Consider the following 56622-nt stretch of genomic DNA (forward strand, 5'->3'; position numbering starts at 1 on the left):
GCTTCGGTGGTATGCGGGCAAAGCACGCAGAATTCTTCCCCGCCATAACGGCCCGCCAGGTCCGTGGCGCGGTGCGTTTCCTTCAGGACCTTGCCGATCTGCTGCAGGATGCGGTCGCCCGCCCGGTGTCCGCTGCTGTCATTGATGTGCTTGAAGCGATCGATGTCGATCACCAGGCAGCTCAGCGGATGACCGCGGCGCGTGAATTCGGCGGACAGCACCCGGGCGGCGTCATCCATGGCGCCGCGGTTCAACAGCCCGGTCAACGGATCGAGGCGCGCCTGCTTTTCCTGTTCGGCCAGCATCCCCTCCATGGTCATTAGCGTAAAGCCAGCCAGGCCGGCGAGGATTGCCACGAAGGCAGGCAGCAGGCGCAGCTGGAACAGGACCTCGGCATCCAGGCTGGACGCCGGGGCGCCCGCCTTGAGTACCGCATACAGGCCGCAGCACTGCGCCAGCCATTGCAGGCCGCACGCCGTCAGCACCAGCGGACGGCTGCGGCGGGTCAGTGCTTGCGGCCGTTGCAACAGGTAAGCGAGCGTGAAGCAGGCGGTGACGGCAGCCACCGCGTAGCCAGTGATTTCGGCCAGGCGGCTGCCGTTGCCCAGCGCGGCGGCAGCGAGCACGGCGACGATGGCGAGCGCACCGGCAGTGAGCGGGCGGGAGTCCGCCGATTGGCGGCCATCGGCCAGCAACACGCCGCGATGGATCAGCAGCTGGGCGGCCACGCCAAACAGCGGCGCCAGCAGCAGGAACCAGGCAGGCCCGCCGCGGGCATCGATGACCAGCAGGCCCGCGGCGCAGGCGAACACCTGTCCCRCACCCCAGGCGCGGCCGGCCGCGCTCTGGCGCAGGGCCATCATCAGGGCCGCGAGGATGCATTGCGTGGCGGTGAACAGGACAAGCAATGCCATCACGGCAGTGCCCTCATCTGACTGCATGAGAATCCCCATCGAGTTCGGCGCGCGGTCGATGCGCCGGAGTTTGCCTTCGAAGGTGGGTTCGCGCGTGTTGCGTGGAGCCCGTCTGTGCGCCCTGGCTGGGTTGCGACATTCCCGAATGCGGCGTGCCGCCGGCGCATGTCCGGTGTGGTCTTGCCGAGGTGAATATGTTCTTCTGTTTGAAAAAATTCTACACAGCGAAGCGCCGCAAATGCCTTGTTTTCACCGCGTGTGACAATTGTTAACATTGGCCCCGAGGCGCGTGATCTAAGATTCCCTTGGCGGTTGCGCCGGACGGGCGGTATGCGTTGTATTACGGCCMTGGCCATGGCGGCGCGACGCGTGGCTATTGGTCACCGCTGACTCGTCAGCGCCGAATTTCCGGCACGTACTGCGATATGTTTTCTTTGCAGAAAATGCCAAAAATGCCCTAAATATCCACTTTGTAATAATCTTCACCGGGCGCGGTGGGCACCCTGGCGCGGCGACTCCGCCTAAGCGTGCTGCCGTTGGCAACACCCAGGAGCGGCCAGGCTTGGCGGATTCCGTCAGTGCGCCAATCGAAGCGGTCGGAGCCAGGAATCCGGCACTATCAGGCAACTGTTGCACCTTCCCGCATTTGCCCGAGTGCTTCATCCCTAGTCCGAAATGCTTATAGGCAGGCTTACCCGCATGCCTCAGAATTCCCCCCCGCCATAGTGCCTGATCAGGCACTTTGATAAATATCCCGCGGGGGACTGCCCGGTATTTCGGGCAGCGTGGGAAGCCGTAGATGGGAACAGCCATACCCGGAATGCATCGTCACGCGGCACCAGGCGCGAGAGCGCGTTGGCAGGCAAGCAAAGCGAGCTCTTCCGGAGCGGGACATAAAAATGAAGAAAACAGGGGGCCAACAAGTGAATTTGTTGCGAATGGACGGTGTCATGCGCCGCGTGGCTGGCTTGCGCCAAGCAAGCCGGGGTACGCCGATGACAAGAGCCTGGCTTGGCGCGCTGCTGGCCGTGATTGCTGCCTGGCTATGCCCGGCACAGGCGCAGGCGCAGACCGCGACACCCGCAGGTGTACGCGCCCCCAACATTGCCTTCCACTACGGCAGCAAGCCGCCGGTGGACTCCTTGCAAGCCTTCGATATCGCGGTGGTCGAACCCGACAGCGGCTTCGACCCGCGCACCGCCGCCACGCCCAATACGCAATGGTTCTCCTACGTCAGCATTGGCGAGGTCTATCCTTCGCGCCCCTACCTGAAGGACATCCCCAAGGCCTGGCTGACCGGCAATAACGACGCCTGGGGCGCCCGCGTGGTCGACCAGGCCGCCGAGGGCTGGCCTGCCTTCTATGTGGACAAGGTCATCACGCCGCTGTGGCAGCGCGGCTTTCGCGGCTTCTTCCTCGACACGCTTGATTCCTACCAGCTCGTTGCCAAGACCGATGCCGAACGTGCCCGCCAGGAAGCAGGCATGGTGGCGGTGATCCGCGCCATCAAGGCCCGCTATCCCGACGCCAGGCTGATCTTCAATCGCGGCTTCGAGATCCTGCCGCAAGTCAGCCAGCTGGCGTACGCGGTCGCGTTCGAGTCGCTCTACCGCGGCTGGGACCAGGCGGGCAAGCGCTACACCGAAGTCAGCGAGGCCGACCGCAACTGGCTGCTGGGCCAGGCCCGCACGATCCGGGAGCAGTACCGCTTGCCGGTGATCTCGATCGACTACTGCCCGCCCACCGACCGCAAGTGCGCGCGCGACACCGCCGCGCGGATCCGCGCGCTGGACATCATCCCCTACGTGGCCGACCCTGGCCTGCAGACGGTTGGCATCGGCAGCATCGAGGTGATGCCGCGCCGCGTGCTGGTGGTGCAGGACCGCGAGCCCGGCGTGTCGATCGACGACTCCGCCGGCGTGCGCTTCGTTTCCATGCCGCTGAACTACCTGGGCTATCGCGTCGACTTCGCCGAAGCCAGCCAACCGCTGCCCGAGATCGGCCCGGACCGCTACGCGGGCGTGGTGGTGTGGATGGCCGGCAATGTGCGCGATCAGCCCGGCCGCTTCTTCAGCTGGGTACAGCGCAATATCGACCAGGGCGTGCCGGTGGTGTTCCTGAATGACTTCGGCGCGCGCATGAACGGCTCGCTCGCCTCGAGCCTGCAGCTCAACCCGGTCAAGGGCAAGGTCGGCGTCAAGGCGGATGTGGTATCCAAGGACCCGATGATGGGCTTCGAGATGCCGGTGGCGCCGGACCGCACCCAGGCGGCGCTCGTGCAGGTCGGCGATGGCCCTGGCTATCGCTCCCTGCTGCGCCTGAATTCGGGCACGCTGACCTACGACGCCGCCGCGATTACTCCCTGGGGCGGCTATGTGCTGGGCCCCTATGCCGTGCGGCAAAGCGCCAACGACCAGGACCGCTGGGTCGTCCAGCCGCTCGCTTTCCTGCGCGAAGCGCTGCGTCTGCCCGACATGCCGGTACCGGATGTCACCACCGAGAACGGCCGGCGCCTGCTGACCATCCATGTGGACGGAGACGGTTTTGCCTCGCGCGCCGAGATCCCTGGCGGCGGCTTCTCCGGCGAAGTGCTGTTCCGCGAGATTTGGGACCGCTACCGCCTGCCGATGACGATGTCGATCATCCAGGGCGAAGTGGCCAGCGATGGCATGTATCCCAAGCTGACCGCGCAGCTGGAGCCGATCGCACGCAAGATCTTCGCGCAGCCCTATGTGGAGGTGGCCAGCCACACCTTCTCGCATCCCTTCGAGTGGGGCCGCACGGTGCCCGGTGGCGCGCATTCGGAGAACGCCACCGAAGGCGACGCAGATTTCCACCTGGCGATTCCGGGCTACACCATGGACCTCAAGCGCGAGGTCGGCGGCTCCATCGACTACATCAACCGTACGCTCGCGCCCGCCGGCAAGCCCGTCAGCATGCTGCTGTGGTCGGGCGACTGCCAGCCACCCGCCGAGGCGATCAGGCTGACCGACCAGGCCGGCGTGCTCAACATGAACGGCGGCGATACGCTGATCACGCGCAGCAACCCGACCTGGACCGCGATTTCCCCGCTTGGCATCAACAAGGCCGACGGCACCTTCCAGGTGTTCGCCCCGAACCAGAACGAGAACGTCTACACCAATCTCTGGCATGGCCCGTTCTACGGTTTCGAGCGCGTGATTGAAACCTACGAGCTGACCGACCATCCGTACCGCTTCAAGTCGGTCAACATCTACTATCACAATTACTCGGGCACCAAGGCAGCCTCGCTCAAGGCGCTGCGCAAGGTCTACGACTACGTGCAGAGCCAACCGCTGCTGCCGGTGCATGCCACCGACTACGTGCGCAAGGTGATCGACTGGCAAGGCATGGCGGTGGCGCGCGAAACCGGCGGCGACGGCAAGCAGCCCGGCGCGTGGATCGTGCGCGGCGACGGCAATCTGCGCAACGTGCGCTGGACCGGCGCGGGCGTGACCGACGTGGCGGCCTCGCAAGGCGTGACCGGCACTTCGCCGGCGCCCGGCGGCGGTGTCTACGTGCACCTGGCCGATGGCGCCTCGCGCATCGTGATGCGCGGGCCCGGCGCCGCCGCGCCCGCCGGCCCCGAGGTCGCCGAGGCCAGCGGCTTCGTGCGGAACTGGCAGCGCGCCGGCCAGGGCAGCGCACAGCAGATCCGTTTTGAGTTCAGCGGCTACACCAAGCCTTTCTTCCGTCTCGCAGGGGCGGACCGCTGCCGGGTTGCCATCGATGGCAAGCCGGTGCAGGGCGTGCGGGAGCGCGGCACGCTGCGCTTCGATACCACACCCGTTTCCCATCCCGACAATGCCAAGCAAAGCGTCGAAATCACCTGCGCCGCCTGAGCGCGAGCGGTTGTTGCAGCCAGCGTTCGTGCTGACCTTCACCGCCATGGTGGGGATCGGCCTGGCGCTGATGTTCCCGCGCGAAACCTTGCGCGAACGCCTGCTGGGTGAAGGCCGCGCGGTTGACGGCCTGAGCATGGCCTACCTGGAAGCCTGGTGGCGTGCCGCGCCGGAAGACAACGGTTTCATGGCGGTGCTGGCCGAGCAATATGCGCGTACCGGCCGCCTGGACGAGGCCGAAGCCATGCTGGCCCGGCTGGAAGCGCGCCATGCCGCCAGCCGGCAAGGGCCAGTGCGCGCGCGCGCCGCCGCCGACGCCGAACTACCCAACCAGATCCTGCGCACCCGTATCGAGATCACGCAGCAGCGCGCGTTTGCCGCGTTGCCGGACACGCCGGAGCGCAAGCAGTACATCGAACGGCTCGCCGGGTTGCTCGACCAGGCATTGCCGATGCAATGGGGGCGTACCGATCTGGAAGAGCTCGCGACCGCCGCGCGCTCGATCAACGCGCTCAAGCCGGCGCAGCATTTCTACCGCGCGCTGGCCAAGAGCGATCCCGCCCGCGCCGAGCTGTGGAGTGCGCAGGCGGCATCGGCGGCGCTGGCTGGCGGTGATTACCAGCAAGCGGCCGAYGCGCTGTTCGCCGCGCAGGCACACGCCACCGATCCGACCGAGCAGCGCCGGCTGTTCCTGGCCGCGCTCAAGACGCTGCAGTCCGGCAACGAACTCGACAAGGCGCTGGCGCAGGCCGAGCAACACGGCGGCAAGCTGCTGGAAAATGCCGAGGTCCTGCGCTACCTGACCAAACTGGCGCTGGCCGCCAACCGGCCCGAGCAGGCGGCGCACTATGCGCAGCGGTTGCTGCGCCTGCCGCCGAGCATGCAGCCTGCCCCGCTGGGAGCATCGCTGCAACGCGCCGAAGTGCGCCGGGTTGCCGCCGCCCAGCCCTGGGCCGCGCAGGGCGTCATTTTCCTGGACGGTCCGCGCGGGCTGGCCCTGCGCCGCGCAATGGGCGACGCCGCGATGCCGCACCTGCGCCGARTGGCGGATTCCGCCGGCGCGGGCAAGCCTGCCGCAGTGGCTGCGCCGGCCGCACCTGCGGTGGCGCACAGCGGCGCCCCGCCCGCGGCCGAGCGCGCGTTCAACGCCGATGACTACGAACTGGCCTTCCAGGTCTTCCTGGCCGCCGGCAAGCTCGACGACGCCCAGCGCGTCGCCGAGACCGCCGTGCGGCGCCAGCCCGGCGCGCAGCGCTGGCGCGAACGCCTGGCGCAGGTCGCGGAATGGAATCGCCAGCCCGCGGTAGCGCTCAGGAGCTGGCTCGAATATGCCCAGGCCACCAACGACGAGACCGCCTGGAAGGCGGTGCTGCGCCTGGCCCCGGGACTGAGCGACGATCGCGCCTACCTGGCCGCGCTGCGCCATCGCGCCGGCAGCGGCGACCTCGCCACCATCGACCAGGTGGTCGCCACCTACGAACGGCTGGGAGAGCCAGAGCAAGGGCTGGCTTTCCTGCAAAGCCTGAGCCACGGCCCCAACGCGCGCCAGATCATGGAGCGCCAGGCGGAACTGGCAGAGCGCGCCGGCAAGGATGCCCGCGCCTACGAGCTCTACACGGAGCTGCAGCAGCGCTTTGGCCCACGTCCCCAGTACGCGCTCAAGCAGGCCAACCTGCTTTACGTGCGCGGCAAGCTGGCCGAGGCGCTGCAGGCCATGGTGCCGTCCATGCGCACCGCGCGCTCCACCGATATCGAGTACTGGCGCACCCTGACCGAACTGGCACGCCTGAACCAGCGTGGCGACTTGCTCGAACAAGGCTACCGGCAACTGATGCTGGCCATGGCCGAGTCGCATGACGATCACTGCATGGCCATGCCGCCGGGCGCCGGCCGCAACGACTGCCTGGCCGAAGTGCGCGATATCGAGGAATCGGATTTCTCGAACCTGATGGATTTCTACGACAGTTCGCCCATTGATGCAGGGCGCATTGCCGAGGCCAGCTGGCGCAAGGGCGGCAAGCTCGTGTCGCTAGAACTCGCCATCAACTACTACACCCGCGCACGGGCCTACGGCCGCGTCGCCGCCTTGCTGCAGGGCATGACCCCCGGGCAGCTGAAGCAGGCCGAGCAATCCAGCCGTTTCCTGGCCATGCGCGCCGAGTACCAGCGCGCCCGCGGCGAGCGCGAGCTGGCCCTGGCCGACCTGCGCCGTGCCGCCAGCCTGCCCGATGCTGGCAGCGAGACGCTGGCCGCGCTGATGTGGGCGCTGGTCGATCTCGGCTCGGATACCGAAGTGCGCGCCATGATGCTGCGCCTGAAGAGCGAGGCCGAGGGCAACCCGGATCTGTGGGGCGCCTTTGCCGCTGGCAGCATGCGCTTCCAGGACGGCCGCACCGCGCTGCATTACCTGCGCAAGATGGCCGACGGCAAGAACGCCGATCCGCTCTGGCTCGGGCTTGCCGCGGATGCCTACGACGCCATCGGGCAGACCAGCACTGCCTGGCGCCTGCGCCGCCAGGCCTGGGTTGACCTGCATGGCGACCGTACCGCAAGCGGGCGCCGTGCCTCGGATCCCCGCAGCATGGATCCGGCAGCCGAGGAGGAAGATGCGCAAGGCGGCCCCGCGCCTGCCGAACTGCGCCGCCAGACAGTGGCGCTTGGCCAGATCTTTGCGTCGGGGGATGTCTCGCAGCGCCTGGTGATCGAGATGCTGCGCGGCGACCGCACCGTGATGGCGGGTGCCAACGCCGCCAACTGGACCGGGCCGGCCAATCCGGCTTCGCGCCTGGGTGAGATACCCGGCTTGCCGCCGCTGGACGCCAGTGTGCCGGCGGGCATGGCCCAGCGCGAAGCGCGCCAGCAGGCGGTGGTCTCGTCCGCCGCCAAGGAAGTGGCGCTGGCGTGGGCGCTGTCGAACGAATCCAATGAACTGGCGCGTGCCTGGCTGGCACGCCAGTATGCGCGCCAGTTGCTGCGCCCGGCCTATGCCGAGATCACGCTGGCGCTGGCGAACCAGGATCTGGCCGCGCTCGACCGCGTGCTGGAGCGCCAGGCCGGCCGCATTCCGGTGGACAACCAGATCGAAGCCAACGTGCAGCTCGACCGGCTCGGCGCCGCGCAGACGCTGGCCTACGAGACGCAGGAAACCACCCGTACCGACGACGCGCTGCAGGAGACCCTGCAGGACACGCTGCTGTTCAATGCGCAGGCCATCGAGCCGCGCATGACATACCAGCGCCAGAGCCCGCTGAGTTATTTCGACTACGGCCTGGCCGGCGGCGTGCGCCTGTGGGATGGCTATGACCTGAACCTGCGCGGTGCCTGGCGCACCCAGCACAGCGTGGACCAGACGCAGCTTACCGGCGTGCCTTCGTCCGACAAGCGTGGCGAGCTGTCGCTCGGCTACCGCGACCAGCACCTGCGCTGGCGCTTCGGCGTGGGACGGCGCGACGGCCTGGATAGCGTGACCACCGCGCGATTTACCGGCGAGTGGCGCGAGGGTACCCGGCTGAACCTCACCACGCTGGCCGGCCTCAACCAGCAAGCCGACGAGTCGGCGGCGCTGCGGGTCGGCGGCGTCAAGGACGTGCTCGGACTGGGCGCGACCTACAACTTCAGCCTGCGCGAATTCGCGGGCGCGCGTATCGAGTACGACCGTTTCCGTGGCCAGGACGGCTCACAACTGGGTCACGGCCTGGTGTACGACCTGGAGCTGGGTTATCGCATCCGTACCGCTTACCCGGACTACACCGTGCGCCTGGTCGGCACCCACGCTACCTACAGCACGCGCGGCGGCACGCTCAGCAGCAAGCTGGCGACGCTGGTACCCGCCGACGACGAAGCCACGCCCGGGTTCTACATGCCGCAGGGCTTCACGCAGGCGGGCGTGACTTTCGGTTTCGGTACCGAGCTGCTCGACGACTACACGCGCAAGTGGCGGCCTTTCGCCGAGATCGGCCTGTTGCACGACACCCGTGCCGGGCAGAACTTCCGGGCCCAGCTTGGCGTGGCCGGCAAGGTGTTCGGAAACGATCACCTGTCCATGTATGTGCAGCACGAAACCGCGGCACGCAATGGCGGCACGCCGCTGACCGAAGCGGGTGTTCGCTACAAATGGCTTTTTTAATCCGGGCGGGCACACCAGTGCCGGTTCACCGTACGCAATCGAGAAGGGGAGTGAGTCATGGAGAAAACTAGCACGAAGCAGAACCGCGCGGCACGACTGCTGGGCTGGTGCGGTGCGCTGGGCGCGGCCCTTTGGCTGGCCGGATGCGCGGTGACCGACGTGGGCCGCGCCCCCGCGCTGCCTGCCGGCGAATCGCTGGCGGTCTTGCCGATCGTCAACTACACCGAGACGCCGCAAGCGGGCCTGCGCGCCGAGGCGATTGCGGAGAGCTTGCTGAAGACCGGCGGCATTGCCAACGTCAAGCGCTATCCGGCCAGCCTGAACCCGGAAACGCTGTTCGAGCCGGCCGAGCGGGAATCGGTGGGCAAGGCGCTGGAATGGGCGCGTACCCAGAAGGTGCGCTATGCCCTCACCGGCGCGGTGCAGGAATGGCGCTACAAGGTCGGCGTGGATGGCGAGCCGGCGGTGGGCATTTCCCTGCAGCTGCTCGACGTGAGCACCGGCGAGGTGGTGTGGACCGCCACCGGCAGCGACAGTGGCTGGAGCCGCGAATCGCTGTCCGGTACCGCGCAGAAGCTGCTGCGCCGCCTGCTGGCGCCGCTGCGCCAGGGTTGAGTCGCGGGAGAGCGTGATCGTGGCCAATACAGCCGACAAGATACGGGAAGGACAAGGCATCGGCGCGGGCGGCCGCTATTTGCGGTTGCTCGCGCCCGCCACGAGCGGACCGGTCTCTGCGGTCGAGCTGGTGGTGACGATGGCCCTGGCGATGGCACTGGGATACGCGGTCCTGCCCGACAACCCCCTGCTGCTCGGGCTGGGTTTCCCCTGGGCATGGCTGCTGCCGATCATACTGGCGCTGCGCTATGGCACGCTGATTGGCGTGGGTAGCGTGCTGATGATGCTGGCTGGCTGGTTCTTTTTCCACCAGGTCGGAGCGCAGCCGGGGGCATTTCCGCGCCTGTTCTTCCTGGGAGGGCTGCTGACGGTGCTGGTGGCCGGGCAGTTCGGCGATGTGTGGGGCACGCGGCTGGCGCGCGCGCGCGCCGTCAATCGCTACCTGGAAGAGCGCCTTGCCGCGCTGACCAAGAACCACTACCTGCTGCGCGTATCCCACGCGCGGCTGGAGAACGACCTGCTGGCCAGGCCCACCACGCTGCGCGATACGCTGTCGCAAATGCGTGCCGTGACGCTGGAAGATAGCGCGTCCGGCAGTGCGCTGGTTGGCGCGCGCCCCATGCTGCAAGTGGTGGCGCAGGCCTGCCAGGTGGAAGGGGCAGCGCTGTACGCGGTCGTTGGCGACAAGGTGGCGGACGAGGCCTCGGCGCAAGTTGGCCCGGCATTCGAGTTCGACGCCAACGATGCGCTGGTGCGCCATTGCCTGGAGACGCGCCAGCTGGCGCACCTGCAGGCCGGCGGGCTGTCGCGCCAGTCGCCGGATCATCCGCAGACCCGCTATGTGGCGGTGGCACCGGTGCTGTCCGGGGCCGACAAGCTGGTTGGCCTGCTGGTGGTCGAGCGCATGCCGTTCCTGTCGCTCAGCTACGAGAACCTGCAACTTCTGATGGTGCTGATGGGCTACTACGCCGATGGCGTCGAGCATGCCGCGTCCACCCGAGCCATCGAGGCGGCCGTGCCAGGCTGCCCGTACGACTTCGCGCTGGACTACGCCCGCTTGTCCCGGCTGCGCCGCGATAGCGGCATCGAAAGCACGATCGTTGCGCTGGTGTTCGACCTGGACGAGTCCCGCGATGCGCTGTTCGAGCAGGTCATCCGCAGCCGCCGCGCGCTCGACGTGGCATGGCCGCTTACCAGTGTGCACCAGCGCGCGCTGCTGACCCTGATGCCGCTGTCCGACAACGAGGCGGCCTCGGCCTACCTGGTGCGGATCGAGGACATGTTGCGAGCCCAGTTCGGCACGGATTTCGAAGCCGCGCGCATCGGCGTGCATATGCTGGCCGTGCCAGCCAGCGCACCGGTGGAGCCGCTGATCCGGCTGCTGCACCGTTGTCATGTGGATGTACACCCGGCGCCGGTACCGGTGCCCGTGGCACTGGGCGAGGCTGCCCGTGGGTAAGCTCGGCGTCGGCGGCCTCACCGCACAAATCGCAGCCCTGGCGCTGCTGGCGCGCGCCGGTACCAGCACGCCGTTGCTGCTGGCTTTCCTGCTGTCGCAGGGGATTGCCGCCGCGATGATCGCGATAGTGCTGTGGCGCCTGCTGCCTCGGCGCTTCCGCGTGCCGTTCGCGTGGAGCTACGGCTATCTGTTCGCGTTCTGCTTCCTGGTGCCGATGGCGGGTGCCATCGTCTGCCTCGGCAGCTTGCTGATCGCGCGCCTGTTCCCGGGCCCGCGCCAGACGGCCGGCATTGGCCTGGTCGGACTGCCGGTGTTCGTCACTCACCTGATCTCGCGCGTGACCCATGGCGGAGGCGCCCGCTTGCGCGCGCAGCTTGGCAATACGCGCGCGCCGCTGCCCGAGCGCATGACCGCGCTGGTGGCCATGCAATCGATGCCGGCGCGCACATCCAGCCCGGTGTTGCGCGAACTGCTGGCCGATAGCGCCGACGACGTGCGCCTGCTGGCCTACGGCATGCTGGACGGCGCCGAGAAGCAACTGACCCAGCAGATCATGGCCGAGCTGCCGCGTCTTGAAGAGGCCCTCGACGCGAGCGAGCGCGGCGAGATCAACAAGCGCCTGGCCGACCTGCACTGGGAGCTGATCTACCAGAACCTGGTGCAAGGCGACGTCTACCGCTACACCGCGGACCAGGTCGAGCGCTACGCCCGCGCCGCGCTGGAGGTGGACCCTGAACAGGCCGGGCTGTGGTACATGCGTGGCCGCCTGGCCCTGAACCGCCACGAGCCCGCGCAAGCGCGCGAGTGGCTGGAGCGGGCCGAGGCGCTGGGTTTTGCGCGAGAGCGCACGCTGCCGCTGCTGGCCGAAGCCGCCTACCTGGAGCGCGACTACGCCGCCGTGCGCACCATCCTGCTGTTGTTCGACAGCCCATCGCCGTTGCCACTGGTACGGCCCCTGCTGCGTTACTGGCAATCATGAGCAATACCCCTTCGCCCCGCGCCGACTCGGCCGATGTGGCCCTGCTGCTTGAGGGCACCTTTCCGTATGTGAGCGGCGGGGTGTCGAGCTGGGTCAACCAGATGATCCGGGCGTTCCCGGAAATCCGCTTCGCCATCGTCTTTATCGGCAGCCGCCGCGAAGACTACGGCGATATGGTCTATGCGTTGCCGGACAATGTCGTGCACCTGGAGACCCATTTCCTCTACGACTTCGCGCCGCCGCCGCTGGTGCACGGCAGCGACGGCGATCCGGATACCTTCGCCGCCTCGGCGCAACTGCACGAGGTGCTGCGCCAGCCCGGTCGCGAGCAGGAGGCCGGCGAACTGATCCGCGAGCTGATGCCCGAGCTCAATGACGGCGGCAACCTGTCGGAAGATGCATTCCTGTACAGCCGCAATGCCTGGCGCACCATCACCGAGCAATATCGCCAGTACTGCACCGATCCGTCCTTCACCGATTACTTCTGGACCGTGCGCATCATGCACAAGCCCTTGTGGCAGCTGGCGCGCATTGCCGAGGGGCTGATCCCGGCCAGGGTCTACCACACGGTTTCCACCGGCTATGCCGGCTTCCTCGGCGCCATGCTGCACTACCGCACGGGCCGGCCCTTGCTGGTGTCCGAGCACGGCATCTACACCAAGGAACGCAAGATCGACCTGTTCCAGAGCCAGTGGATCCGCGACAACCGCAACGTGTTCGAGCGCGATATCTCGCAGATCAGCTATTTCCGCGAGCTGTGGGTGCGCTTCTTCGAAACGCTGGGCCGCGTGTGCTACGACGCCGGCGACACCATCGTCGCGCTCTACGAGGGCAACCGCCAGCGCCAGGTGACCGACGGCGCCAGGGCCGAGCGCACCCGCAATATTCCCAACGGCATCAACCTGCCGCGGCTGGCCGCGCTGCGCACCCGGCGCGCGTCCGGCGTGCCGCCCGTGCTGTGCCTGATCGGGCGGGTCGTGCCGATCAAGGACATCAAGACCTTTATCCGCGCCATGCTGACCGTGGTGCGGCAGTTCCCGGATGCCGAGGGCTGGATCGCGGGACCCGAGGACGAGGATCCCGAATACGCGCGGGAATGCCGCAGCCTGGCCGAGAGCCTGGGCCTCGCCGGGAAGGTCAAATTCCTGGGTTTCCAGCGCATCGACGACCTGCTGCCCAAGGTGGGCGTGCTGGTACTCAGCTCCATCAGCGAGGCCTTGCCGCTGGCGGTGCTGGAAGGCTTCGCCGCTGGCGTGCCGTGCGTGACCACCGACGTGGGCTCGTGCCGGCAACTGATCTTCGGCCTGCCCGGCGAGGATGCCGCACTGGGCGCCGCCGGCGACGTGGTGCGCATCGCCGACCCGGCCGCGCTGGCCGAGAAGGCGATCGGCCTGCTAGGTTCCCCGCGCGCCTGGCATGCCGCGCAGCAAGCCGGCATCCAGCGCGTGGAGCGGTACTACACGCAGGAGATGATGGTGGGCAGCTACCGCGAACTGTACACGCGCCTGATGGCGCAGCCACGGGTGGCGTCCTCTGCGGGCGCGTCGCCCGCCAGGGCGGCCCAGGCCGCGGGCTGCCCCATGAAGGGAGGGCGCTGAAATGGCGGGGATTGGTTTCGAACTACGCAAGATGCTGCGGCGGGACAGCCTGTCGGGCATGCTCGGCGCGTACGCCTATGCCGGCATCATCAGCTCCGGGCCGTGGGTCCTGTCGATTGTCGGCATCCTGCTGATCGGCCTGCTGAGCCTGCCCTTCGTGGTGCCGGGCAGCCTGGTGACACAGTTCCAGGTGTCGGTGACCTACCTGATCGCGGTCAGCCTGATCCTGACCGGGCCGATGCAGCTCTCGTTTACCCGCTTCACATCGGACCGGCTGTTCGAGAAGCGCGATGGCCTGGTGCTGTCGAACTACCACGCGGTGGCCCTGCTGGTCACGGTGCTGGCGGGCGCGGCCGGCATCGGCTGCGCGCTCTTCGCCTTCCAGGGCCAGTCGGTGCTCTACCGGCTGCTGATGACCGCGGGCTTCGTGGTCATGAGCAATATCTGGATCGCGGTGATCTTCCTGACGGGCATGAAGCAGTACAAGGCTATCGTCTGGACCTTCCTGCTTGGCTATACGCTGACGGTGGCGGCGGCGCTGGCATTGCGCGGCTATGGCCTTGAAGGCCTGCTCCTGGGTTTCGTGGCCGGGCAGTTGAGCTTGCTGACGGCGATGGTGGTGCTGATCTACCGCAACTACACCAGCCAGCGCTTCATGTCGTTCGAGGTGTTCCAGCGGCGCTATGCCTACCCGAGCCTGATGGCGATCGGGCTGCTGTACAACCTTGGCATCTGGCTCGACAAGTTCATGTTCTGGTATTCGCCGTCCACCGGACAGCAAGTGATCGGACCGTTGCACGCATCGATCATCTACGACATCCCGGTGTTCCTGGCCTACCTGGCGATCATCCCCGGCATGGCGGTGTTCCTGGTGCGCATCGAGACGGACTTCGTCGAGTACTACGACGCCTTCTACAACGCCGTGCGCGGCGGCAGCTCGCTTGAGCATATCGAGGATATGCGCAACACCATGGTGCAGACGATCCGCCTGGGGCTGTACGAGATCGTCAAGGTGCAGGCCATCGCGGCGCTGCTGCTGTTCGTGGTGGGCAGCTGGGTGCTGGGGGCGCTGGGCATCTCGGAGCTTTACCTGCCGCTGCTGTATGTGGACGTGATCGGCGCCAGCCTGCAGGTGGTGCTGCTCGGGGTGCTCAATATCTACTTCTACCTCGACCGCCGGCGCGAAGTGCTGCTGCTCACCGGGCTGTTTGTGATCCTCAACCTGGCGCTCACCGCGGTGACGCTGCAACTGGGCCCGGCCTGGTACGGCTACGGTTTCGCGATCTCGCTGCTGGTCGTGGTGGCGCTGGCTGTTTACATGCTCGACCGCAAGCTCGATCGCCTCGAGTACGAAACCTACATGCTGCAATAATGGTGCTACGCCCCGGGGGGCGGGGGCGATGCGGGTGCGCGGTACCCCCCCCACGCCAGTCTTGGCGTGGCGACGCCCGATTCTGTACCATTCCCCCCTACGCGCCTGGCCTGGCCTGCTCGCGCTCGCGCTTTCTCCCTGACGGAAAACGCGGGATGAACGCAGCAGTTGCGCAGGAGTTGCGCAGGAGTTGCGCAAGAAGTGCGCAGGAAGTGCGGGGCGGAACATGGCGGCAAGGAAGAGGTAAGTATGAGAATAGCTTCGGTGGAAGACGACAAGAGCCAGTCCGAGCTGATCCAGCAGATCCTGGTCTCGGCAGGCCATGAGTGCGAGTGCTTCGCCAATGGCAGCACGTTCCTGCGGGCGCTGCGCGAGCAGGCGTTCGACCTTCTTGTCGTGGACTGGCAATTGCCCGATACGAGCGGTCTCGAGGTGGTGACTTGGGTACGGCAGAACTCCGGTCCCAATCCGCCCATCCTGTTCCTGACCAGCCGCGCGATGGAGGAAGACATCGTCGCCGGGTTGGGCGCCGGCGCCGACGACTACATGATCAAGCCGATCCGGCGCGCCGAGCTGGTGGCGCGTGTTTCCGCCTTGCTTCGCCGCACCTATCCGCAGGCGCAGCAGGACAGCGCGGTGATCCGGGTGGGCAACTACCGTGTGGATCCGCAAGCGCGCACCGTGACCTGCGGCGAGAACAAGGCGGAGATCTCGCCGCGCGAGTTCGACCTGGCCCTGTTCCTGTTCCGCAACCTTGGCCGCCTGGTGTCGCGCGAGGTGATGGAACAAGCTGTCTGGGGCCGTGACATCGGGGCGGGCTCGCGCACGCTCGACACGCATATCTCGCGCTTGCGGATCAAATTGGCGCTGCGGCCCGAGAACGGCGTGCGCCTGAYCTCCGTGTATTCGCACGGCTACCGTTTCGAAGCCGCGGGAGACGGTGACAAGCAGGAGCACCAGAATACCCCGGACGCTTTGGGCAAGCCGGACTTGTAGGGTTTGCAGGACTTGCACGACTTGCAGGGGTTGACGGATTTGTGGGATTCGCAGGGTTTGCAGGATAAGCAGGAAGACTGAGTTTATGAAGTGGTTCGAAATGGCGGCAGGCAGGAAGCGCGGCATCGCAGTGCGATCTGGCGAGGCGGGTGCGAAGGGCGCAATCGATGCAATCGGCGCAATCGGCGTGGCCGGATGGATTGGTGTGCTGGGGGCCGCGTGGCCGCTCGACGCCGCCGCGCAGGCAGCGGGCACAGAGGGCGCCAACTTTATCTATCTGGTTCGCCCGGGCGACACGCTCATCGGCGTGGCCGACCGTTTCATGGCGCAACCCGCCCGCTGGCGCGAGTTGCAGGCACTGAACAAGGTGGCGGACCCCTACCGCCTGCCGCCCGGCATGCGCCTGCGCATCCCGCTGGTCCACATTCCGGTCACCAACGGCACCGCCCGCGTGGTGTTTGTGACAGGGCCGGCCAGCGCGGATGGCCGCGAGCTGCAGGCTGGCATGGAACTCGCCGAAGGCGCCCGCATTGAAACCGGCGCAGGCGGCACCGTCACCATGGAACTGGGCGACGGCTCCCGCGTCACGCTGCCGCCCGCCTCCAGGATGGAAGTCAGCAGGCTGCGGGCCTTCGCCCGCTCGGGCCTGACCGACGCCGTGTTCGGCGTCGGTCAGGGCGAGGTGGAATCCCGCGTGGCGCCGCGCGGCACGGGCGTCGGGCGCTTCGAAATCCGTACCCCTTCGCTGGTGACTGGCGTGCGCGGCACGCGCTTTCGCGTTGGCACCGAGGCTGGCGCCAGCCAGAGCGCCGTGCTCGAAGGGCAAGTGCAGGCACGCTCGCGCCGTGGCCAGCAGGCGGTGGTGGGCGCCGGCTATGGCGTCAGCGTATCGCCAACGGGCGTGCTGGCGCGGCCGGCCGCGCTGTTGCCCGCGCCGGTGCTGGCGCCGCTGCCCCAGCCCCTGCTGGCCAGCCGCGCCACGGTGAGCTGGTCGCCGGTGGCGAAAGCCGCCGGCTACCGCGTGGTGGTCTCGCGCGATGCGGCCCAGACCGAGCTGCTGTCCTCCCAGACCGTCAGCGCCGAGCAAGCCGCGCTTGAGGACTTGCCCGAAGGCGAGCTCTACCTGGGCGTAAGCGCGCTGGATGCCACGCACCTCGGCGGCGCGGGCGTGGTGCTGCCGTTCGCGGTACGGCTCAACCCGCCCCCGCCTTTTACGCTGGAGCCCGAGCGCAACGGCACTGCGTACGGCGAGACGGTCACGTTCGGCTGGGCCGAGGTCGCCAGCGCGGCGCAATACGAATTCGAAGTGGCGGCCGACGCGGACTTCAGGCAGGGCGCCATGCAGGCGCGAAGCGCCGCGCCGTCGGCCAGCCAGGCGCTCGCGCCGGGCCGCTGGTGGTGGCGGGTACGCTCGCTTGACGCCGGTGGCCAGCCCGGTCCCTGGAGCGAGCCGGGGGCGTTCGCGCTGGAACCGTCGCCGCCGCAGCCGCGCCTGGAGGACGATGGCGGCGACACGCTGCGCATCGCCTGGCCGGCAGCCGGCGCCGCCGGCGCTGCGCAAGCCTACCGGCTGCAGATGGCGTCCGACGAAGCCTTTACGCAGATCGTGGCGGACGTGCGCACGGAAACGAACGAAGGCCGCTTGCCCCGTCCTGGCAGCGGCACGTATTTCGTGCGGGTGGGGCGTGAGGGCGCAGCGGCTGCCGCAACCAATGCCGCAACCAATGCCGCTACCGTTAGCCCGGCAGCGCGGCCGCACTTCTCCGCGCCCCAACGCATCGAGGTGAAGCAGTATGTGCGCGATGCGCAGGGCCAGCCCGTGAGCGCTGGCGGGCGTCTGCTCAATCGTGCCAACTAGCCTGGCCCGGCTGGCCGCGCGCGCCGGCTCGCGCGCGCACTCCGTGCGCCGTGTGTTGGCGCGCATCCTGGCTGGCTATCAGCGCCGCACGCTGATCGAGTGGGCCGTGCTGACGGCCGCGGTGCTGGCGCTGGTGGTGGCTTGCGCCGCATTCGGCTGGAGCGAGCGCGCCGACACGGCGGTCTACGACCTGTCTGTCGCGGCCCAGCATCACGCCCCCAGTGACGACATCGTGATCGTCACCATCGACGATCCCAGCATCTCCGCCATTGGCCGCTGGCCCTGGCGCCGCTGGGTGCTGGCCGACCTGATCGGGCGCATCGCGGCCGATGCCCCACGCGTGATCGGCGTCGACGTGATCCTCTCCGAGCCCGACCAGTTGCATCCCGAGGACGACCGCGCGCTGGCAGGCAGCATGGCGCGCGCGGGCAACGTGGTGTTGCCCGCGCTGGCCGAAGCGGGGCAGGATGGCCTGATGGTGCGCTATCCGCTGACCGGCCTGGGCGCCGGGGTGGGGCACATCAATATCGCGGTGGACCTCGACGGTATCGCCCGCCAGGTCTTCCTGCAGGAAGGGTTGCCGGGCCGGCAACTCAATCATTTCTCGGTCGCGATGGTCGGTTTCGGCGAGCCGCCGCGGCCGGTGTCCAGCTACCGGCACGACGACCAGGCAAATGACCTGGGCGCCGATGGCTGGATGCGCAACTACCGGTTGCGCATTCCATTTGCCGGGCCGCCCGGCACGTTCCGCCTGGTTTCGGTGCTCGATGTGCTGGGCGGCGCGCTGCCCGCGGATTTCTTCCGCGGCAAGTCAGTGCTGATCGGTGCGACCGCGAGCGGGCTGGGCGACGTGTTTCCCACGCCGGTATCCCGCAGCGGGCATGGCATGAGTGGCGTGGAAATCATCGCCAACGCCATGCAGACGCTGCAGAACGACAGCGCCATCGTCACCTTGCCCGCGCCGTGGTTCTGGCTATGCACCCTGCTGCCGGTACTGCTGGCGAGCCTCGCCTCGCTGGCGACGACGCCGCGCAACGCGCTGCTGGTCACTGCGGTGCTCCTGATTGGCTCGCTGGCCGCCAGCCTGCTGCTGGTGGTGCTCGGGCACCTCTGGTTCGCGCCGGCCAGCGCCCTGCTGGGTTGCAGCCTGTTCTACCCGCTGTGGAGCTGGCGGCGCCAGGAAGCGGCGCTGAAGTTCCTCACGGATGAGCTGGCGCAGCTGGAGCAGGAGCCGGGCCTGCTGGCCATGCCCGCCGGCGAGGGCGAATCCGGCCGCAATCTGGATACCCGCATGCGCGCGGTGTACCGCATGACCACCCGCTTGCGCGACCTGCGCCAGTTCCTGTCGGACGGGCTGGAAGGCCTGCCGGAAGCCACCGTGATCTGCGATCCGTCGGGGCGCGTGCTGCTGGCCAACCGGCGTGGCCTGCTGCTGGCGCCGCGCACGCTCGGGCCGCTGGCCGACATGAGCGCGCCGCGCCCCGGCATTCGCGAAATGATCGACGAAGTATTCGCCCAGCCCAAGGCAGGGCTGGACTATTGGGACCAGTTGCGCAGCGCTTTTGCCGACGGCGAGGCCGTCCACGCGGAGCCGGCGCAGGCCCCGCCCGGCGTGGAACTCGAAGCCCGCGGCGAACGTCCCATGCTGCTGCGCGGCGCACCGCTGCGCAGTGACACCGGCGGCGTGGCCGGCCTGATCGTCAGCGTCATCGATATCACCCAGGTGCGCGTGGCCGAGCGGCGGCGCGAGGAGTCCCTGCGCTTTATCTCGCATGACATGCGATCCCCGCAGTCCTCCATCCTCGCCCTGATCGACCTGCAGAACGAGCCCGGCCGGGCGCTGCCCGAGGCGACCCTGCTGGCCCGCATCGGCGAGCACGCCAGCCGCACGCTGGACCTGGCCGACGACTTTATCCGGCTGGCCCGCGCAGAGGCGCCGCACCTGAGCTTCGTCGAAGTCGACCTGGCCGGCGTGGTGCTGGACGCCACCGACGAACTATGGGCGCTGGCCAGCGCCGCGCGCATCGCGCTAAAGATCGAGTTGGAAGAGGAACAGACGCAGGTGGTGGCCGAGCCGGTGCTGCTGGTCCGGGCCATTGCCAACCTCGTCAGCAATGCGATCAAGTTCAGCCCGCCGCAGAGCACCGTGACGGTGCGCCTGTACCGCGTGCCCAAGGGGCTGGCGATCGATGTGGCGGACCAGGGCAGGGGCATTGCCGAGGAAGACCAGGGGCGACTGTTCCAGCCCTTCGCGCGTCTGCACGGCACCGGCCGCGACGCGCCCGCCGGCAGCGGGCTTGGCCTGGTGTTCGTCAAGACGGTGGTGGAGCGCCACGGCGGAGAGATCAGGCTGGTCAGCGCCACGGGCGCCGGCGCCACCTTTACCATCATCCTGCCCTGTTGAGCAGGGTGCGCCGGCGCTCAGCGCGGCGTGTTCGCGGCCGTATGCTGCCCAGCGTGGCTGGCGGCGGGCACGGTGGCGGTAGCGATGGCGCGGCTATCCATCTGCCGGACCTTGCGCGCAGCGCGCTGCTCGTTGTCGTCCTGCAGTGTGACGCACAGCACGGTGATCAGCGCGAACCCCACCATGCAAAGCGCGACGTAGCCCAGCAACTTGTTGCGATTGGATCCCATATCGATGCCCGCTTTGAATAGCGCCGCATTCTAGGCGGCCTTCGCCGCGGTTATTGTCAACAAATGCAAAGGTGGTTTCCGGGCAAACCCTGCCGTGGCGCCGGCTTGTTGCGCCGTGCATCGACGGCGGCCCGGGCCAGCTATACAATCGTTGCGCAGTCCCGCACCTGAAAGCCTTGGCGCGCGTGGCCATGCCAGGCCGGCGCCGATGGTGTTGATTGGCCCCCACAGGCTGCCGCCCATGCCCAGCAACACAGAGCCCCTCGACACAGGCGCCGGCGCGCGCCCGGTACGCCACCTGGTAGCCACCGAGGCAACCATGGCGGCAGGCGGTCTCGACGGCTGGCAGCAGCGCTACCAGCAACTCACGCCGGGGCGTTTCCTTGCCGAAGTGCAGCAGGCTACCTACGGCGACGTCCACGTATTCCGCGAACAGACCAACCAGGCCTTGCTGGAAGAGGGCGAGGCGCGGCGCGGCTATCTCTCCATTGCCCTGCCGCACCGCGAGTGCCAGGACGGCTGGTTCGCCGGCTACCGCATGAGCGGCGATACCGTGCTGCAGGCAGGCAATGGCAAGCCGCTGGCCATGCGCACGCCACCGGGGCTGGACCTGCTTGGCGTGACCTTGCCCTTGCCTGCGCTGGAGCGCGTGCTGGAACGCGAGGGGGAGGCCGGTCTGCTGATGCGCTTGCAGCCGGCTACCGAGGTGCGGCGTGCCGCTTCGGAAGAGTTCCGCGCGGCGATGCTGGCGGTGCTGGCCGCGGCAGCGGTGCAGAGCGACTTGTTCAATCAACGGTTTGTTGAAAGCGCGATGCGGGATGCTTTGCTGATGGCGGTGGTTTCCACCCTTGCGCATGACAGCGGTGATGCCTTGCTGCCTACGCCGCCGGCGCGGCGGCGGCTGGTTGCGCAGGCCTATGAGATGGTGCGGGCTGCGCCGGAGGCGCCCTGGAGCGTGCTGGCGCTGTGCGAGCGGCTCGGGGTTTCCCGGCGGACGTTGCAATACAGCTTTAACGAGGTTACCGGGCTGGCTCCGTTGGAGTTTGTGCGGGCGGTGAGGATGAATGGGGTGCGGCAGGCGTTGCGGGGGCGGCAGGCGGCGGAGTTGGAGGGGGTGGGGGCTGTGGCGGCGCGGTGGGGGTTTACGCATTTGCCGCGGTTTGCGGCGCAGTATCGGGCGTTTTTTGGGGAGTTGCCGTCGGTGACTGTTTCTAGGTCAACGTCAAAGGCTTAACTGCTTAACTGCTTAACTGCAAAGTCAAAGGCGGTTTCACCCCCCTGCGGGGGGCGACCTACTTTCTTGTCTTGCCAAGAAAGTAGGCAAAGAAGGCGCCCCATACGGCCTGGTACACCTTGACGGCTCGCTTCGCATCGCGCTGGGGTGTGGACCGCCCTTGGGGGCGCTCCACACGGCTACACCGGGTCGTGATCTGGCGCCATCGCTCTTCTTTGCGCCGCCTGCGGGAGAGGACGGGCGCTGGCAGGAGTGTGATGTCTCGCTTTACCCCATCATCGCCGACGGCAGCCGCTTGCCCACCCAATCCCGCTCTTCTTCATAAGCCCGTGCCAGGCGCAACACCGACAGATCATCCCGCGGCCTTCCAATCAGCTGCATCCCCATCGGCAACCCCTGCGGCCCGAATCCCACCGGGACGCTGATCGCGGGGCATCCCGACAGCGTCCACGGGAACACCACTTCCATCCAGCGATGATAGGTATCCATCTCGCGGCCGGCGATCTGCTTCGGCCAGGGCTGGTTCACGTCGAAGGGAAACACCTGCGCGGTCGGTACGGCGATGTAGTCGAAATCCTTGAATACGCCGAGCAGTGCCTGATACCACGCGGTGCGTTCCATGCTGGCGGCGTAGATATCGCTGGCGCTGAGCTTGAGCATGCCTTCGATTTCCCAGATCGCGGCGTCCTTGAGCAGCGCGCGCTTGGCCGGGTCCTGGTAGAAGGCCAGCATGCCGTTACCGACCAGGAAATGACGGTGCACCAGCCACGTCTTCCAGAGCCGCTCGGGCGAGAACGGTGGCTTGATGGCTTCCACGCTGACGCCGAAGGCCGGGAAGGCCTTGAGCGCGTCTTCGCACAGCGGCAGGATGCCGGCTTCCATCGACAGGTAGCCATGCCAGTCACCCAGCCATGCCACGCGCTTGCCCTTGAGGTTGGTCTTCAGCGCGTCGGCTACGTTGGCGGGAGTGAGCGTGGCCAGCACGGGGTCTTGCGCCAGCGCTTGCGGTGTGCGCGGATCGGGCCCGGCTTGCGTGGCGAGCAGCAGGGCCACGTCGGCCACGGTGCGTGCCATCGGCCCTTCGTAGCCGAGTTGCTGGATAAAGACTTCGGCGGCCGGCCCGTAGGGCACGCGGCCGGCGGAGGGCCGCATGCCGTAGACGTTGCAGAAGCCGGCCGGGTTGCGCAGCGAGCCGCCGAAGTCGCTGCCGTCAGCTACCGGCAGCATGCGTAGCGATAGCGCCGCGGCCGCGCCGCCGCTGCTGCCGCCGGCGGTGCGGCCGGCGTCGAACGGGTTGCGGGTGGCGCCATAGACCGGGTTGAAGGTTTGCGAGCCCAGCCCGAATTCCGGCGTGTTGGTCTTGCCGATGAGCACCGCGCCGGCGGCGCGTGCGCGCTCTACGATGATGGCGTCCACGGTCGGTACGTTGTCGCGAAAGATCGGGGTGCCGAAGGTGGTGCGGATGCCGCGTGTGAGCGCCAGGTCCTTGGGCGCCTGCGGCATGCCGTGCATCCAGCCCGCAGGGCGTCCGGCGGCGAGCGCCTGGTCGCAGGCGGCGGCTTCCTGCAGCAGCACCTCGCGCTCGCGCAGCGCCACGATGGCATTGGCGCCGGGATTGACCCGCGCGATGTGGTCCAGATAGGCGGTCATCACCTCGCGGCTGGAAAGCTGGCGTGCATGGATGGCGCGCGAGAGCTGCCATGCCGGCATCATCACGATGGGGTTCGGGCCGCTTGCCGCCGGGCCGGGCGAGGACGCGCCGGATGCGTTCGATGCGCCGCCGCTGCCGGCGGGAGGCGCCGCGCTGGCCCCGCTTGCGGCTACGCCCGCTGCCATGCCGGCAAGCGTCGCGCCCGCGAGACGGCCTAGCAAGTCGCGCCGCGAGCGTTGTTCGGGACTGGCCGGCGCGGCGCCGGTGCCTGCGTCTTGTGGTTTGCCGCTATTGGTGGTGTTGCCAATGGGGTTCATCGTCTCATTCCTCGGTCTTTGTCCTTGTCCCGCGTCTCTGGCTTTTCCTGCCGCGATGATGCGCCTGGGTACGTGAGTCTGTCACATCGGCCGCGGGCTCGCGCGGGCGGTGGTGCCCGGCGTTGCCACAGGTGTTGCCGCAGGTGTTGCATCAGGCAGGGCAACGGCGCCGCCCAGGATGGCGGCGCGATGCGCGCTTACGTCGTCAAGCGGCTGGCGGCGGTAGCGTCCCACTTCCTCGGTGCTGAACGCGGCCACATCGCGGTGTCCGGTCAGCTCGGGCAGCAGCCAGTTCATCAGGCCGGCGATCTCGCTGTCGCTCAGCGCGGAGGCCGAGGTGCCGGGCACCTGGATCAGGAAGGCGCGGCCGGCCGGCGTGGCAAGCAGCAGCGGCGCGGTCTCGCGCATGTCGGGAATGCCGGCCCCGGGTTTGCCGCGGCCGTCGGGCTGGTGGCAGCCGGAGCAGTGCAGCAGATAGTTGTCGCGCGCGTGGCGCAGCTCGGCCTGCGCGCTCGCGGCGGCCGACAGCGTGGCCAGCGCCACGAATGCGAGGCCGCGCAGCGTGGCCGGACGCGAGGAGCGTGGTCGCGGCGATGCCATGTCATTGCCCCGCATCGCGCAGCTTGCGCACGGCGCCGGGGGTCTTGCGCTCGGCACGTGCGCGGGCCAGCGCATCGGGGCTCACCGCTTGCTCCGGTACGCCGTTGCTCGCGGCCAGCCAGGACAACACGGCGGCGAGCGCATCGTCGGGCAGGCTGGCGAAGCTGGGCATGATGCCGTTGAACGACTGGCCCTGCGACTGGATCGGGCCGGCGAGTCCATGGGTCAGTACATTGGCCAGATAGGTTTGCCCCGCCGGCGACGCCAGCCGCTCGCGCAGCGCGCCGGCCAGCGGGGGCGCCACGCCGGCAATGCCGGATCCGTCGGCATTGTGGCAAGCGGCGCAATGGGTGCCGAACAAGGCCTTGCCCTGATCGGCCAGCGAGTCGGCAAGGGCGGTGCCCGCGGGCGCTGCGCAAGCCATGCACACGGCCAGCAGGCGAGCGGGAACGGAGCGTGGCGGCAGCCACGGCAAGGACAGCTTCATTCCTGGACTCCGAGGATGATCGAGGTAGTGCAATGGAACATGGTGCTGTCGTTGCTCATGCACCAGTTGACATCGTTGTGCACGCCCAGCCGGTAGCCCGGCCGCTCGCGTTCGTTGGTATTGCATTCGCAGCGCCCGCAGGTGGTCTTGCCGCAGCAATCGTTGTAGCTGACCATGTAGTCCTTGCCGTCGGCCGGGTTGTGGCAGGTGCCTACCCACGAGACGCGGGAGGGCTCGGTGCCGGGCGGGCAGGTGGTGGAACTGCCGCCGCAGCACGAGCACAGGAAACCGTCCACGGCGCAGTATTTCCAGTAGTCGCAGGCGGTCTCGTCGTTTGCCTGCGGGCCGGCGGCCTTGCCGCCATGCGCGACCGCCGCATGCGCGCTGCGGTCGAAGGGCAGGACGGGCAATGCCATCGTGCCCACCATGACCTTGCCAAGCGTGGCCAGCATGCTGCGCCGGCCGGTGCGCTGCGCCGCGCGCCGCGTCTGGTGTTCGAAAAATCGGTCAAGCCACATTGCTTGTTTTCTCCTGCCTTCAGTCAGGTTCACTCGGGTTCAGTCAGGCTCAGCCGCATTCAGGCGCGCGTTTCCAGGAACTGCTGCACCGAGCCCACATTCAGGTCCATCGCGGTGAACAGGCTCTCCAGCTGCTCGCGCGAATTCACCAGGCCCTTGGCGCGCAGCGTGCCTTGCTCGTCCATCAGCACGCCATACGGCAGCTTGCCGATCTGCAGGTGCATGCCTAGCTCGGGCGACAGCACATAGGGGAAGGCTTCCAGCCCGGCCTGGCGCAGGAAGGCGAGGTGCTCCGGCTGCTCGCCGTCCGAGGCGAGCACCACGCGCAGCCAGCCGGCCTCGCTGGCCTGCATCGACTTCAGCACCGGCAGCAGCTTCTTGCACACCGGGCAGGTGGGCGAGAGAAAGAACAGCAGCGTGCTGCGCGGCTGCGCGCCGCCCACCGCAACCGGGCCGCCGCGCACGTCCCGCAGGGCAAAGGGCGGCAGCGCATCGCCCACGCGCGGGCCGGCGTCGATCACCAGCGCGCCCATCGGCGCGACCCGTTCGAACAGGATGCCGACCTGGCGGGCCAGCGCGTAGAAGCCGAACAGGAGCGCCAGCACGGCGATCCACAGCACGATATTGGCAATCACAAGGGCAGTCATGGCAGTCTCACGAGTAGGTTGAATGGGTGCGGCGAGAGGGCGCGGCGGCGCGATCGGCATTGACCAGCACTTGCGTGGCGCCGAGCCACAGCAACAGCAGCGCAAGCGCGCAGAAGCCGGCCGCCAGGTAGTCGAGCAAGGTGAACGCGCGCGGCGCCGCGTCCGCCGCCAGGCCGGCCGCCGTTGCCGCGGCCAGCCCCAGCACCGCGAGCAGTCCAAGGTTGCGCGCCAGCAGGCCCGGCGAAAGGCGCAAGCTGTCGGCGGCGCTGCCGCAGCCGCAGCGGATGTCGCGCCGGCCGCGCAGCAGGTTGATGCCCACCGCGCCGCTGGCGATCGCCACCACCAGGGCCGCCAGCAGCGCCGCGCCCGGCTGCAGCGGCGTGGCTACCAGCGCCGCCACGCTGGCCGCCTCGGCGCCGGCATAGGCCAGCGCCACCCAGCGCGACCATGCCTGCGGCATCAGCCGGTAAGCACTCACGGCGGCCTGGAAGCCGGTGAAGTCGCGCAGCTTGGGCCAGAGGGAATGCGCCAGCACCAGCGCGGCGGCGGCGGAGCAGGCCGCCACCATGACGGGATCGCGCAATACGTCGGAGATTTCGGCGGCGCTCATTGATGCAGCTCCAGTTGCACCGCGTTCTCCGCGACCTGGTCCAGGCGGGATATCGGCTTCAGTCCGCGGGCCGGGTCCAGTGACACCACGCMGGCCTTTGCCGCGTCCAGCACGTAGAGCGTTGGCTGGGAACCTTGCGTGATCGTGAGCGCCAGCGCGTTTTGCCCCGGCGCGCGGGCAACGCGCTTGCGCTGGGCCAGGTCGATGGTCCAGATCTCGGCGGCGGGCGACTTGTGCGATCCGTCCTTGGCGCGCGGATGCATGCCCAGGTACAGGCGGCCGGTGGCGGCGTGCAGCGCGAACAACTGGTAGCCGCCCGGCTTCCAGCCAGCCTTGCGGTCGGCGGCGTCGACCACGGGCCAGGGTTGCGCGAACGCTGGCGTCTCGTCCGAGAGGTCGGCGCTGTACACATTGCCGTTGAAGGACACGAAGGTCAGCGTGTTGCCGACGCGCTCGCTGTGCAGGAAGACCGGATCGGTATCGGGATCGAACATGCGCGCGCTGCGCTTTTGACCGCTGGGCTGGCCACTGGCGTCATGCGTCACCGTCAGCATGGTGCCGTCGCCGCACAGGGTGCGAAAGCGCAGGCTGGAAGCCTCCGTGGCAAACACGCCCCAGCATCCCGGGGTTTGCGCCTCCGCCACGAACTTGCCGGCCTGCAGGTCAACGATGCTGACCGTGGTGGCTGGCGTGGCGTTCTGCACGTAGAGGAAATGCCCGTCGGCGGACACGGTGGCGATGCCCCGGTAGTTCAGCGACTGCGCATGTTTGGGCGGGATCACGATCTCGCTGCGGTAGGCCAGCGTGGCGGTGTCATAGAGGCTGACCACGTCGGTGCGCTCGCTGCGCGCCAGCCGCGTGTAGAACGTGGAGATCACATACAGCGTGCGCCTGTCCGGCGACAGCACGCTTTGCCCGCCGAACGCGGTGGGTACCAGCCCGAGGTAGCGCATGCGCTTGCCGTCCACCACGTGCAGGCGCCCGTCCACCATGTGCTTGAACGCCACATCGGAGATATAGAGGCGGCTGTCGTCGGCGGGCGCCAGCGCCTGCACGGAAAGGGTTTCGGGCGGCAATTCGGCGGCGTTGGCGGCGGGCGCAGGCATGGCGAGCGCGCTCAATATCGCCGCTGCCGCCAGTCCCGTGCCCGGCCGTCGCGTGAAGGCCCTGGTGCTTACCTCGTTCACTTGCTGGCTCCTTGGTGCGCTTTGCAATGAGGCCAGTCTACGAACGCGCGTGGCAGGGGCGTTATCCGAAATCGGCAACCGCGGCACGGGGATATTCACCGATGCCGGCGGGCGATGGCTTGCCGCGGGACGCGCCTTCAGCGCCACAGCGGGTGCATGGCCGCCGGGCCGCCAACGTGGCTGCGCCCGCCGGCGGTGCCCGCCAGCCCGCCGCCGCGCGATCCTGCACCGCGGCTGTGCGCGGCCAGCCGCGCGGCGGGCTGGCGCACGGACGCAGGGCTATCCGTTTTCGGAAACGGAGCAGAATAGGCGGAGAGCGCGAAGGAGGCGAGGCAGAGACGCCGATGCGCAGGATGGCGCACCAGCCGGGGCCGCATTCGCCCGCCGTGCTACGATCCGCGCCTATTACGGAGAATGAAGATGTTTTTTACTTGCCAGAACCAGTCGTGCCAGACGCGTTGGGACCCCAAGGACGTGACGGTCAAGGACGAAGGCCAGGGCCCGCTGTTCCGCTGCCCAGTGTGCAATTCCCGCAACCCGGTCGTGCCCCAGCGCAAGGCCGACGGCAGCATCGTTTACAAGCAGCGCACCAGGTAAGCGGATCCCGCGGACTCTTGCTCAGCCACCGGCCCGCTTCACCGTCATGCCGCGCTGACGGAGTTTTTCCATCACCGTGTCGCAGTGGTCGCCCTGGATCTCGATCACGCCATCCTTGACGGTGCCGCCCGAGCCACAGGCGGCTTTCAGTTCCTTGCCCAGTTGCGCCAGCGCCAGCGCATCCAGCGCGATGCCGCGCACCAGCGTCACCCCTTTGCCCTTGCGGCCCTTGGTCTCCCGCGAAACCCGCACGATGCCGTCGCCCTGCGCGACCGGCCGGGCCTTGCCGCAGGTGCAGGCCGCCAGCGCATTGCCGCAGCCGGGGCACATACGGCCGTGTTCCGTGGAGTAGACCAGCGAGCTGGCGGGTTTTTGCTGTGACATGTCCGGGGTCCGGTTGGCGGGCTGGGCAGGCAGCGTACGGCAAGCGTGCGCGCGCTGCAAGAGGCGAGCGCCGCTTGTCACGAGCCGTTCGCCGGGTTCATCAATCCCGCATTGGCCAGCCACGCCGACGGATCCGCCGGCATCTCCGCCGCGTGCTGCAGGATGAAATCGCGAAAGGCGCGCGCCGGGGCGCGCGGCGCCAGCGCGCCATTCCACACCATGACCACCGGTTCCACCTGGCTTGCCAGCTTGAACGGCAGTACCGTGGCGAGATTCGCCGCCGCCAGTTGGGCGGCGATGCGCTCGGGGTACACGGCCAGGAAGTGCGCGGCCTGGAGCAGGTTGACCGTCATGGTCACGTCGCTGGTCCGGATGCCGCGCTCCGGCGGCGGCATGTCCAGCGCGCGGAATGCGGTGTGCAGGTGGTGCAGCATGCGCGCGCCATGCGCCGGAATGCACCACTGCTGGTCGGCCAGGTCCTGCGCGGTGATGCGCGCGCGCCCTAGCAGCGGATGCGTCGTGCTGGCGACGATGACCAGTTTCTGTCCGGGAATGATGGGCGCATGGCGCAAGTCCTTGCGCTCGAGGCGTGGGTCTTCGTAGGCAAACAACAGATCGAGCTCGCCTTCTTCGACCTGGCTGATCAGGTCCATGATGCCGCCATCGATCACGCTGATATCCACCCCTGGATTGCCCGCATGAAAGGCGCAGAGCAACTGCGCCAGTGCGGGCTGGACCGATGTGGTCCGGTAGGCCAGGCTCATCTGGCCTCGCGTGCCCGCGCGCACGGCTTGCAGGGACTCGGCCAGGCGGCTCAGTTGCGCCGTCACCAATGCCGCGCCGTCGATCATCTCCCGGCCGATGTCGGTGGCGCGCATGCCGCGGCGTCCACGTTCGAACAACGGCATGCCCACGATGGCCTCCACTTCGCCCAATGTCTTCGACACCGCCGCCGGGCTGATATGGAACCGTGCCGCGACTTCGGCCGCACTCTGCAGCTCGTCCAGCGCAAGGATGACGCGCAGGTGCCGGAACTTGAGTCGGGCGAGCAGGGCGTGAACGGGATGGACGGCGGGCGGCATGGGGGATTCCAAGGGAGATCTGCGGCGATAAAAAAGCAGGAAGACCTCGCCGCGGCATTAACCAGGTCATTAACCAAATGCTCAACAACTATCAATTTTAATTCGCTTTTGGTTGATTGTGGGCTCCTCTATAGTGAGCCATCGGAGTGCCGTCATGAGCACGCCTCTTCCCCGGCAGGCCTGCGTCGCGCCGCCGTTCCCGCGGCAACGGGAAGCACAAAGATCCAAGGTCAGGAGACAAGCAAGTGATCAAGTTCAGTGCAGCAGTCAAGGCGGCCATCGCCGGCGCCAGCCTTCTCTCCGCGAGTTTCGCGGCCCATGCAGCCTGGCCCGAGCGGCCGTTGCGGCTGGTCGTGCCGTTCCCCGCGGGCGGGTCCTACGACATCGTCGCGCGCACGCTGTCCCAGAAGCTGGGGAAGCGGCTCGGGCAACCCGTCATGGTCGAGAACATCGCGGGCGGCGCCACCGTGCCTGGCGTCATGTCGGCCCTGAAGGACAAGGCGGAGGGCTATACCCTGCTGCTCGCCAGCGATGGCTCGCTCAACATCAACCAGTACGTCATCAAGGGCCTGCGCTACAACCCGGACACCGACCTGACGCCGGTCACCATCCTGAACACGGTGCCGCACTGGATCGTCGCCCGCTCCGACCGCAAGGAGGGAAGCCTGACCGACCTGAAGGCGTATATCCGCAGCAACCCCGGCAAGGTCTCGATCAGCATCAACACGGTGGCCGGTGCGGCCCACCTGGGTCTGGCCAGCTGGAAGCAAAGCAACGGCCTGGACTTCACCATCGTTCCCTATCGCGGCTCGCCGCCGGCCATGGCCGATCTCATCGGCGGCCAGACCGACGCGCACGTCGACGTGATCGGTTCCTCGGCGGCCTATGTCACCGACGGCAAGGTCAAGCCCCTGGCCACGCTGCAGGGCCATGCCGTCACGCAGTTCCCCAGGGTGGAGACGCAAAAGGCCGATAGCCCCGATGCACTGCTGGTGCGCGCCAACCTGGCGCTGGTGGTGAGGACCGGCACGCCCCAGCCGATCATCGAGCGGTTGTACAGGGAGGTGAAGAGCAGCGTGGAAGAGCCTGACTTCATCGCACGCCTGCAGTCGCTGGCTTACGAACCCGTGCTGAGCCCGCCCGCGCAGGCCCGCAAATTCCTCCAGGCCGAGTCCGCCCGCTATGGCGCGATCGCGAAGGCAGTCAACCTCGATGCAAACTAAAGCCATGCAGCCCAAGGATAAGAAGATGCGCTTTGTCATTGCCCTGATGCGGCATGAAACCAATACTTTCTCCCCTATCGCGACGCCGCTCTCGTCGTTCTGCCGGGGCACGGGCGTGGATGGGCCGGTATCCGGCGAGGCTGCCATCCGCGCCTGCGAAGGCACCAACAATGCCGCCGCGGCCTTTATCGACATGGTGCGCAGCCAGGGCGACGAGTTCGTCATGCCGCTGCTGGCCAACGCGGTGCCGAGCGGCATCGTGACCGCCGAAGCGTTCGAATCGATGGCCGGGGCCATCGTGGCGGCGGTGCGCGAAGGCTGCGACGCCGTCATGCTCGACCTGCACGGCGCGATGGTGGCGCAGGGCTATCCCGATGCCGAGGGCGAACTGCTCAGGCGCATCCGTGCCGTGGCGCCTGGCGTGCCCATTGCGGTAGCGCTGGATTTCCACGCCAACTTCAGCGATACGCTGGTGGGCAATGCGACGGCCATCGCCGGCTACTGCACCTATCCCCACGTAGACGTGTACGAGACCGGCGCGCGGGCGGCGCGTACCTTGATGGCCGCGCTGCGCGGCGAGGCCACGCCGGTCATCCTGTCGCGCACTTTGCCGATGCTCACGCATATGCTGCGGCAGACCCCGCAGGACCAGCCCATGAAAGACATCATGGACCGCGCCATGGCGGCGGAGCGCGATGGCGAAGTGCTCAATGCCTCGGTGTTTGGCGGATTTCCGCTCGCCGATATCCCGCACGTTGGCCTGACCGTGGTGATCGTGGCCGATGCCGGGCGCGAACATGCCGCGCGCCAGTTGCTGGACGAACTGACGGCAATGGCCTGGGCACGCCGCGCCGACTTTGTTTTCCCGATCGAGCCGATGGCGGAGTCGGTGGCGCGTGCCAGGACGCTCGACGGCGGCCCCGTGGTGCTGGTGGACCATGGCGACAATTGCGGCGCCGGCGGCCCGACCGACCAGATGAGCGTGCTGGCCGAAGTGATGCGCCAGGGCCTCGACGATGTCGTGGCCGGCCCGTTCTGGGACCCGGCCGCCGTCGAACAGATGATCCGGGCGGGCATAGGCCAGCAGATCACGGTCGCGGTGGGCGGCAGGACCGACATGCCGGCGTTGCGCCTCAAAGGCCAGCCCCTGACGCTGACCGGGCGGGTGAAGTGCATTACCGATGGCAACTACCAGGTGACCGGGCCGATGTTTACCGGCGTACGGCTAAGCCTTGGCCGGGTCGCGGTGCTCGAGGCGGGCGGCGTCCTGGTGATGGTCTGCGAGAAGCCGCAGGAGCCGTTCGATACCGGCGTGTTCACGCATGCGGGCATCGACCTGGCGCGCAAGAAGTACATCCTGATCAAGTCGCGCCAGCACTTCCGCGCAGGGTTCGGCCCGATTGCCCGGCATATCGTGCTGGTGGCCGGACCGGGGGTTTGCAGCTCGGACTACAGCTTGTTTCCGTTCGAGAACCTCCGGCGGCCGATATATCCGCTGGAGCCGGACACGACGCTCGAGCCGGCCGCGGCATGACCCGGCACACCACACGGCACACCACACAGGAATCAGACATGCACAATCGCTTCTCTTGGCCTAAGCTGGCAACCGCGCTCGCGGCCGCCGTTGCCGTCGTCGCGGCAGGCGTGCCGGCTGCGGCCGGTGCCGCCAGCGCCGACACCCCCACACGCATCGTCATCGGCTTTGCACCGGGCGGAGCACTGGACGTGTTCGCGCGCACGGTCGCGGAAAAGCTGCGCGTCTCGCTCGGCGAAACCATTCTGGTCGAGAACCGGCCCGGCGCTTCAGCCCGGCTGGCGCTCGAATCCGTGAAGCGTGCCGCCCCGGATGGAAAAACCATCCTCATCTCGCCCGCGCCTCCGTTCACCATTTTTCCGCTGACCTACAAGCGGCTGCCCTACGATCCCGACAAGGATCTCGTGCCCGTCGCCTACCTGGCGGACGTGCCCCTGGTCGCCTCTGCCAGTGTCAGCCAGCCCTACAAGACGATGCCGGAGTACATCGCGTGGGTGAAACGCAATCCGGCATCCACCGGGTTTGGCCTGGTCACGCTGGGCGGCACCGTTCACTTCGGTGTACTCACGCTGCGCAAGGCCATCGATGTGCCGCTGACCCCGACGGCCTACCGTGGCGCGGCGATGATGTTGACGGATGAGATCGGGGGCACGCTGCCCATCGGCGTCGATGCGATAGGCGGCCAGATGGAACTGCACAGGGCGGGCAAGATCCGCTTTCTCGGCGTGACCGGCACGAAGCGCTCGGTATTGCTGCCCGATGTCCCGACGCTGCAGGAGGCCGGCGTACCGGGGTTCGACATGGCATCGGGCTGGTATTCCGCGTTTGTGCCCGCGGGCACGCCCGCGGCGACCGTGGCACGTCTGGAGAAGGCATTGCTGGACGCGGTGAAGGAGCCTGACGTGCGCGCCAGGATGGCGGCGCTCGGCATGGAGATGGCGGGACAGCCCGGCGCGCAAGCCCGCAAGACCATCCAGGCGCAGCGCGCGCAGTGGAAGCCCATCGTGGAGGCTTCCGGCTTTACGGCCGACGACTGATGCCAGGCGGAACCGGCCATCGCCCGGGAGATGGCCGCCGCCCTCACTCGCCGTAGCGCTGGCCCCGCGCGATCAGTTCCGGGGTGCCGATCACGGCATTCAGCCCGTCAAAGTCCAGCATGGCATCGCGCATCGGCGCGGTAGTGCCATGCTCAAGTAGCGTCGAGTAGTAATGCTTCATCTGCGCACCGAGGAAGCGCACGACGCCGCCAGGGAAGATCACGATCCGGAAGCCTTTGCTGCCGAGCGCGGCAGCACTCTGCACGGGTGTCTTGCCGCCTTCCACCATATTGGCAAGCAGCGGAATGCGTCCCGCGAAGCGCTCGCACACGAGGGCCATGTCTTCCTCGGTGCGCAGCGCCTCGATAAAGAGCGCATCGACACCGCACTCCACATAGGCCTCGGCGCGCTCGATCGCCGCATCGAGTCCTTCGATGGCAACCGCGTCGGTACGGGCAAGGATCAGGGTTTGCGGCGAGGTGCGCGAGTCCAGGGCGGCTTTCAGCTTGCCGCACATCTCGGCGGTGGAGACCACGCGCTTGTTGTCCAGGTGGCCGCACCGTTTGGGGAAGGTCTGGTCCTCGAACTGGATCATGGCGGCGCCGGCACGTTCTAGCGAACGCACGGTGCGGATGACGTTGAGCGCGTTGCCGTAGCCGGTATCGGCATCGACGATCAGGGGCACGTCGACGCGGTCGGTGATCCTGCCGACGATATCCGCCGTCTCCGTCGCGGTGGTCAGCCCCACGTCGGAGCGCCCAAGCTGGGTGTAGGCCACGGCGGCGCCGGACAGGTAGAGGGCTTCGAATCCCGCTTGCGCGGCCAGCAGCGCCGAGAACGCGTCATAGACGCCGGGCGCCAGCAGCACGCGCGGTTCGCGCAGGCGGTGTTCGAGCAACGGGGTGGTCATTGTATTTTCCAGGTGTGGCCGCGCATGGCGGCAGAGTCATCAGGCAACGTCATCAGGCTGCAGCTCCAGGCGACATTGTCAGGCAACCTTGGTATGGGTCACGGCGACTACCTTGGCCCAGCGGTCGATCTCCTTGCGCACGAACTGCGCGAAATCCTGCGCGCTGCTCCCCACCGGAACCAGTCCCTCCTTGAGCAAGCGCTGGCGCATGGCTGGCGACGCGACCGCCGCGCGCGCAGCCTTCTCGATTTGCCGGACCAGGTCGGGCGGCATATTGGCCGGGCCGAACAGGCCATACCATGAACTGTAATCGAAGCCGGGCACCACTTCGGCGATCGGCGCCACATCGGGGAACGCCTGCAGCCGTTGCGGCGTGCTGACGGCGATGGCCTTGAGCTTGCCCGCGCTCAGCAAGGGCTGAACGGTGGCGACATTGCCGAGCAGCAGGTCTGCCTGGCCGCCGACCACATCGGCCACGGCCGGCCCCGCGCCCTTGTACGGCACGCTGACGATATCGACTCCGGCTTCGGCTTTCAGCATCTCGCCCGCGAGATGGTTGGCGCTGCCCACGCCCGCCACCGCCAGGCTCAGGTGGCCGGGCTGCGCCTTGGCCAGTGCGATCACGTCGCGCAGGTTGCCGGCCTTGAGCGAGGGCCGGGCGACCAGGATCAGCGGAGAGCTGGCGATCAGGCTGATGGGCGTGAAATCCTTGAGCGTGTCGAACGGCAGCTTCTGGAACAGCGACGGGTTGATCGCATGGCTGGTATAGCTCAGCAACAGCGTACCGCCGTCGGGCTCGGCCTTGGCCACCGCACCCGCCGCGATATTGCCGGCGGCGCCCGGCTTGTTGTCGACGATGAAGGTGCGCCCCAGCCGGCTTTCCAGTTCCATCGCAAGCGAACGCGCCACGATGTCGGTGCCGCCGCCCGGCGTTGCGCCGACCAGCAGCTTGGTCACGGTGGTCGCCGCCCTCAGGTCGGGCGGGATCAGCAGGGCCGCGGACAGCAGCGCCAGGAAGTCGCGTCGTTGCATGTTGTCTCCATCTCTTGCTTGTCGTTATAGTGCGTCGGCGGGATCGAGCCCGCCGCGTGGGGCGTGTTTGCTACTTGCTACCTGGCGGCAGGATCAGTCCGCCATTGCCGATGCTGGCGCCGGCACGCCGGGCGTCCATGCCCGCAACGGCATGCCCATCGCCGCAGCCTGCCGCGCTTCGAACACGGCAAACGCTTCCGGCCGCGCGGCGCCGCGCAGGCCGCCCCTGACCGCGCCGGCACGCACGTCGTCAAAATACTCGGCCCAGTCATCGGGCAAGGCCTGCGCCGACGGCACGGCCAGCCACAGCCGCAACAGATGGCGCTTGCGGTCCATCTCCTCGTAGTCCTCGAAATGGGTCCGCGAGTGCACCGTCACGTAGTTGTTCAGCAATTGCATGTCGCCGGGTTCCAGTGACATCGAGAAGCAGAGTTGCGGGTCCGTCAGCAGTTCGTCGAGCAGGTCCAGCGCGTCTTGCTGCGGGCCGGTCAGGCGAGGCACGGTGTCGAAGTCCGCTTGCGCGGCGACGATATTCTTCCGGTTGGTGCGGAACGCAAAATGGTCCGGGTGGTTGCCCAGGATGGACAAGCCGTAATACGGCGGCTGGGCCGGATCCTGCGCGCCCTGATAGCTGAAGTAGAAGCGCTGGCGCAGCACCGGCTCCAGGTCCGGCCGCCTGCGCCGTACCTCGTCGCGCAATGCGATCGAGCTGACCACCTTGCTCTCCCCGCCGCTCCTGGCCGCCCGGCGGCACAGCAGGGCAACCACGTCGCTGGAGTCCGTGTGGAAGTCCAGCGCGGCATTGGTGTTGTAGCCGCGCCCGTTCCTGGTCTTGTAGGCCGCGCCGATATCGCGCACATCATTGAGGAATTCGCTGGCGCGGTTCTGCGTGCGCGCCACGCCCATGTGCAGGCCCATGCACCAGTAGGCCAGGCGCGTGTCGTCCTCGGTCCACTTGTCGACCGGAAAGCCCTTGAGCAGGCACATGCCCCACCGGCCTTGCGTGGCGGCGATGGCCCGGTCCAGCGCTGCCCGCGCCGCGGGGCTGAGTGGAAAGTCCTCCTGCGCCAGGTCGAGAAAGGCCTTGCCGGTGGCCTTGGCATGCGCCAGCGCGGTGTCGAAACTGGCCACCTCATCGGCCGACAGGCGTTGAATCCACGAGGTATCTTTTTGCGCATCCGGGGCATGCCAGGCGGCGGGGCTGAAGGCGGTCATGGCGGGTTTGGTCTCCGTTTGATGGGTATCGCTGGCGCAATCGCAGCGGTCTTGCCGATCTTGCGTTGTGCCCTGAGACCAGTCTAAGCTGCGCGAGAGCCAAGAAATAGTGATGAAAATTCGCGCCTTACATAAGGAATCTTGATGAAGCTCGAAGCGTTCTCCACCCTCCAGGCGGTGATCGAGGAGGGCTCGTTCGCCGCGGCCGCGGCGGTGATGCATCTCACCCCCAGCGCCGTGAGCATGCAGATGAAGCAGCTGGAGCAGTACGTGGGCCAGACGCTCTTCGACCGCTCCGGCCTGCAGGTGCGCCCGACCGCGGCGGCCGTTGAGGTGGTGGCAGCGATGCGCGACGGGCTGCACCATCTCAATGCCTTGCGGCGACGCACGTCGGTCGCCATCGAAGGCACCTTGCGCCTGGGGATGATCGAATCGATCCAGCCGGTGCTGTTGCCCGGCACCATGCGCTACTTGAGGGATCGTTACCCGCGCCTGGCGGTGCGGCCCATACGCGGGCGCAGCGCGGGATTGATGGATGCCGTCAAGGCTGGCCAACTCGATGCGGCGGTGGTGGCCCAGCCCGAGAAAGGCCGCCTGGCCAGCCTGCGCTGGCATCCGCTCACGCAACGGGAAATCGTGCTGGTGGCCCCACCGGGGGAGCGCCCGGATTCGGCGGAGGCGCTGCTGCGCAGGCATGACTGGATCCGCTACGACCGCGGCACGGCCACCGGCGCAATGGCTGCGCGCTATGTCCACGCCCGCATGCCCGATAAGCGCAGCACCCTGGAACTTGACACCGTGCCCGCCATCGTCGCCATGGTCAGCGCCGGGCTTGGCGTCTCGCTGGTGCAGTTGATGGATCCCGGTATCTGCCAGATCTATCCGGTGCGGATCGTGCGGCTGGGTGCCGACGCGCCTACGCTGCGGATCTCACTGGTCATCCGCAAGGCCGACCAAGACAGCCGCCTGCTGCTGGCGCTGCACGAGGCCATGACCGCAACGCTGGGCGGGCGTTCCGCCTATGCGGCAATGTAGATTGCGGGCAATGCGCCATGTCCATACATTATCGGCATGGCCGAGGCGCCGCGTGGCCCCGGACTAGCGGGCGGCGGGACTGCCGTAATACGCGCCGGTGCGGGGGTTGGATACGATATAGGTATTGCGCCTGGCCCAGGTCTGGGCAGCCATGAAGACTTCCGGTTCGCGCTGGCTCCAGTCACTCGTCATGAGTGGCGTGGCCTCCTGCTCCGTAGTCGCGTACACAACGGCCTGGTGAAGGGCGGCCCGGCCCTGGCTTCCCGGAATCGTAATCGTGCGAATCGTCACGCGCATCGTCAACGGCCTCAACGTGTTTGGACTGCAAATTATCGCTGCCTTCAAACGACACTATTGTGACAAGTAGTGTGCCCGGCTGCAGCGCCAATATGGTGCCTGCAATGAGGCGCCTGGCGAAGCCGCGGCAGTTCTGGTTTGCGGCGTCGCCGTTGATCTGGAGCGGCTATTCACGATCATACGCCGCAAGTCCTTGCCGAGCCAATGTCGACTGTTGTGGCGTTTATACAGGTCTGCGAGCGCTGCTTGCGTCACAAGCGTGTGATAGCCTCCCGCTGGTTTCCTCCACAAAGGCGGTTGCCAGGACGCCTGATCCCGTATTCCTTGCGGACCTGCTGCCAGGCTGCCATCGCTTGAATGCCGTAGTTCCACCTTGCCCAAAAAACATGATGCAACTTAGTCCGGTCCGCCAGGCTTCCGAGCCTGTCAGCAGGTTTCGCATGCGGTACGCGTTCTTCTGCCTGAAATGGGCCGTCGCCCTTGCGATTCCCCTGGGCCTGCTGCTTTCGCTGCGTCCGGGTATCGAGTCATCATGGACCGCCATTTTCCTGGTGGGCCTTTACATAGGCCTTCCGATCGGCTTTGGAATGGCGGTACTGGCGTGTATCGGCTTTACCATTGGTGGCGTATTTGCCGGGTGGCTGGAGAGCAGCGAAGATGCGCAGCGGCTTTGGCTTCGCGTCAAGTTCGTGTTGCTGACGCTGATCGCGCTGCCGGTCACGGCGTTTGCTATTTACTGCGTATGGCGCGGCTTCGCCGAGCACAGAATCCTGGCGCTGTCTCGTAGTGGCACGCTGATCTCTCCCGAGAGCCATCCGGTTTTCTTCTGGGTCAGTTTTTGCGGATGGGGGTGGCTGGCAGTCGGGATGCCTGTCCACGTCTATCGCCGGGCGAAAGCGGTCTTGGGCTAAGCCGGTCCGTCTCGGATTCGCGGGACGGAGCCCGGCATTCATGTCACGGACGCCGGGTCCCTTGGGCTATAGGCCGTTCTTGTCGAGCGATATCCCCAATTCGCCAGCCATGCGCTCAACCAGCGCCTGCAGCCGTGCCACCTTCTCGGCCAGCTCCTTCTGCTCGGCCTTCAGTGCCTCGAACTCCGAAGGCGGGACCGACTCGTCGGTGGCGCTGCGCTCTGGCATATCGTCGAGGCTGACTTCGCCGCAGAGCAGGTGCATCCAGCGATGCTCGCGCCCGCCGGGCGCGCGCGGCAGCTTCACCGCAAAGGGAGGCTCGGCGGAGGCGAGTTCTTCCAGGAATACTTCGACCGACGAGATATCGGCAAAAGCATGCAGGCGCGCGGAGTTCAGCCGCAGTTCAGCCGCCGTCTGCGGACCCCGCAGCAGCAGCGTGGTGAGCAGCGCGACCGACTGGCTTGGGATGCCCAGCACGCGCTTCATGTTTTGCTCGAAGCGCGGCACGCGGCTGCTGCTGCCTTCCATCGCCAGGCTCAGGCGTTTCAAGCCATCGATGGCGGTAAGGATCTCGGCCTCGCTGGCATTCATCACCGGGGAGCGCGCGGTTTTCTGGTTGCAGCCCGAGGCCAGTGCATTGAGCGACAGCGGGTAGGTGTCCGGCACCGTGTGCTGCTTCTCGACAAGTACGGCCAGCACGCGCCCTTCAAGCTGGGTCAGGGAACGGATGGCTGGGCGCGCGGGGGTGTCGGGAGTGTCGGGAGTGTCGGAATCGGAGGTGGTCATGGGTGGCATCGCAAGGTGAAGCTGCTTGCTCGAGCCCGATCGTGAGTCAGTCTGGAGCGCTTTGTCTGGTGGCCATATGATATCCGGTCGGAAGCCGGGTGCCGGGCGATCGGTGCGGTCAACGCTGCCTTGCCGTTTGACGCGGGATTCCTGCGCTATGGATTTCCCGCGTCCCGCAGGGCTGTGGCAATCAGCGTAACGGCTGGTGACGCCGTATCCCGCTGGGTGATGAACACCATCCGCCCGGAGGCGAAAGGCGTGCGCAGCCGTACCTTGCGCACCATCGACATCGCGCTGTAGTGCCGTACGGCGCTGTCCGGCGCAACGGCCAGGAAATCACTCGTGGCCACCATCGACAAGCTGCTGTGGAATGAGATCGATTCGATATGCGGCACGGGCGGCAGCTGGCCGTCGTCGAGAAACGGCTGCTCGAATATCTCCCGGGTGTGCGTGCCGCGCGGCGGCAGTATCCACGGGCTTTCGCGCAATGCCGACAGGCTTACCTCGCGGCGCCGGGACAGCGGATGGTCCGGGGCGCATGCGATTGCCAGGTGCTCGTCCCACAGCGGCGTGATGTCCAGGCGTTCCTGCCACTGCTCGGGATGACCGGTTTCAAGCCGCCCCACCACGCAGTCGAGGTCACCCCGGGAGAGCATGCCGAACAGTCCGCTAACGGTGTATTCCCGCACTTGCAGGCGCGGCAGGATGCTGCTGGGCGCCTCGACGCATGTCGCGCAAAAGCTGCTGCAGCCGGCAGTCAAGTTCGACCCTGCAACATTCACCCACGTGATCCGCATCGGCATCAGCCCGGCCGTGCTTGTCGTGGGCACGAATTCTCCGTACCGCACGGTGGCGGACCTGGTGGCCGCCGCGCGTCGCTCGCCCGGCTCGCTGAACTACGCATCGGGCGGCGTGGGCTCCGCCGCGCATATCTCCGGCGCGGCATTCGCGTCGGCGGCAGGCATCGACGTGGTCCATATTCCCTACAAGGGGTCGGTGGAGATCGTGCCCTCGCTGATCAAGGGCGATACGCAGTTCGGCTTCCCTGTGGCAGCCACCGCGGTGCCGCAGATCGCCAACGGCAAGGTGCGGGCGCTCGCGGTGACCTCGGCGCACCGGATTCCCACGCTGCCCCAGGTACCGACGCTGAATGAAGCGCTCGGCCGCACCAATCTGACGCTCGACGCCTGGAGCGGCATCTGGGCTCCCGCGAACCTGCCGAAGCCGCTGGTGGCGCGCCTGCACGGCGCCATGCTCAAGGCGCTGGCGGATCCGGAGTTGCGCCGCTTCTACGCCGAGACGGGCGCTCTGGTCGACCCGAGCCCGACGCCGGAAGCCTTCTCCCGCCTGATCGCCGAAGAAACCGCCAGGATGCGGCAGGTGATCGACAAGAACCACATCACCATTGAATGAGCTTGCCATGCCTAACACCGCTACCCATGCGTTCAGCCCGCTCGCCGGTATCCGCGTGCTCGATTTCTCGCACGTCATCGCCGGTCCTTTTGCCACCTTCCTGCTTGCCCAGCTGGGTGCCAATGTCACCAAGGTCGAAAACGCCAATGGCGGCGACGTCATGCGCCGCGCCGGCCGGGGCCGCGAGGGATTTGTCGCGCTCAACGCGGGAAAATCCACGCTTGCCATCGACCTGTCCGGCGAGGAAGGCCGGCAACAGGCGCTGAAGCTGGCAGCCTCCTGCCATGTCTTCGTCGACAACCTGCGGCCCGGCGTGCTCGAGCGCTTCGGCCTGGGCTTCGAGGCGGTGCGCGCACGCAACCCGCGCGTGGTCTACTGCAGCATCTCCGGCTTCGGGCGCGGCGCGCCGGACTGGAAGGACCGGCCCGCCTACGACCATGTGGTGCAGGCCGCTACCGGCATGGCGTTCATGGCCGGCAACGAAGGCGATCCGCCGATCAAGACCGGCTTCCCGGTGATCGATTCCGCCACGGGGTTGCTCGCCGCCTTTGCCATTCTCGCCGGCGTGCGCGAGAGCGAGCGCACCGGGCGCGGCATGCTGCTGGATATCTCCATGGCCAGCGCCGGCATGCAACTGATGTATCCCATGACCTGCGACGCGCTCACGCGCGGCGCCACGCCTGCCAGGCAGGGGAACCAGGGCTACTCGGGCAGCCCCTCGGCCGATTTCTTCCGCACGCGGGACGGTTGGCTGGCCATCGGCGCGAATACGCCAAGGCAACTGCTGGCATTGCTGGAGGCGCTCGGGCTTGGCTATCTCGCCAGAGACCCCGCCTTGTTCAACCCGCAGCTGGAGAGCAGCGATCTGCCTGCCTTTGTGCGATCGCTGGATCCAGCGGCGCTCAAGGATGCGCTGGCTGCCGTGCTGGCCGATGGCAATGCCGCGGAGCTTGAAGTGCGGCTCAACGCTTGCGGAATCCCGGCCGCGCGCTTGCGCAATATCGCCGAGTTCGCCGCCGAGTCCATGGCCAACGGCAGCCTGGAAGCCGTCGAACTGCGCGACGGCGAAGCTGCGGTGCTGTCACCGGGGCTAGGTTTCCGGGTGCGTTCCGGCGCCTGATCCATCTCGCCTTGCCGCGAGCGGAGCTGATGAGCGCGCAACCGGCGGGCGAGCATGGCGCGAGCCCGTTCCGCTACGACAACGGCAACTCCCAGGTGCTCGGGTGGGTCATGCAGCGCGCCATCGGCCGAGTCAGTCGCGCGCCTCCATCTTCCGGTTAAACCAGAGCGCCAGCAATGTACACACCGCTCCGGAAAGCAGATAGCCGCTGACAGCAACCAGCCCGAACTCCACCGACAACCCCAGCGCGACCAGCGGCGCAAATGCCGCCCCGAACAGCCACGCGAAATCGGAAGTCAGCGCCGCGCCGGTATAGCGGAACCTGGCGTCGAAGTTCGCCGTGACGGCGCCCGCGGCCTGCCCATAAGACAAGCCCAGCAAGCCGAAGCCGATCAGGATGAACATGTCTTGCCGGGCCGGGCCGCCGTCCATCAGGTAGGGCGCGAACAAGCTGAATATGGCGATCAGCACCGCCATCAGCGCCAGCGTCGTGCGTCTGCCGATGCGGTCCGCGATCAGTCCGGATGCGATGGTGGCCGCCATGGCGATCCCCGCGCCCGCGATCTGGACGATGAGCACGGAGCTGATGTCCTGCGTCTCGTGCAGCGCGACCCACGACAGCGGAAACACGGTGACCAGATGGAACAGCGCATAGCTCGCCAGCGCGGCGAACGCACCGATGAAGAGGTTGTAGCCCTGCGCGCGAAGCAATGCGACCGGGTTGATCGGCTCCAGTTCTCCCTCGTCCAGCAACTCGGTGTACTCACGGGTCACCACCAGCCTCAGGCGCGCGAACAGGGCAACCACGTTGATCGCGAACGCTACGTAGAACGGATAGCGCCAGCCCCAGTCCAGGAACTCATCGAACTCCAGGGTAACGCGCAGGAAGAGGAACAACGAACCGGCGATCAGGAAGCCGATTGGCGCGCCCAACTGTCCCAGCATCGAGTACCAGCCCCGGCGGTGTGGCGGGGCATTCAACGCCAGCAGCGAAGGCAACCCGTCCCACGAGCCGCCCAGTGCGATGCCCTGCAGGATGCGAAGGAGGGCCAGCAATACGATGGACGTACGCCCGAGCGTGTCGAAGCCAGGCAGGAACGCCATGCCCGCGGTAGCCGTGCCCAGTACGAACAGCGCCGCCGTCAGCTTGATGCTGCGCCCCCAGCGGTGCTGGATGGCCATGAACAGCGCCGTCCCGAAGGGCCGGGCGATGAACGCGAAAGAGAAGATGGTGAAGGAGAGCAGCAGTCCGTCCAGCTGTCTGACGAAGGGGAAGAAGACGGAGGGAAAGACCAGCACCGAGGCGATGCCGTACACGAAGAAGTCGAAATACTCGGAAGCGCGTCCGATGACGACGCCGGCGGCGATCTCTCCCGGAGCGACCTCCCGGTGCATGGCTTCGCGCTCTGTCAGGGCCGGGGATGGTGACGGGTCGTGCTGGTGCGTAACGCTTGACATCATCAGGCCCTCTCGTGGTTCGGGGTGGCGTTTTGTGTCACTCCTTTAAGAATGGCACTTCTTTGACTACAGTGCCATAGGAAATGTTGAGTTTCCGCGGCCAGACCATCGGCGTAGTTTCAACGATCACTTCCACGGCTATGCAATTTCGCATTCGGAGAGTGCCATCCCGCTACGCAAGGCGAGGGTGGCTGTTGCTTCCTGCCATCCTGCTGTTGGCGGGCTGCAACGCGGTATTGCTGGCCCCGGCCGGCGACCTTGCGGTCAGGCAGCGTGATCTAATCATCATTTCAACCGGCTTGATGCTGCTGATCATCCTGCCGGTGATCGCGCTGACGCTGCTGTTCGCGTGGCGCTACCGCGCCGCCAACCGGGAGGCGGTCTACGAGCCGGACTGGGACCATTCCACCTTGCTGGAACTGGTGATCTGGGCCGCGCCGCTGCTCATCATCATCGCCCTGGGCGCGCTGACCTGGGTCAGCACCCACAAGCTGGACCCCTACCAGCCGCTGAGCCGCATCGACGCACAGCGCGATGTGCCCATGGGTGTGGCGCCAATGACGGTCGAGGTGGTCGCGCTGGACTGGAAGTGGCTTTTCTTTTACCCCGAGCTGGGCATCGCCACGGTCAACGAACTGGCGGCGCCGGTGGACCAGCCGATCCGTTTCAAGATCACGGCCTCCACGGTGATGAATTCCTTCTTCATCCCCTCGCTGGCGGGACAGGTCTATGCCATGCCGGGCATGGAGACCCAGCTCCACGCCGTCATCAATCGGACCGGGGTTTACGAGGGCTTCTCCGCCAACTACAGCGGCGCGGGCTTCTCCGGCATGTACTTCAAGTTCCATGGCATGAGCACCGAGGAGTTCGAGCGCTGGGTCCGGCAGGCCAAGGCCGGAGGTGGCGTATTGACGCGCGACGCCTACCTGCAGCTGGAAAAGCCCAGCGAGCTGGAGCCGGTACGCCGATACGCCAGCGTGGCGCCAGGCTTGTACGATGCGATCCTGAACCGCTGCGTGGAAGCCAATCGCCCCTGCATCAAGGACATGATGGCCATGAGCGCGAGCCGCGGGCAGGGCAAGCCGCGGTCCTTCGATGTGGCCGCGCTCGAGGGCGGGGCCGGAACACGAACCGGCCCCATCTGCACCGCGGGCGACCCCGCCGGCATCGGCAATGGTCCCGCCGCAGCATCCGCGAGGGTGTCGCAGCGATGACCCGCCGCTCCCCGATTCCCGCAACAACGCCCCTGCGGCCCTGGTGACCACCATGCCCGAGCACCTTGACCTTGCGAAGCTGATATTTGGCCGCCTGACCTGGGAAGCGATTCCCTTCCACGAGCCCATCCTGCTGGTGACCTTCCTGGTGGTCGCGGCCGGCGGCCTGGCGCTGGTCGGCGCGCTGACGTACTTCCGGGTGTGGGGGTACCTGTGGCACGAGTGGTTCACCAGCATCGACCACAAGAAGATCGGCGTCATGTATGTCGTGCTTGGCATCGTCATGCTGCTGCGGGGCTTTGCCGACGCGATCATGATGCGCCTGCAGCAGTCGGTCTCCTTTGGCGATTCGCTGGGCTACCTGCCGCCGCACCACTATGACCAGATTTTCACCGCCCACGGCGTGATCATGATCTTCTTCGTGGCCATGCCGCTGGTCACCGGGCTTATGAACTTCGTGGTGCCGTTGCAGATCGGCGCGCGCGACGTGGCCTTCCCCTTCCTCAATAACTTCAGTTTCTGGATGACCGTCGGCGGTGCCGTGCTGGTGATGATGTCGCTGTTCGTGGGCGAGTTCGCGCGCACTGGCTGGCTGGCCTATCCGCCGCTGTCCGGCATCCTGCAGAGTCCGGATGTGGGCGTGGATTACTACATATGGGGCTTGCAGGTCGCGGGGCTGGGGACGCTGCTCTCGGGCATCAACCTGCTCGTGACCATCGTGAAGATGCGCGCGCCGGGCATGACCATGATGAAGATGCCGGTCTTTACGTGGACGGCGCTGTGTACCAACGTGCTGATCATCGCCGCCTTTCCGGTGCTGACCGCCGTGCTGGCCCTGCTGGCGCTGGACCGCTACGCGGGCTTCAATTTCTTCACCAACGATCTCGGCGGCAACGCCATGATGTACATCAACCTGATCTGGATCTGGGGCCACCCGGAGGTGTACATCCTGATCCTGCCCGCCTTCGGCATCTTCTCGGAAGTGGTGTCGACCTTCTGCGGCAAGCGCCTCTTCGGCTATGCGTCGATGGTGTACGCCACGGTGGTGATCACGGTGCTGTCCTATCTCGTCTGGCTGCATCACTTCTTCACCATGGGATCGGGCGCCAGCGTCAATTCCTTTTTCGGCATCACCACGATGATCATCTCGATCCCGACCGGGGCGAAGATGTTCAACTGGCTGTTCACCATGTACCACGGGCGCATCCGCTTCGAGGTGCCGATGCTCTGGACCATCGGCTTCATGGTGACCTTTGTCATAGGGGGCATGACCGGCGTGCTGCTGGCCGTGCCGCCCGCCGATTTCTCGCTGCACAACAGCCTCTTCCTGATCGCGCACTTCCATAACGTGATCATCGGCGGCGTGCTGTTCGGGATGATGGCCGGCATTACCTACTGGTTCCCCAAGGCCTTCGGCTACCGGCTCGATCCCTTCTGGGGCAAGTGCTCGTTCTGGTTCTGGCTGGTTGGCTTCTACGTTGCCTTCATGCCGCTCTATGTGCTCGGCCTGATGGGCATCACGCGCCGCATGAGCCATTTCGAGGATGCGTCCCTGCAGATCTGGTTCCAGCTCGCGGCCTTCGGCGCCCTGCTGATCGCGCTCGGCATCGGCAGCTTCCTGATCCAGCTGGTGGTCAGCTTCCGCCGGCGCGAGTCGCTGCGCGACACCACCGGAGACCCGTGGGACGGCCGCACGCTGGAGTGGTCCACCTCTTCGCCGCCGCCCGCCTATAACTTCGCCTTTACGCCGGTCATCCACGACAACGACGCATGGTGGCAGATGAAGTCCCTGCAATACCAGCGCCCGCAGCAGGGTTTCATACCGATCCACATGCCGAAGAACACCGCTGCCGGGATCATAATCGCGGGCCTCAGCACGTTGTTCGGCTTTGCCATGATCTGGCATATGTGGCTGATCGCCGTGGTCTTGTTCGTTGCCACCCTGGCAGTGGCAATCGGCCATACCTTCAACTACAAGCGCGACTACTACATCCCGGCCGACGTTGTCGTCCGCACCGAGGCAGAGCGCTCGCGCCTGCTTGCCAGCCATGGTTGAAACCTCTCTCCCCTACGGCAGCGGCGACACCAGCCTGCCTGAGCGGACGCGCGCGGAAGCGCTCCGTTTTCATGAACTGAGCGAGGTGCATCCGCAGAACGGCACGTTGCTCGGCTTCTGGCTGTACCTGATGAGCGACTGCCTCATCTTTGCCTGCCTGTTCGCCGTGTATGGCGTGCTGGGCCGCCGCTATGCCGGCGGTCCCACGGGCGCCGAGCTGTTCGAGCTGCCGCTGGTCGCCCTCAACACCACCATGCTGCTGCTGTCGTCGATCACCTACGGCTTCGCCGTGCTGGAGATGCAGAAGGACAAGGCGCGCACGACGCTGATCTGGCTCGGCATTACCGGCCTGCTGGGCGCCACCTTCATCGGCATCGAGCTCTACGAGTTCGCGCACCTGGTCCACGAGGGAGCGGGGCCGCAGCGCAGCGCTTTCCTGTCCTCGTTCTTCACGCTGGTGGGCACGCACGGCACGCACGTGACCGTGGGCATCGTCTGGCTGATCACGCTGATGGCGCAGGTCGGGCAGCATGGGCTGATTCCGGAAAACAAGCGCCGGCTGATGTGCCTGTCCATGTTCTGGCACTTCCTGGACGTGGTCTGGATCGGCGTATTCACCTTCGTCTACCTGATGGGAGTGCTGCCATGAGCGCGCATGACAATGCCCTCGATGCCCATGGACATGACCACCATGGCCACGACGACCACGCCCCCAGCACCTTCAGGGGCTACATGACGGGCTTCGTGCTCGCGGTGATCCTGACGGCCATCCCCTTCTGGCTGGTGATGGCAAAGGTGTTCGACAAGTCCAGCACCACGGCGCTGCTCGTGCTGGCCTGCGCCTCGGTGCAGATCGTCGTGCACATGATATATTTCCTGCATATGAATGCCAGGTCGGAAGGCGGTTGGACCATGCTGGCGCTGATTTTCACCATCGTGCTGGTGGTCATCGCGCTGACTGGCTCGCTATGGGTGATGTTCCACCTCGACCAGAACATGATGCCGATGCACGATATGAAGAACCTGCCTTGACTCTCCCGCAACAAGATTTAGCCCGCCCGACCCCAACTCGCAGACGAACCGCCGGTGCACTGATCGTGCTGGCCCTGATTGCCGCTATCGCGGTTGCCGGGCTGGCTGCGCTTGGCACCTGGCAAGTCCAGCGGCGCGCCTGGAAGCTCGACCTCATCGAACGCGTGAACCAGCGGGTGCATGCCCCCGCCACAGCGGCGCCGGGCCCCGGTCAGTGGCCGCGCCTGAACAAGACGGACGACGAATACCGGCGCGTGCAAGTGACCGGCACGTTCCTGCATGACCGCGAGACCCTGGTCCAGGCCGTGACGGAACTGGGTGGCGGCTTCTGGGTGCTGACGCCGCTGCGCGCGGCGGACGGCAGCGTGGTGCTGGTCAACCGGGGCTTTGTGCCGCCGGAGCAGCGCGATCGCGCCACACGCAGCGGGAGCGACCCGGCCGGAGAGACCACGGTGACCGGCCTGTTGCGCTTCAGCGAGCCCGGCAACGGATTCCTGCGCCACAACGACCCGGCGGCCGGCCTCTGGTACGGGCGCGATGTGCCCGCCATTGCCGCCGCCCGCGGGCTCTCGAATGTGGCGCCGTATTTCATCGACGCGGATGCGGCCGCGCCGGGCGGCGAAGGCAGCAAGCGCGTCTGGCCGGAAGGCGGCCTGACGGTGGTCACCTTCAACAACAACCATCTCGGCTATGCCATTACCTGGTACGTACTGGCGCTGATGGCGGCTGGCGCCGCGTGCTATGTTGGCCGCGAGGAATACCGGCGGCTGCGCGGCGGCGCCTAGCCGACCGAGGCTTCGAATACCCGCCGGTAGTTGCCGCCGAGAATCCCGTTCATTTCGTCTTGCGTGAAGCCCGCCGCCAGCAGCGCATCGGCCAGCGAAGGCAATTGCTCGTAACTCCTGAACACCGGTGGGGAAATAAAGCCGAGCATGTCCGTGCCCAGGCCGACATGTTCGACGCCAACCACGTCGGCCATCCGCTTGATGCCCTCGGCCATTGCGCGCAGGTCGCGGAAGGTGCCCGAACTGGGCCAGACGCCGATCACGCCGCCGGTGCCGGCGATCACGCGGGCGTGGTCGGGCGTGATCAGCCGGCTGCGCGTGCCCGGACGCGTCGCCAGCGCGGAGTGCGAGATCACCAGCGGCCTGGTGGACGTCGCCGCGGCGCGCTTCACCAGCGCATAGGTGCCGTGCGCGACGTCGACGACGATGCCCCGCGCATTGCAGCGCCGCACCACCTCCGCGCCAAAATCCGTCAGGCCGCCGTGCACCGGCGTCTCGGTCTGGATATCGCCGAGTTCGTTGACGCGGTAGTGCGTCAGCTGCAGGTGGCGCAACTGGTGCATCGCGTACGCTTCGTCGACGCGCTCCAGTCTGCCTTCAAGAAAATCGGCGCCTTCGGAAGCGATGATCGCGCACGGCCCGGCGCGGCCACGGGCGGCCAGGGACGCCGCGTCTATCACCACATGCATCTGCTCACGCTCGATCAGCCGGTGCGCGCGCGCGAATTCGGCCACGCCGAGCGCGTAAAGCTCGCCCTCCTCCGGCGCTCGCCACGCTTCGAAGCGCGAGCGGTCCGCGGACACGCGCGTGACGGTGGTGTCGGTCACGATCGCCAGGCAGATCACGTTCATGCCGCCGGCGCGCATCGGCGCGGCGAGAGGCTGGAAGGGACGGTCCGCGCCGATGGCGGGATCGCGCGAGACGGTCACGCGGCCGCCGTGGCTGTGCATGTCGATCGTCAGCGCGTTGGCGGGCGGCGCCCATCTGGCGGCAGCGTCAGCCGCTTGTGGGGCGGATGCCGCGGATGACTCGCGCGCTTCGGTGTAGCCGGCGAAGCGTCCCGGCGCGCAGGCGGCAAGCCCGAGCGCCGCGCCGGACGCCAGGAACACGCGCCGGCTGATCGGCGCCACCCCTGCTTGCGGCGCGGGCGCAAGCGCCGAGGCTTCCACCAACTGATAGCGCCAGCCCGCCGGATCGTCGCGCAGCCGCAGCAAACGCCCTCGCAGGCAAACAGCGCGCTCTTGCCGCGCGAGCGGCGCCGCGAGGTACACCTCGATGCAGGCCAGCGGATCGCGTGGCACGCACCCGCCGCAGCATGGCGCCTCGGCGGTGAGCAAGGCATAGTCGGCAGTCTTTTCCGCGGGATCCAGCGGCATCATCCAGCCTGTCACCTCGACCAGGGTGTCATGCAGCGCGTCGGCCGCGCCGGTACGGATTGTCGTCCAGTCAATCTGCGCAATCTGCTCGATCTGCATTGCCGCTCCACGCGTTGGGCATTCGGACCTGAGCGTTGGCCGGTCAGGCATGGCTTGCTTGCGATCCACATGATATCGCGGCGAAATGCGCGGGTGGCTCCCGGTACCGGGCTTGTAGGACGGCGCCCAATTGCCGGACGGGCGCGCACTGCCTACCCTTCCTGTAACGCACGCAGCCGGAGAAACAGATGTTTCGCGATTTCGTAGTATTCCCCGCAGGCGGGGGCTGGGCATTGAAGGTCGATGGCGCCGCCACGGCCATTCTTCAGTACGAAACACGCGAGGAGGCGGCGAGCATCGGCGCCGTGATGGCTGCCAGGCGAGGCGTATCGCTCGTGATCCGCGGGCACGAGGAAAACCCGCCTTGCGTGGCGGCGGCCGATCCCATCGCGTCGTGACCTGTTGCCCGGTTCTGCCTGGCTGCGCCGTGCCCTACTGAGTCAAACCGTTCATGAAGACTTATCACTGCGGCAATTGCTCCAACCATGTCTTCTTCGAGAATGTCATCTGTGAACGCTGCAATGCCCTCCTTGGCTACGTCTGCGAGGACGCGCAGATCAGGGCCTTCGAACCCGCCGAAGGCAACGTGTGGCGGAGCCTGCATGCCGGCGCGGACGACCGGCTCTACAAGCAGTGCGAAAACTATGCGGTGCACGGTGTGTGCAACTGGATGATCCCCGCTGGTTCGGAGGATGCGCTTTGCCAGGCCTGCAAGCTGACCCGCACCACGCCAAATCTCGCGATGCCAAACAACCGCCTGTACTGGGCGCGCCTGGAGACCGCGAAACGCCGCGTGCTCTATACCCTTGTGGCATTGGGATTGCCCGTCGTGTCCCGGGAGGAAGATCCCGAAAATGGCTTGCAGATCGATTTCCTCGAAGATGCCGGTGGCAAACGCGTGATGACGGGGCACGACAAGGGCATCATCACCATGAACATCGCGGAAGCCGACGATGCCCATCGTGAAATGACCCGCTCCCGGATGGGTGAGCCCTACCGTACCTTGCTCGGCCACTTCCGTCACGAGATTGGCCACTACTATTTCGACCGCCTGATTGCCGGCACGCGCTGGCTGGAAGCGTTCCGGGAGCGGTTCGGCGATGAGCGGGCCGACTATGGGGCGGCGCTGCAGGCGCATTACGGCCTGGGTGTCCTGCAAGGATGGGAGCAGACCTACGTCAGCGCCTACGCGGCCGTGCACCCGTGGGAGGACTGGGCCGAAACCTGGGCGCATTACCTGCACATTGTCGATACCGTGGACACCGCCGCGGCGTGCGGGCTTGCACTCAAGCCAAGCAGCGCCGGGGAGCCGACCCTGACGGACCAGACGCCGGTCGAGGATGCGAGCTTCGACAGCCTCATGAACCGGTGGTTTCCGCTCACCTATGTGCTCAACAGCCTGAACCGGAGCCTGGGGCTGCCGGATGGCTACCCGTTTGCGCTGTCGCCGCTTGTCGTGGACAAGCTTCGCTTCGTGCATGACGTGGTGTCGGCGGGGCCACAAGCGCCTTTGCCTGCACCGTAGACCCGTTTCCGCACCATTCCCGTCATTCCGGCATTCGCATAGCAAGTACAATGCTGGGCTTCGTCCCGGAATGTCCGGGTCCGCCCCGCTATACCTGATCCCATGTCCAATCTCATCGTGCACGGCGGCAAGCCGCTCCGCGGCCGTATTACTCCCTCGGCCAACAAGAATGCAGTGCTGCCCGTGCTCTGCGCCACGCTGCTCACCGATGAGCCTTTGCGCTTGCATGGCGTGCCCGATATCACCGACGTGCGCAAGATCCTCGATATCTTCCGCGCTTTGGGCAGCAAGGTGCATATGGACCACGCCACCGGCACGCTGGAACTGCACCATTGCGAAACCGTCTTCGATGCTGCCCGCCATCGGCTGCCCGAGGAAATGCGCTCTTCGATCATGCTGGTGCCCCCGTTGCTGGCGCGCTTCGGCGTTGCCCGGCTGGAGGACAACGTCAAGGGCTGTACGCTTGGCGTGCGCGAGATCGATCCGCACGTCGACGTCTTCCGCCGCTTCGGCGGCGAGGTGGAGCGTGTCGACGGCTCGCTGCTCGTGCGCAGTGCCGGCCTGCTGACACCCACCGACCACTGGCTGGATTACGCATCGGTCACCACGACGGAGAACTTCGTGCTGTGCGCCGCCGCCGCGGGCGGCACGTCCACGCTGACCAATGCGGCATCGGAGCCGCATGTGCAGGAGTTCTGCCGCTTCATGGCGATGATCGGCGCGCGCATCGAAGGCATTGGCACCTCGCGCCTGACGGTGCACGGCGGCAACGCCCTGCGTGGCGGGGAGTTCACCTTCGACGAGGATTTCCACGAGATCACGACCTTCCTGGCGCTGGGCGCCATCACCGGCGGCGATGTTGTCGTGCGCAACAGCGCGCCCGGCAATTTCCCGCTGATCGACCGGACCTTTGCCAAGTTCGGCGTGCAGATCACGCACGAGGACGGCTGGTCGCGCGCCACCTGCGCCGGCCCGCTGAAAGTGCAGACGCCCTTCACCAGCAACGTGCTCACCAAGGTCGAGGCCGCGCCCTGGCCGTATTTCCCGGTGGACCTGCTGCCGATCTTTATCGCGCTGGGCGTGCGCGCGCAGGGCAACGCCATGTTCTGGAACAAGGTGTACGACGGCGCGCTGGGCTGGACCGGCGAGCTGTCGAAGTTCGGCGCGCATGTGTTCTCGTCCGACCCGCACCGGCTCATCACCTTTGGCGGCAATCCGCTGACGCCGGCGGTGGTGGAAAGCCCGTACATCATCCGGGTGGCGATCGCGCTGTTCATGGTGGCCGCCAGCATCGACGGCCGGTCCGAGATCCGCAACGCGGCGCCGATCCGCCGGGCCCATCCCCGCTTTGTCGAGAACCTGCGCAGCCTGGGCGTGCAGGTGGAGTGGACGAGCGAAGATTGAGGGCAGGGCTGCGCGGGCCGGGCAACGCGGGTCTTGCGCAAGCGCGGCCCGCCACGTTCAGCGCGACGCCGCGGCGACTGCCCCGGCGATGTCCACCTCGCCGGGAAAGCTCGGCCTGGTCCGCTTCGCGACCGCCTTGCCGCCGGGATTCTCAGGTTGCAGGTTTACCGGGCAACAGGCGGTCGAACTCGCGCTTTACCACGGCATAGCACTCGCAGGCATGCTTTTCGAGCGCTGGCCGGTCGAGCACCGCAATATGGCCATGGCTGTATCGAATCAGGCCGGCGTTCTGCAGTTTCAAGGCCGCCTCGGTGACGCCCGAGCGCCGCACGCCCAGCATGTTCGAAATCAGTTCCTGCGTCATCGTCAGTTCGTTGGACGGCAGCCGGTCGATGCTTAGCAGCAGCCAGCGGCAGAGTTGCTGCTCGATGGAGTGATGGCGGTTGCAAACGGCGGTCTGGGCCATCTGGGTGATCAAGGCCTGGGTATATCGCAGCAGCAAATGCTGTATGGGACCGCCGCGGGTGAACTCCTGTTTCAGGATCTTTGCATTTAGCCGGTATCCGTGGCCGCCGCTTTGYACGATGGCCCGGCTCGGCGTCGTCTCGCCGCCCATGAACAGGGCAATGCCGACGATTCCCTCATTGCCGACGATGGCAATCTCGGCGGACGCGCCGTCCYCCATCACGTAGAGCAGCGAGACGATCGACGTGGTCGGGAAGTACACATTCGCCATCTGGTCGCCCGACTCGTACACGACATGGCCCAGCGGGAGATCGGTCAGAACCAGATGGGGCGCGAGGCGCAGCCACTCCGCTTCCGGCAGCACGGCCAGAAGGTGGTTGGCCTTGGGATCCTGGACGGAAGTCACGCTTCGCCTCCCAATACTGTTTGGGTTGACTGCCGGTCACATTGGCGTTGTCTGCCCGCGCGCGGAACTGCGGGGACGACAACAGACGGCCTCTATAAATATAGGGCAGCAATATCGGAAGCAGAAGGCGCTGCACGGCCAGGAGTGCGCGTGGAGCCGCGTGGAAACCTTGCCGGGGGACGGCAGGGGGGAGGGGGGGGATGACGCTGCCCGAGGCTTACCCTTGGCTTGCAGCCTGGCATGCGGGATACATGCCAGGCCGCCTGTGCATCAGCCGGTTAGCGGATCTGCAAAGGAAAGAACAGGCTGATGCCGGGTGCCGGCTGAGGTACATAAGCCACGGGTGGCGGCGCATAGACGTAGCCATAGCGCTGGTCGTCATAGTAGTTGCCGCGATAGTGATTGTGATCGTAGCGCTGGTTGCCATGCCACGCGCCGTTATGTCCCTGATGGGCTGAAGGATGCGGGTTGCCATGGTTCTGCTGGCTGGGATGGTGGTCGCGGTCTTCGCCGAAGGCCGGTGCCGTCGACACGGCGCCGATGGCCATTGCCAGGCCGAATGCCGCGACGGTCCGCGCGCTCGCAGAGCGCATCCACCTTGACCGCGCTGTTGAGGTGTTCATCATGATCTCCTGTGTTCGGGTGGAAGCCCGGACCGCACCGCGTTGCTTGCGCCCGCGGCTGCCATCCGGTTCCGGGATTCAGTTCCTCCTCGAAGCATGTTGCTCCCTGGTCCGGAAGATCAGGTCGGCATTCTTCTTCTGTACGTCCGACATGCTGTCGTACAGGTCCCGGAACACGGGCGTGAGCTTCCTGATGCCATCGGCATGGGCGTCGGCAATCTCGCCATAAGACTTGAGGTCGCCAAGGGCGGTCATGCCTTTGACGTCGTCAGCCCGCTCCTGACGCAGCGAATCCATCCTGCTCGCGTTGTCGCGCATGACCTGCGCGACCTTCAGCCAGAGCTGTTCCTGGGAGCGGGTGATCTGGAGCTTCGCATGCAGGTCGCTGATGTGCATATCGATGCGCTCTTGCTTCGCAATCTTTAAAACGTGCGAGGTACCCTGGGCATCCGTGGCCGTGATGGCGCCGGCGGGACCGGCCAGCGCCAGCGCCGAAAGAAACGCGATGGACGGCAGGACGAACGCCGTCCCTGGCTGGAAATAGCGGGCGGTGAGTTTCATGATCGGTCTCCTTGGACATTCCATGATCCCGCCGGCGGCTCGCCAGTGCTGGCGGCGCGATCGCATGCCTACTTGTGCGCCAGTTCCTGGTGCGCGTCTGTCCGGCACCGGACAAGGATGAGGGGGGAGCCCTGCGCCGGTACGGGGCAGGCGACGGCGTTCGCCAACTGTCCGGCATCGTACCGACACTGCCGCAAATTGGTGTCAGCCTGACTGTCCTGGAAAGATGTCTCGTCGTTCGCGCGATGACGCGCCAGGCGTAGCGCTGGCCGGCCATTCGCCGTCTTCAAGGAGCAAGATCATGAACTCAGATCAAGTGAAGGGTCGCATCGAACAGGCAAAGGGGAAGATGAAGGCAATATTTGGCAAAGGAACGGGTAACAAGAAGACCGAGCTGGCCGGCAAGATAGAACAGATAGTCGGCTCCACGCAGGCTTTGTATGGTGACGCGAAGGAGGAATCCAGGAAGCAGCCGTAGGCGCCCCGTCCTGGCAGAGGAGAGCTGCCGGACCGCCCCCCGGAGTTACCAGCTGAAGCGGTAGCTCCGGGAGCGGTGGAGTTCCCAATCGCCGTTTCCCTTCAGCTCCAGCACCTGTTGGTGGTACTTGAGGAGCGTGGGCCGGTGGCTGACGCTGACCAGTGTCGTCGGGGCGGTGGATAACTGGAAATAAAGACGTTCTTCATTGCCAATGTCCAGGGCGCTGGTGGCCTCATCCAGCATCGCATAGCGTGGTTTCGCAAGCAGCACGCGGGCAAAGGTAAGACGCTGTTGTTCCCCCACGGAGAGAACCTTCCCCCAGTCCAGAACCGCATCCAGCCCGCCAAATCGTTCCACGAAGTCCGGCAGGTTTACCGCGTCAAGCAGTTGCAGGAGTTCCTCGTCGGATATCTTCCGGTCATCGAGATTGGGGTACAGCAGTTGGCTGCGCAGGCTTCCCAGCACCATGTAGGGATGCTGCGGCAGGAACAGCATCTGCTCAAGTTCCGGCCTTGCGATGCGTCCGGTGCCGCAGTTCCACAGCCCCGCTATCGCACGCATCAGCGAACTCTTGCCGCCTCCGCTCGCACCCACGATCAGCAATCCCTGTCCGGGGTTGATCGATACGGTGAGATCCCTGACGAGGGTCCGCTCGTAATTTGGCGTTTGCAAGGTGACATGCTCGAGCGCCAGGCGCGAGTCGCGCGTGGCTTCGATCCGGTCCCCGGCTTGCCTGGGCGTCGCCGGTGCTTCCTTCAGCGAACCTGAGAAAGTGCTCAGCCGGTCGAGTCCGGCGGCAAATCGGCTCAGGCTTTCAAAGTTATCGACGATGACGGTGAGCGCGGCCAGTATCGCGGCAAAGGCGCCGGCTGCCTGGATGGCCCGGCCGACTTCGAGCTCGC

General features: G+C 66.8%; 51 protein-coding genes (2 of these 51 cut by a window edge). 28 read left to right on the forward strand and 23 right to left on the reverse strand.

Going from position 1 to position 56622, the window contains the following annotated elements:
* A protein-coding gene (locus AC1DT6_RS31065) for a GGDEF domain-containing protein (protein ID WP_477115188.1) crosses the window boundary here: on the reverse strand, positions 1-941 show its 5' portion. The gene continues 280 nt to the left of window position 1, outside the view; only the first 941 of its 1221 coding nucleotides appear in the window; the start codon lies at positions 939-941; the stop codon falls past the left edge of the window.
* Between the two features lie 968 nt (positions 942-1909).
* Here AC1DT6_RS31065 and AC1DT6_RS31070 point away from each other — a divergent pair.
* From AC1DT6_RS31070 to AC1DT6_RS31115, 10 genes are all read left to right on the forward strand, one after another.
* Complete coding sequence (locus AC1DT6_RS31070) at positions 1910-4774, forward strand: bifunctional glycoside hydrolase/polysaccharide deacetylase family protein (protein ID WP_477111123.1); 2865 nt, start codon at positions 1910-1912, stop codon at positions 4772-4774.
* Positions 4737-8900 carry a tetratricopeptide repeat protein gene (locus AC1DT6_RS31075; protein WP_477115189.1) on the forward strand — a complete coding sequence of 1388 codons (4164 nt, stop codon included), beginning with the start codon at positions 4737-4739 and terminating at the stop codon, positions 8898-8900. Before AC1DT6_RS31070 ends, AC1DT6_RS31075 begins: the two co-directional genes overlap by 38 nt.
* A gap of 57 nt (positions 8901-8957) precedes the next feature.
* Positions 8958-9515, forward strand: a complete 558-nt coding sequence (locus AC1DT6_RS31080) for a penicillin-binding protein activator LpoB (protein ID WP_441635484.1) — start codon at positions 8958-8960, stop codon at positions 9513-9515.
* Positions 9516-9528: 13 nt separating this feature from the next.
* Positions 9529-10974, forward strand: a complete 1446-nt coding sequence (locus tag AC1DT6_RS31085) for a PelD GGDEF domain-containing protein (protein ID WP_441635486.1) — start codon at positions 9529-9531, stop codon at positions 10972-10974.
* Positions 10967-11953: a tetratricopeptide repeat protein gene (locus AC1DT6_RS31090; RefSeq protein ID WP_441635488.1), complete on the forward strand. Its 987-nt coding sequence runs from the start codon at positions 10967-10969 to the stop codon at positions 11951-11953. Before AC1DT6_RS31085 ends, AC1DT6_RS31090 begins: the two co-directional genes overlap by 8 nt.
* Positions 11950-13551, forward strand: coding sequence for a GT4 family glycosyltransferase PelF (pelF, locus tag AC1DT6_RS31095; RefSeq protein ID WP_441635489.1), 1602 nt, complete (start codon positions 11950-11952; stop codon positions 13549-13551). The genes AC1DT6_RS31090 and pelF overlap by 4 nt, the downstream gene beginning before the upstream one ends.
* 1 nt (position 13552) lies before the next feature.
* The gene (pelG, locus tag AC1DT6_RS31100) at positions 13553-14923 is read left to right on the forward strand and encodes an exopolysaccharide Pel transporter PelG (RefSeq protein WP_035870095.1); all 1371 of its coding nucleotides are present in this window, start codon (positions 13553-13555) and stop codon (positions 14921-14923) included.
* A 249-nt stretch (positions 14924-15172) separates the two neighbouring features.
* Positions 15173-15919 (forward strand): response regulator transcription factor, encoded by a 747-nt coding sequence (locus AC1DT6_RS31105; protein ID WP_477115190.1) that lies wholly within the window; start codon positions 15173-15175, stop codon positions 15917-15919.
* Positions 15920-16004: 85 nt separating this feature from the next.
* Complete coding sequence (locus AC1DT6_RS31110; protein WP_441635495.1) at positions 16005-17777, forward strand: FecR family protein; 1773 nt, start codon at positions 16005-16007, stop codon at positions 17775-17777.
* Positions 17767-20181: a CHASE2 domain-containing protein gene (locus tag AC1DT6_RS31115; protein ID WP_441635497.1), complete on the forward strand. Its 2415-nt coding sequence runs from the start codon at positions 17767-17769 to the stop codon at positions 20179-20181. The genes AC1DT6_RS31110 and AC1DT6_RS31115 overlap by 11 nt, the downstream gene beginning before the upstream one ends.
* Positions 20182-20198: 17 nt before the next feature.
* Here AC1DT6_RS31115 and AC1DT6_RS31120 read toward each other — a convergent pair whose 3' ends face one another.
* Complete coding sequence (locus AC1DT6_RS31120) at positions 20199-20411, reverse strand: hypothetical protein (RefSeq protein ID WP_441635499.1); 213 nt, start codon at positions 20409-20411, stop codon at positions 20199-20201.
* Positions 20412-20652: 241 nt separating this feature from the next.
* On the opposite strand from AC1DT6_RS31120, the gene AC1DT6_RS31125 reads away from it, so the two are divergent.
* Complete coding sequence (locus AC1DT6_RS31125) at positions 20653-21645, forward strand: helix-turn-helix domain-containing protein (protein ID WP_441635501.1); 993 nt, start codon at positions 20653-20655, stop codon at positions 21643-21645.
* A gap of 267 nt (positions 21646-21912) precedes the next feature.
* Here the strand turns inward: AC1DT6_RS31125 and AC1DT6_RS31130 are convergent, their stop codons facing one another.
* From AC1DT6_RS31130 to AC1DT6_RS31160, 7 genes are all read right to left on the reverse strand, one after another.
* Positions 21913-23481 carry an amidase gene (locus AC1DT6_RS31130; protein ID WP_441635513.1) on the reverse strand — a complete coding sequence of 523 codons (1569 nt, stop codon included), beginning with the start codon at positions 23479-23481 and terminating at the stop codon, positions 21913-21915.
* Between the two features lie 213 nt (positions 23482-23694).
* On the reverse strand, positions 23695-24213 hold the full coding sequence (locus AC1DT6_RS31135) for a cytochrome C (RefSeq protein ID WP_441635503.1): 519 nt from the start codon (positions 24211-24213) through the stop codon (positions 23695-23697).
* A 1-nt stretch (position 24214) separates the two neighbouring features.
* Positions 24215-24700, reverse strand: coding sequence for a c-type cytochrome (locus AC1DT6_RS31140; protein WP_477103972.1), 486 nt, complete (start codon positions 24698-24700; stop codon positions 24215-24217).
* Positions 24697-25218 (reverse strand): methylamine dehydrogenase light chain, encoded by a 522-nt coding sequence (locus tag AC1DT6_RS31145; protein ID WP_441635507.1) that lies wholly within the window; start codon positions 25216-25218, stop codon positions 24697-24699. Before AC1DT6_RS31145 ends, AC1DT6_RS31140 begins: the two co-directional genes overlap by 4 nt.
* A gap of 59 nt (positions 25219-25277) precedes the next feature.
* Complete coding sequence (gene mauD / locus AC1DT6_RS31150; RefSeq protein WP_035875734.1) at positions 25278-25865, reverse strand: methylamine dehydrogenase accessory protein MauD; 588 nt, start codon at positions 25863-25865, stop codon at positions 25278-25280.
* 7 nt (positions 25866-25872) lie between these two features.
* The gene (locus tag AC1DT6_RS31155) at positions 25873-26475 is read right to left on the reverse strand and encodes a MauE/DoxX family redox-associated membrane protein (protein ID WP_441635509.1); all 603 of its coding nucleotides are present in this window, start codon (positions 26473-26475) and stop codon (positions 25873-25875) included.
* Positions 26472-27662 (reverse strand): amine dehydrogenase large subunit, encoded by a 1191-nt coding sequence (locus AC1DT6_RS31160; RefSeq protein ID WP_477115191.1) that lies wholly within the window; start codon positions 27660-27662, stop codon positions 26472-26474. Before AC1DT6_RS31160 ends, AC1DT6_RS31155 begins: the two co-directional genes overlap by 4 nt.
* Before the next feature lie 420 nt (positions 27663-28082).
* Between AC1DT6_RS31160 and AC1DT6_RS31165 the strand changes: the two genes are divergently transcribed.
* Positions 28083-28259 carry a hypothetical protein gene (locus tag AC1DT6_RS31165; RefSeq protein ID WP_200876849.1) on the forward strand — a complete coding sequence of 59 codons (177 nt, stop codon included), beginning with the start codon at positions 28083-28085 and terminating at the stop codon, positions 28257-28259.
* A gap of 21 nt (positions 28260-28280) precedes the next feature.
* Here AC1DT6_RS31165 and AC1DT6_RS31170 read toward each other — a convergent pair whose 3' ends face one another.
* Both AC1DT6_RS31170 and AC1DT6_RS31175 read right to left on the reverse strand, forming a co-directional pair.
* Positions 28281-28643, reverse strand: a complete 363-nt coding sequence (locus AC1DT6_RS31170) for a translation initiation factor Sui1 (protein WP_441625877.1) — start codon at positions 28641-28643, stop codon at positions 28281-28283.
* Between the two features lie 77 nt (positions 28644-28720).
* Positions 28721-29725: a LysR family transcriptional regulator gene (locus tag AC1DT6_RS31175; protein WP_441625879.1), complete on the reverse strand. Its 1005-nt coding sequence runs from the start codon at positions 29723-29725 to the stop codon at positions 28721-28723.
* A gap of 248 nt (positions 29726-29973) precedes the next feature.
* Here AC1DT6_RS31175 and AC1DT6_RS31180 point away from each other — a divergent pair, with 248 nt between their 5' ends.
* The 3 genes from AC1DT6_RS31180 to AC1DT6_RS31190 are packed head-to-tail and all read left to right on the forward strand — an operon-like array spanning position 29974 to position 33519.
* Complete coding sequence (locus AC1DT6_RS31180; protein WP_441626072.1) at positions 29974-30948, forward strand: Bug family tripartite tricarboxylate transporter substrate binding protein; 975 nt, start codon at positions 29974-29976, stop codon at positions 30946-30948.
* 25 nt (positions 30949-30973) lie between these two features.
* Positions 30974-32482 (forward strand): M81 family metallopeptidase, encoded by a 1509-nt coding sequence (locus tag AC1DT6_RS31185; RefSeq protein ID WP_441626074.1) that lies wholly within the window; start codon positions 30974-30976, stop codon positions 32480-32482.
* Positions 32483-32520: 38 nt separating this feature from the next.
* Complete coding sequence (locus AC1DT6_RS31190) at positions 32521-33519, forward strand: tripartite tricarboxylate transporter substrate-binding protein (RefSeq protein ID WP_441625881.1); 999 nt, start codon at positions 32521-32523, stop codon at positions 33517-33519.
* A gap of 43 nt (positions 33520-33562) precedes the next feature.
* On the opposite strand, the gene AC1DT6_RS31195 is transcribed toward AC1DT6_RS31190, so the two are convergent.
* The 3 genes from AC1DT6_RS31195 to AC1DT6_RS31205 all read right to left on the reverse strand — a co-directional run bounded on the left by AC1DT6_RS31195 (position 33563) and on the right by AC1DT6_RS31205 (position 36676).
* A complete protein-coding gene (locus tag AC1DT6_RS31195) occupies positions 33563-34429 on the reverse strand; it encodes an isocitrate lyase/PEP mutase family protein (RefSeq protein ID WP_441625883.1) in 867 nt (288 codons plus the stop codon).
* Positions 34430-34507: 78 nt separating this feature from the next.
* Positions 34508-35461: a tripartite tricarboxylate transporter substrate binding protein gene (locus tag AC1DT6_RS31200; RefSeq protein ID WP_441625885.1), complete on the reverse strand. Its 954-nt coding sequence runs from the start codon at positions 35459-35461 to the stop codon at positions 34508-34510.
* Between the two features lie 93 nt (positions 35462-35554).
* Positions 35555-36676 (reverse strand): TauD/TfdA family dioxygenase, encoded by a 1122-nt coding sequence (locus AC1DT6_RS31205; protein WP_441625887.1) that lies wholly within the window; start codon positions 36674-36676, stop codon positions 35555-35557.
* A 144-nt stretch (positions 36677-36820) separates the two neighbouring features.
* Between AC1DT6_RS31205 and AC1DT6_RS31210 the strand changes: the two genes are divergently transcribed.
* Complete coding sequence (locus tag AC1DT6_RS31210; RefSeq protein ID WP_441625889.1) at positions 36821-37711, forward strand: LysR family transcriptional regulator; 891 nt, start codon at positions 36821-36823, stop codon at positions 37709-37711.
* Positions 37712-37774: 63 nt separating this feature from the next.
* Here AC1DT6_RS31210 and AC1DT6_RS31215 read toward each other — a convergent pair whose 3' ends face one another.
* Positions 37775-37903, reverse strand: coding sequence for a hypothetical protein (locus tag AC1DT6_RS31215; protein ID WP_255350714.1), 129 nt, complete (start codon positions 37901-37903; stop codon positions 37775-37777).
* Positions 37904-38448: 545 nt separating this feature from the next.
* On the opposite strand from AC1DT6_RS31215, the gene AC1DT6_RS31220 reads away from it, so the two are divergent.
* Complete coding sequence (locus tag AC1DT6_RS31220; protein WP_441625891.1) at positions 38449-38919, forward strand: hypothetical protein; 471 nt, start codon at positions 38449-38451, stop codon at positions 38917-38919.
* A 66-nt stretch (positions 38920-38985) separates the two neighbouring features.
* Here the strand turns inward: AC1DT6_RS31220 and AC1DT6_RS31225 are convergent, their stop codons facing one another.
* A complete protein-coding gene (locus AC1DT6_RS31225) occupies positions 38986-39705 on the reverse strand; it encodes a YceH family protein (protein WP_441625893.1) in 720 nt (239 codons plus the stop codon).
* Between the two features lie 155 nt (positions 39706-39860).
* The gene (locus AC1DT6_RS31230) at positions 39861-40361 is read right to left on the reverse strand and encodes a LysR substrate-binding domain-containing protein (protein WP_441625895.1); all 501 of its coding nucleotides are present in this window, start codon (positions 40359-40361) and stop codon (positions 39861-39863) included.
* Between the two features lie 49 nt (positions 40362-40410).
* Between AC1DT6_RS31230 and AC1DT6_RS31235 the strand changes: the two genes are divergently transcribed.
* Together AC1DT6_RS31235 and AC1DT6_RS31240 are read left to right on the forward strand one after the other, a co-directional pair.
* On the forward strand, positions 40411-41118 hold the full coding sequence (locus AC1DT6_RS31235; RefSeq protein ID WP_441625897.1) for a Bug family tripartite tricarboxylate transporter substrate binding protein: 708 nt from the start codon (positions 40411-40413) through the stop codon (positions 41116-41118).
* Positions 41119-41125: 7 nt separating this feature from the next.
* Entirely contained in the window at positions 41126-42238 is a 1113-nt protein-coding gene (locus tag AC1DT6_RS31240; protein WP_441625899.1) for a CoA transferase, read from the forward strand.
* 132 nt (positions 42239-42370) lie between these two features.
* On the opposite strand, the gene AC1DT6_RS31245 is transcribed toward AC1DT6_RS31240, so the two are convergent.
* A complete protein-coding gene (locus tag AC1DT6_RS31245; protein WP_441626076.1) occupies positions 42371-43696 on the reverse strand; it encodes an MFS transporter in 1326 nt (441 codons plus the stop codon).
* Positions 43697-43836: 140 nt separating this feature from the next.
* Between AC1DT6_RS31245 and cyoA the strand changes: the two genes are divergently transcribed.
* From cyoA to AC1DT6_RS31270, 5 genes are all read left to right on the forward strand, one after another.
* Positions 43837-44910: a ubiquinol oxidase subunit II gene (gene cyoA / locus AC1DT6_RS31250; protein ID WP_441625901.1), complete on the forward strand. Its 1074-nt coding sequence runs from the start codon at positions 43837-43839 to the stop codon at positions 44908-44910.
* Positions 44911-44962: 52 nt separating this feature from the next.
* Entirely contained in the window at positions 44963-46966 is a 2004-nt protein-coding gene (gene cyoB, locus AC1DT6_RS31255) for a cytochrome o ubiquinol oxidase subunit I (RefSeq protein ID WP_477111125.1), read from the forward strand.
* Entirely contained in the window at positions 46959-47615 is a 657-nt protein-coding gene (gene cyoC / locus AC1DT6_RS31260) for a cytochrome o ubiquinol oxidase subunit III (RefSeq protein ID WP_441625905.1), read from the forward strand. Before cyoB ends, cyoC begins: the two co-directional genes overlap by 8 nt.
* Positions 47612-47998, forward strand: a complete 387-nt coding sequence (cyoD, locus tag AC1DT6_RS31265; protein WP_441625907.1) for a cytochrome o ubiquinol oxidase subunit IV — start codon at positions 47612-47614, stop codon at positions 47996-47998. The genes cyoC and cyoD overlap by 4 nt, the downstream gene beginning before the upstream one ends.
* Positions 47999-48063: 65 nt before the next feature.
* Positions 48064-48783: an SURF1 family protein gene (locus AC1DT6_RS31270; protein WP_441625909.1), complete on the forward strand. Its 720-nt coding sequence runs from the start codon at positions 48064-48066 to the stop codon at positions 48781-48783.
* Here AC1DT6_RS31270 and AC1DT6_RS31275 read toward each other — a convergent pair.
* Complete coding sequence (locus tag AC1DT6_RS31275; protein WP_441625911.1) at positions 48780-50258, reverse strand: dipeptidase; 1479 nt, start codon at positions 50256-50258, stop codon at positions 48780-48782. The two genes, AC1DT6_RS31270 and AC1DT6_RS31275, sit on opposite strands and share 4 nt — an antisense overlap.
* Before the next feature lie 188 nt (positions 50259-50446).
* Between AC1DT6_RS31275 and AC1DT6_RS31280 the strand changes: the two genes are divergently transcribed.
* The 3 genes from AC1DT6_RS31280 (at position 50447) to AC1DT6_RS31290 (ending at position 53187) form a co-directional block, all read left to right on the forward strand.
* A complete protein-coding gene (locus tag AC1DT6_RS31280) occupies positions 50447-50656 on the forward strand; it encodes a DUF2188 domain-containing protein (protein ID WP_441625913.1) in 210 nt (69 codons plus the stop codon).
* Between the two features lie 53 nt (positions 50657-50709).
* On the forward strand, positions 50710-51783 hold the full coding sequence (locus AC1DT6_RS31285) for a zinc-binding metallopeptidase family protein (protein ID WP_477111126.1): 1074 nt from the start codon (positions 50710-50712) through the stop codon (positions 51781-51783).
* A 102-nt stretch (positions 51784-51885) separates the two neighbouring features.
* A complete protein-coding gene (locus tag AC1DT6_RS31290) occupies positions 51886-53187 on the forward strand; it encodes a UDP-N-acetylglucosamine 1-carboxyvinyltransferase (protein ID WP_441625917.1) in 1302 nt (433 codons plus the stop codon).
* A gap of 151 nt (positions 53188-53338) precedes the next feature.
* Here the strand turns inward: AC1DT6_RS31290 and AC1DT6_RS31295 are convergent, their stop codons facing one another.
* From AC1DT6_RS31295 to AC1DT6_RS31305, 3 genes are all read right to left on the reverse strand, one after another.
* Positions 53339-54058 (reverse strand): Crp/Fnr family transcriptional regulator, encoded by a 720-nt coding sequence (locus tag AC1DT6_RS31295; RefSeq protein WP_477115192.1) that lies wholly within the window; start codon positions 54056-54058, stop codon positions 53339-53341.
* Positions 54059-54336: 278 nt separating this feature from the next.
* Positions 54337-54681, reverse strand: a complete 345-nt coding sequence (locus AC1DT6_RS31300) for a hypothetical protein (protein ID WP_441625921.1) — start codon at positions 54679-54681, stop codon at positions 54337-54339.
* Positions 54682-54759: 78 nt separating this feature from the next.
* The gene (locus AC1DT6_RS31305) at positions 54760-55242 is read right to left on the reverse strand and encodes a Spy/CpxP family protein refolding chaperone (RefSeq protein WP_441625923.1); all 483 of its coding nucleotides are present in this window, start codon (positions 55240-55242) and stop codon (positions 54760-54762) included.
* Positions 55243-55543: 301 nt separating this feature from the next.
* Between AC1DT6_RS31305 and AC1DT6_RS31310 the strand changes: the two genes are divergently transcribed.
* The gene (locus tag AC1DT6_RS31310; RefSeq protein ID WP_441625925.1) at positions 55544-55720 is read left to right on the forward strand and encodes a CsbD family protein; all 177 of its coding nucleotides are present in this window, start codon (positions 55544-55546) and stop codon (positions 55718-55720) included.
* 45 nt (positions 55721-55765) lie between these two features.
* Here AC1DT6_RS31310 and AC1DT6_RS31315 read toward each other — a convergent pair whose 3' ends face one another.
* Positions 55766-56622: the 3' portion of an ABC transporter ATP-binding protein/permease gene (locus AC1DT6_RS31315; RefSeq protein WP_441625927.1), read on the reverse strand. 850 nt of this gene lie beyond the right edge of the window; the window shows 857 of its 1707 coding nt (coding positions 851-1707); its start codon lies beyond the right edge, outside the window; the stop codon is at positions 55766-55768.

It is taken from the genome of Cupriavidus sp. 01L45, assembly GCF_056399885.1.

What these genes read in the sequence shown, in the direction of transcription:
- AC1DT6_RS31220 (WP_441625891.1), top strand. Translation starts at nt 38,449, where the DNA reads ATGCGGTACGCGTTCTTCTGCCTGAAATGGGCCGTCGCCCTTGCGATT.
- cyoD (WP_441625907.1), top strand. Translation starts at nt 47,612, where the DNA reads ATGAGCGCGCATGACAATGCCCTCGATGCCCATGGACATGACCACCAT.
- AC1DT6_RS31175 (WP_441625879.1), bottom strand. Translation starts at nt 29,725, where the DNA reads ATGCCGCCCGCCGTCCATCCCGTTCACGCCCTGCTCGCCCGACTCAAG.
- AC1DT6_RS31170 (WP_441625877.1), bottom strand. Translation starts at nt 28,643, where the DNA reads ATGTCACAGCAAAAACCCGCCAGCTCGCTGGTCTACTCCACGGAACAC.
- AC1DT6_RS31125 (WP_441635501.1), top strand. Translation starts at nt 20,653, where the DNA reads ATGCCCAGCAACACAGAGCCCCTCGACACAGGCGCCGGCGCGCGCCCG.
- AC1DT6_RS31130 (WP_441635513.1), bottom strand. Translation starts at nt 23,481, where the DNA reads ATGGCAGCGGGCGTAGCCGCAAGCGGGGCCAGCGCGGCGCCTCCCGCC.
- AC1DT6_RS31145 (WP_441635507.1), bottom strand. Translation starts at nt 25,218, where the DNA reads ATGTGGCTTGACCGATTTTTCGAACACCAGACGCGGCGCGCGGCGCAG.
- AC1DT6_RS31080 (WP_441635484.1), top strand. Translation starts at nt 8,958, where the DNA reads ATGGAGAAAACTAGCACGAAGCAGAACCGCGCGGCACGACTGCTGGGC.
- AC1DT6_RS31275 (WP_441625911.1), bottom strand. Translation starts at nt 50,258, where the DNA reads ATGCAGATCGAGCAGATTGCGCAGATTGACTGGACGACAATCCGTACC.
- cyoC (WP_441625905.1), top strand. Translation starts at nt 46,959, where the DNA reads ATGGTTGAAACCTCTCTCCCCTACGGCAGCGGCGACACCAGCCTGCCT.
- mauD (WP_035875734.1), bottom strand. Translation starts at nt 25,865, where the DNA reads ATGACTGCCCTTGTGATTGCCAATATCGTGCTGTGGATCGCCGTGCTG.
- AC1DT6_RS31225 (WP_441625893.1), bottom strand. Translation starts at nt 39,705, where the DNA reads ATGACCACCTCCGATTCCGACACTCCCGACACTCCCGACACCCCCGCG.
- AC1DT6_RS31190 (WP_441625881.1), top strand. Translation starts at nt 32,521, where the DNA reads ATGCACAATCGCTTCTCTTGGCCTAAGCTGGCAACCGCGCTCGCGGCC.
- AC1DT6_RS31305 (WP_441625923.1), bottom strand. Translation starts at nt 55,242, where the DNA reads ATGAAACTCACCGCCCGCTATTTCCAGCCAGGGACGGCGTTCGTCCTG.
- cyoA (WP_441625901.1), top strand. Translation starts at nt 43,837, where the DNA reads ATGCAATTTCGCATTCGGAGAGTGCCATCCCGCTACGCAAGGCGAGGG.
- AC1DT6_RS31165 (WP_200876849.1), top strand. Translation starts at nt 28,083, where the DNA reads ATGTTTTTTACTTGCCAGAACCAGTCGTGCCAGACGCGTTGGGACCCC.
- AC1DT6_RS31185 (WP_441626074.1), top strand. Translation starts at nt 30,974, where the DNA reads ATGCGCTTTGTCATTGCCCTGATGCGGCATGAAACCAATACTTTCTCC.
- AC1DT6_RS31070 (WP_477111123.1), top strand. Translation starts at nt 1,910, where the DNA reads ATGACAAGAGCCTGGCTTGGCGCGCTGCTGGCCGTGATTGCTGCCTGG.
- AC1DT6_RS31215 (WP_255350714.1), bottom strand. Translation starts at nt 37,903, where the DNA reads ATGACGAGTGACTGGAGCCAGCGCGAACCGGAAGTCTTCATGGCTGCC.
- AC1DT6_RS31245 (WP_441626076.1), bottom strand. Translation starts at nt 43,696, where the DNA reads ATGTCAAGCGTTACGCACCAGCACGACCCGTCACCATCCCCGGCCCTG.
- AC1DT6_RS31135 (WP_441635503.1), bottom strand. Translation starts at nt 24,213, where the DNA reads ATGGCATCGCCGCGACCACGCTCCTCGCGTCCGGCCACGCTGCGCGGC.
- AC1DT6_RS31155 (WP_441635509.1), bottom strand. Translation starts at nt 26,475, where the DNA reads ATGAGCGCCGCCGAAATCTCCGACGTATTGCGCGATCCCGTCATGGTG.
- pelG (WP_035870095.1), top strand. Translation starts at nt 13,553, where the DNA reads ATGGCGGGGATTGGTTTCGAACTACGCAAGATGCTGCGGCGGGACAGC.
- AC1DT6_RS31110 (WP_441635495.1), top strand. Translation starts at nt 16,005, where the DNA reads ATGAAGTGGTTCGAAATGGCGGCAGGCAGGAAGCGCGGCATCGCAGTG.
- AC1DT6_RS31120 (WP_441635499.1), bottom strand. Translation starts at nt 20,411, where the DNA reads ATGGGATCCAATCGCAACAAGTTGCTGGGCTACGTCGCGCTTTGCATG.
- AC1DT6_RS31210 (WP_441625889.1), top strand. Translation starts at nt 36,821, where the DNA reads ATGAAGCTCGAAGCGTTCTCCACCCTCCAGGCGGTGATCGAGGAGGGC.
- AC1DT6_RS31240 (WP_441625899.1), top strand. Translation starts at nt 41,126, where the DNA reads ATGCCTAACACCGCTACCCATGCGTTCAGCCCGCTCGCCGGTATCCGC.
- AC1DT6_RS31140 (WP_477103972.1), bottom strand. Translation starts at nt 24,700, where the DNA reads ATGAAGCTGTCCTTGCCGTGGCTGCCGCCACGCTCCGTTCCCGCTCGC.
- AC1DT6_RS31205 (WP_441625887.1), bottom strand. Translation starts at nt 36,676, where the DNA reads ATGACCGCCTTCAGCCCCGCCGCCTGGCATGCCCCGGATGCGCAAAAA.
- pelF (WP_441635489.1), top strand. Translation starts at nt 11,950, where the DNA reads ATGAGCAATACCCCTTCGCCCCGCGCCGACTCGGCCGATGTGGCCCTG.
- AC1DT6_RS31280 (WP_441625913.1), top strand. Translation starts at nt 50,447, where the DNA reads ATGTTTCGCGATTTCGTAGTATTCCCCGCAGGCGGGGGCTGGGCATTG.
- cyoB (WP_477111125.1), top strand. Translation starts at nt 44,963, where the DNA reads ATGCCCGAGCACCTTGACCTTGCGAAGCTGATATTTGGCCGCCTGACC.
- AC1DT6_RS31235 (WP_441625897.1), top strand. Translation starts at nt 40,411, where the DNA reads ATGCTGCTGGGCGCCTCGACGCATGTCGCGCAAAAGCTGCTGCAGCCG.
- AC1DT6_RS31195 (WP_441625883.1), bottom strand. Translation starts at nt 34,429, where the DNA reads ATGACCACCCCGTTGCTCGAACACCGCCTGCGCGAACCGCGCGTGCTG.
- AC1DT6_RS31200 (WP_441625885.1), bottom strand. Translation starts at nt 35,461, where the DNA reads ATGCAACGACGCGACTTCCTGGCGCTGCTGTCCGCGGCCCTGCTGATC.
- AC1DT6_RS31310 (WP_441625925.1), top strand. Translation starts at nt 55,544, where the DNA reads ATGAACTCAGATCAAGTGAAGGGTCGCATCGAACAGGCAAAGGGGAAG.
- AC1DT6_RS31300 (WP_441625921.1), bottom strand. Translation starts at nt 54,681, where the DNA reads ATGAACACCTCAACAGCGCGGTCAAGGTGGATGCGCTCTGCGAGCGCG.
- AC1DT6_RS31230 (WP_441625895.1), bottom strand. Translation starts at nt 40,361, where the DNA reads ATGCTCTCCCGGGGTGACCTCGACTGCGTGGTGGGGCGGCTTGAAACC.
- AC1DT6_RS31285 (WP_477111126.1), top strand. Translation starts at nt 50,710, where the DNA reads ATGAAGACTTATCACTGCGGCAATTGCTCCAACCATGTCTTCTTCGAG.
- AC1DT6_RS31290 (WP_441625917.1), top strand. Translation starts at nt 51,886, where the DNA reads ATGTCCAATCTCATCGTGCACGGCGGCAAGCCGCTCCGCGGCCGTATT.